General features: G+C 44.8%; 55 protein-coding genes and 1 tRNA gene (1 of these 56 running past the window's edge). 34 read left to right on the forward strand and 22 right to left on the reverse strand.

Annotated elements, in window-relative coordinates:
- Window positions 1-24: 24 nt before the first annotated feature.
- Entirely contained in the window at window positions 25-2,658 is a 2,634-nt protein-coding gene (locus tag BLS64_RS02600; RefSeq protein ID WP_245693359.1) for a helix-turn-helix and ligand-binding sensor domain-containing protein, read from the reverse strand.
- Between the two features lie 203 nt (window positions 2,659-2,861).
- Between BLS64_RS02600 and BLS64_RS02605 the strand changes: the two genes are divergently transcribed.
- Window positions 2,862-4,556 carry a sulfatase family protein gene (locus BLS64_RS02605; RefSeq protein WP_093111424.1) on the forward strand — a complete coding sequence of 565 codons (1,695 nt, stop codon included), beginning with the start codon at window positions 2,862-2,864 and terminating at the stop codon, window positions 4,554-4,556.
- Between the two features lie 13 nt (window positions 4,557-4,569).
- Here BLS64_RS02605 and BLS64_RS02610 read toward each other — a convergent pair whose 3' ends face one another.
- Window positions 4,570-5,631, reverse strand: a complete 1,062-nt coding sequence (locus BLS64_RS02610; protein ID WP_093111426.1) for a transporter substrate-binding domain-containing protein — start codon at window positions 5,629-5,631, stop codon at window positions 4,570-4,572.
- 581 nt (window positions 5,632-6,212) lie between these two features.
- On the opposite strand from BLS64_RS02610, the gene BLS64_RS02620 reads away from it, so the two are divergent.
- Window positions 6,213-6,419 (forward strand): hypothetical protein, encoded by a 207-nt coding sequence (locus BLS64_RS02620; RefSeq protein WP_093111430.1) that lies wholly within the window; start codon window positions 6,213-6,215, stop codon window positions 6,417-6,419.
- On the opposite strand, the gene BLS64_RS02625 is transcribed toward BLS64_RS02620, so the two are convergent.
- Window positions 6,416-7,009, reverse strand: coding sequence for a riboflavin synthase (locus BLS64_RS02625; RefSeq protein ID WP_093111432.1), 594 nt, complete (start codon window positions 7,007-7,009; stop codon window positions 6,416-6,418). The two genes, BLS64_RS02620 and BLS64_RS02625, sit on opposite strands and share 4 nt — an antisense overlap.
- A gap of 59 nt (window positions 7,010-7,068) precedes the next feature.
- On the opposite strand from BLS64_RS02625, the gene pdxA reads away from it, so the two are divergent.
- From pdxA to BLS64_RS02670, 9 genes are all read left to right on the forward strand, one after another.
- Window positions 7,069-8,115: a 4-hydroxythreonine-4-phosphate dehydrogenase PdxA gene (pdxA, locus tag BLS64_RS02630; RefSeq protein WP_093112275.1), complete on the forward strand. Its 1,047-nt coding sequence runs from the start codon at window positions 7,069-7,071 to the stop codon at window positions 8,113-8,115.
- A gap of 96 nt (window positions 8,116-8,211) precedes the next feature.
- Complete coding sequence (locus BLS64_RS02635) at window positions 8,212-8,748, forward strand: YceD family protein (protein WP_093111434.1); 537 nt, start codon at window positions 8,212-8,214, stop codon at window positions 8,746-8,748.
- 9 nt (window positions 8,749-8,757) lie between these two features.
- Window positions 8,758-8,955 carry a 50S ribosomal protein L32 gene (gene rpmF, locus BLS64_RS02640; protein ID WP_029033380.1) on the forward strand — a complete coding sequence of 66 codons (198 nt, stop codon included), beginning with the start codon at window positions 8,758-8,760 and terminating at the stop codon, window positions 8,953-8,955.
- A gap of 177 nt (window positions 8,956-9,132) precedes the next feature.
- Entirely contained in the window at window positions 9,133-10,128 is a 996-nt protein-coding gene (locus tag BLS64_RS02645) for a beta-ketoacyl-ACP synthase III (RefSeq protein WP_093111436.1), read from the forward strand.
- 24 nt (window positions 10,129-10,152) lie between these two features.
- Window positions 10,153-10,656 (forward strand): acetyl-CoA carboxylase biotin carboxyl carrier protein, encoded by a 504-nt coding sequence (gene accB / locus BLS64_RS02650; RefSeq protein ID WP_093111438.1) that lies wholly within the window; start codon window positions 10,153-10,155, stop codon window positions 10,654-10,656.
- Between the two features lie 50 nt (window positions 10,657-10,706).
- Window positions 10,707-12,059 carry an acetyl-CoA carboxylase biotin carboxylase subunit gene (accC, locus tag BLS64_RS02655; RefSeq protein WP_093111440.1) on the forward strand — a complete coding sequence of 451 codons (1,353 nt, stop codon included), beginning with the start codon at window positions 10,707-10,709 and terminating at the stop codon, window positions 12,057-12,059.
- 178 nt (window positions 12,060-12,237) lie between these two features.
- Complete coding sequence (locus tag BLS64_RS02660; protein ID WP_093111442.1) at window positions 12,238-13,353, forward strand: NAD(P)/FAD-dependent oxidoreductase; 1,116 nt, start codon at window positions 12,238-12,240, stop codon at window positions 13,351-13,353.
- A gap of 3 nt (window positions 13,354-13,356) precedes the next feature.
- Window positions 13,357-14,025 carry a monofunctional biosynthetic peptidoglycan transglycosylase gene (gene mtgA, locus BLS64_RS02665; protein WP_093111444.1) on the forward strand — a complete coding sequence of 223 codons (669 nt, stop codon included), beginning with the start codon at window positions 13,357-13,359 and terminating at the stop codon, window positions 14,023-14,025.
- 3 nt (window positions 14,026-14,028) lie between these two features.
- Window positions 14,029-14,484 (forward strand): hypothetical protein, encoded by a 456-nt coding sequence (locus tag BLS64_RS02670; protein WP_093111446.1) that lies wholly within the window; start codon window positions 14,029-14,031, stop codon window positions 14,482-14,484.
- Window positions 14,485-14,486: 2 nt separating this feature from the next.
- Here the strand turns inward: BLS64_RS02670 and BLS64_RS02675 are convergent, their stop codons facing one another.
- From BLS64_RS02675 to BLS64_RS02700, 6 genes are all read right to left on the reverse strand, one after another.
- Window positions 14,487-15,455, reverse strand: coding sequence for an ABC transporter ATP-binding protein (locus tag BLS64_RS02675; protein WP_093112277.1), 969 nt, complete (start codon window positions 15,453-15,455; stop codon window positions 14,487-14,489).
- 89 nt (window positions 15,456-15,544) lie between these two features.
- A complete protein-coding gene (locus BLS64_RS02680; protein ID WP_093111448.1) occupies window positions 15,545-17,692 on the reverse strand; it encodes a prolyl oligopeptidase family serine peptidase in 2,148 nt (715 codons plus the stop codon).
- A gap of 105 nt (window positions 17,693-17,797) precedes the next feature.
- Window positions 17,798-18,787, reverse strand: a complete 990-nt coding sequence (locus BLS64_RS02685; protein ID WP_093111450.1) for an aspartate-semialdehyde dehydrogenase — start codon at window positions 18,785-18,787, stop codon at window positions 17,798-17,800.
- A gap of 349 nt (window positions 18,788-19,136) precedes the next feature.
- The gene (gene mscL, locus BLS64_RS02690; RefSeq protein ID WP_093111452.1) at window positions 19,137-19,568 is read right to left on the reverse strand and encodes a large-conductance mechanosensitive channel protein MscL; all 432 of its coding nucleotides are present in this window, start codon (window positions 19,566-19,568) and stop codon (window positions 19,137-19,139) included.
- Window positions 19,569-19,604: 36 nt separating this feature from the next.
- Complete coding sequence (alr, locus tag BLS64_RS02695) at window positions 19,605-20,714, reverse strand: alanine racemase (protein WP_093111454.1); 1,110 nt, start codon at window positions 20,712-20,714, stop codon at window positions 19,605-19,607.
- Window positions 20,686-21,354 (reverse strand): thymidine kinase, encoded by a 669-nt coding sequence (locus BLS64_RS02700; RefSeq protein ID WP_093111456.1) that lies wholly within the window; start codon window positions 21,352-21,354, stop codon window positions 20,686-20,688. The genes alr and BLS64_RS02700 overlap by 29 nt, the downstream gene beginning before the upstream one ends.
- 92 nt (window positions 21,355-21,446) lie before the next feature.
- Here BLS64_RS02700 and BLS64_RS02705 point away from each other — a divergent pair, with 92 nt between their 5' ends.
- The 3 genes from BLS64_RS02705 to recJ all read left to right on the forward strand — a co-directional run bounded on the left by BLS64_RS02705 (window position 21,447) and on the right by recJ (window position 24,740).
- The gene (locus tag BLS64_RS02705) at window positions 21,447-22,214 is read left to right on the forward strand and encodes a hypothetical protein (protein WP_245693360.1); all 768 of its coding nucleotides are present in this window, start codon (window positions 21,447-21,449) and stop codon (window positions 22,212-22,214) included.
- A 9-nt stretch (window positions 22,215-22,223) separates the two neighbouring features.
- Complete coding sequence (gene rsmI, locus BLS64_RS02710; protein WP_093111458.1) at window positions 22,224-22,898, forward strand: 16S rRNA (cytidine(1402)-2'-O)-methyltransferase; 675 nt, start codon at window positions 22,224-22,226, stop codon at window positions 22,896-22,898.
- A gap of 117 nt (window positions 22,899-23,015) precedes the next feature.
- Window positions 23,016-24,740: a single-stranded-DNA-specific exonuclease RecJ gene (recJ, locus tag BLS64_RS02715; protein WP_093111460.1), complete on the forward strand. Its 1,725-nt coding sequence runs from the start codon at window positions 23,016-23,018 to the stop codon at window positions 24,738-24,740.
- A gap of 264 nt (window positions 24,741-25,004) precedes the next feature.
- On the opposite strand, the gene BLS64_RS02720 is transcribed toward recJ, so the two are convergent.
- Window positions 25,005-25,613 carry a superoxide dismutase gene (locus BLS64_RS02720; RefSeq protein ID WP_093111462.1) on the reverse strand — a complete coding sequence of 203 codons (609 nt, stop codon included), beginning with the start codon at window positions 25,611-25,613 and terminating at the stop codon, window positions 25,005-25,007.
- A 241-nt stretch (window positions 25,614-25,854) separates the two neighbouring features.
- Here BLS64_RS02720 and BLS64_RS02725 point away from each other — a divergent pair, with 241 nt between their 5' ends.
- The 5 genes from BLS64_RS02725 (at window position 25,855) to BLS64_RS02745 (ending at window position 35,620) form a co-directional block, all read left to right on the forward strand.
- A complete protein-coding gene (locus BLS64_RS02725) occupies window positions 25,855-28,989 on the forward strand; it encodes a UvrD-helicase domain-containing protein (RefSeq protein WP_093111464.1) in 3,135 nt (1,044 codons plus the stop codon).
- 31 nt (window positions 28,990-29,020) lie between these two features.
- The gene (kbl, locus tag BLS64_RS02730; protein WP_093111466.1) at window positions 29,021-30,214 is read left to right on the forward strand and encodes a glycine C-acetyltransferase; all 1,194 of its coding nucleotides are present in this window, start codon (window positions 29,021-29,023) and stop codon (window positions 30,212-30,214) included.
- Window positions 30,215-30,538: 324 nt separating this feature from the next.
- A complete protein-coding gene (locus BLS64_RS02735) occupies window positions 30,539-31,957 on the forward strand; it encodes an OmpA family protein (RefSeq protein ID WP_093111468.1) in 1,419 nt (472 codons plus the stop codon).
- A gap of 64 nt (window positions 31,958-32,021) precedes the next feature.
- Complete coding sequence (locus BLS64_RS02740; RefSeq protein WP_093111469.1) at window positions 32,022-34,778, forward strand: PD-(D/E)XK nuclease family protein; 2,757 nt, start codon at window positions 32,022-32,024, stop codon at window positions 34,776-34,778.
- The gene (locus BLS64_RS02745; RefSeq protein WP_093111471.1) at window positions 34,772-35,620 is read left to right on the forward strand and encodes an alpha/beta hydrolase family protein; all 849 of its coding nucleotides are present in this window, start codon (window positions 34,772-34,774) and stop codon (window positions 35,618-35,620) included. The genes BLS64_RS02740 and BLS64_RS02745 overlap by 7 nt, the downstream gene beginning before the upstream one ends.
- A 286-nt stretch (window positions 35,621-35,906) precedes the next feature.
- Here BLS64_RS02745 and BLS64_RS02750 read toward each other — a convergent pair.
- Window positions 35,907-35,983, reverse strand: a tRNA-Ala gene (locus BLS64_RS02750).
- Window positions 35,984-36,086: 103 nt separating this feature from the next.
- On the opposite strand from BLS64_RS02750, the gene BLS64_RS02755 reads away from it, so the two are divergent.
- From BLS64_RS02755 to BLS64_RS15385, 5 genes are all read left to right on the forward strand, one after another.
- Entirely contained in the window at window positions 36,087-36,590 is a 504-nt protein-coding gene (locus tag BLS64_RS02755) for a GNAT family N-acetyltransferase (protein WP_093111473.1), read from the forward strand.
- The gene (locus tag BLS64_RS02760) at window positions 36,591-37,916 is read left to right on the forward strand and encodes an MATE family efflux transporter (RefSeq protein ID WP_093111475.1); all 1,326 of its coding nucleotides are present in this window, start codon (window positions 36,591-36,593) and stop codon (window positions 37,914-37,916) included.
- A 74-nt stretch (window positions 37,917-37,990) separates the two neighbouring features.
- Window positions 37,991-38,758: an enoyl-CoA hydratase/isomerase family protein gene (locus tag BLS64_RS02765; protein ID WP_093111477.1), complete on the forward strand. Its 768-nt coding sequence runs from the start codon at window positions 37,991-37,993 to the stop codon at window positions 38,756-38,758.
- 23 nt (window positions 38,759-38,781) lie between these two features.
- Complete coding sequence (locus BLS64_RS15130; RefSeq protein WP_176763410.1) at window positions 38,782-38,958, forward strand: hypothetical protein; 177 nt, start codon at window positions 38,782-38,784, stop codon at window positions 38,956-38,958.
- Window positions 38,958-39,089: a hypothetical protein gene (locus BLS64_RS15385; protein WP_256325175.1), complete on the forward strand. Its 132-nt coding sequence runs from the start codon at window positions 38,958-38,960 to the stop codon at window positions 39,087-39,089. The genes BLS64_RS15130 and BLS64_RS15385 overlap by 1 nt, the downstream gene beginning before the upstream one ends.
- Here BLS64_RS15385 and BLS64_RS02770 read toward each other — a convergent pair whose 3' ends face one another.
- The gene (locus BLS64_RS02770) at window positions 39,090-39,710 is read right to left on the reverse strand and encodes a 2OG-Fe(II) oxygenase (protein WP_245693361.1); all 621 of its coding nucleotides are present in this window, start codon (window positions 39,708-39,710) and stop codon (window positions 39,090-39,092) included.
- 139 nt (window positions 39,711-39,849) lie between these two features.
- Between BLS64_RS02770 and BLS64_RS02775 the strand changes: the two genes are divergently transcribed.
- A complete protein-coding gene (locus BLS64_RS02775) occupies window positions 39,850-40,302 on the forward strand; it encodes a 6-pyruvoyl trahydropterin synthase family protein (protein WP_093111481.1) in 453 nt (150 codons plus the stop codon).
- Here the strand turns inward: BLS64_RS02775 and BLS64_RS02780 are convergent.
- Both BLS64_RS02780 and BLS64_RS02785 read right to left on the reverse strand, forming a co-directional pair.
- Window positions 40,299-40,946, reverse strand: a complete 648-nt coding sequence (locus BLS64_RS02780; RefSeq protein WP_093111483.1) for an alpha/beta hydrolase — start codon at window positions 40,944-40,946, stop codon at window positions 40,299-40,301. The genes BLS64_RS02775 and BLS64_RS02780 overlap by 4 nt on opposite strands.
- Complete coding sequence (locus tag BLS64_RS02785) at window positions 40,946-41,899, reverse strand: ring-cleaving dioxygenase (protein WP_093111485.1); 954 nt, start codon at window positions 41,897-41,899, stop codon at window positions 40,946-40,948. Before BLS64_RS02785 ends, BLS64_RS02780 begins: the two co-directional genes overlap by 1 nt.
- A 124-nt stretch (window positions 41,900-42,023) precedes the next feature.
- Here BLS64_RS02785 and BLS64_RS02790 point away from each other — a divergent pair, with 124 nt between their 5' ends.
- A complete protein-coding gene (locus BLS64_RS02790; protein ID WP_093111487.1) occupies window positions 42,024-42,776 on the forward strand; it encodes a UDP-2,3-diacylglucosamine diphosphatase in 753 nt (250 codons plus the stop codon).
- A 561-nt stretch (window positions 42,777-43,337) separates the two neighbouring features.
- Here the strand turns inward: BLS64_RS02790 and BLS64_RS02795 are convergent.
- The 4 genes from BLS64_RS02795 to purN all read right to left on the reverse strand — a co-directional run bounded on the left by BLS64_RS02795 (window position 43,338) and on the right by purN (window position 47,398).
- Entirely contained in the window at window positions 43,338-45,236 is a 1,899-nt protein-coding gene (locus BLS64_RS02795; RefSeq protein WP_093111489.1) for an amidophosphoribosyltransferase, read from the reverse strand.
- 78 nt (window positions 45,237-45,314) lie between these two features.
- Complete coding sequence (locus BLS64_RS02800; protein WP_093111491.1) at window positions 45,315-46,238, reverse strand: PfkB family carbohydrate kinase; 924 nt, start codon at window positions 46,236-46,238, stop codon at window positions 45,315-45,317.
- Window positions 46,239-46,317: 79 nt separating this feature from the next.
- Window positions 46,318-46,800: a ribonuclease HI gene (rnhA, locus tag BLS64_RS02805; protein WP_093111493.1), complete on the reverse strand. Its 483-nt coding sequence runs from the start codon at window positions 46,798-46,800 to the stop codon at window positions 46,318-46,320.
- Window positions 46,793-47,398: a phosphoribosylglycinamide formyltransferase gene (purN, locus tag BLS64_RS02810; protein ID WP_245693362.1), complete on the reverse strand. Its 606-nt coding sequence runs from the start codon at window positions 47,396-47,398 to the stop codon at window positions 46,793-46,795. Before purN ends, rnhA begins: the two co-directional genes overlap by 8 nt.
- Window positions 47,399-47,546: 148 nt before the next feature.
- Here purN and BLS64_RS02815 point away from each other — a divergent pair, with 148 nt between their 5' ends.
- From BLS64_RS02815 to pyk, 5 genes are all read left to right on the forward strand, one after another.
- Window positions 47,547-47,783, forward strand: coding sequence for an acyl carrier protein (locus BLS64_RS02815; RefSeq protein ID WP_013069791.1), 237 nt, complete (start codon window positions 47,547-47,549; stop codon window positions 47,781-47,783).
- A gap of 16 nt (window positions 47,784-47,799) precedes the next feature.
- Window positions 47,800-49,053, forward strand: a complete 1,254-nt coding sequence (gene fabF / locus BLS64_RS02820; RefSeq protein WP_093111495.1) for a beta-ketoacyl-ACP synthase II — start codon at window positions 47,800-47,802, stop codon at window positions 49,051-49,053.
- 8 nt (window positions 49,054-49,061) lie between these two features.
- A complete protein-coding gene (gene rnc / locus BLS64_RS02825) occupies window positions 49,062-49,799 on the forward strand; it encodes a ribonuclease III (RefSeq protein ID WP_093111497.1) in 738 nt (245 codons plus the stop codon).
- 110 nt (window positions 49,800-49,909) lie between these two features.
- Window positions 49,910-50,398, forward strand: coding sequence for an IPExxxVDY family protein (locus BLS64_RS02830; protein ID WP_093111499.1), 489 nt, complete (start codon window positions 49,910-49,912; stop codon window positions 50,396-50,398).
- Complete coding sequence (gene pyk / locus BLS64_RS02835) at window positions 50,399-51,829, forward strand: pyruvate kinase (protein ID WP_093111501.1); 1,431 nt, start codon at window positions 50,399-50,401, stop codon at window positions 51,827-51,829.
- A gap of 53 nt (window positions 51,830-51,882) precedes the next feature.
- Here the strand turns inward: pyk and dinB are convergent, their stop codons facing one another.
- Window positions 51,883-52,980, reverse strand: coding sequence for a DNA polymerase IV (gene dinB / locus BLS64_RS02840; RefSeq protein ID WP_093228610.1), 1,098 nt, complete (start codon window positions 52,978-52,980; stop codon window positions 51,883-51,885).
- Window positions 52,981-53,079: 99 nt separating this feature from the next.
- Here dinB and BLS64_RS02845 point away from each other — a divergent pair, with 99 nt between their 5' ends.
- From BLS64_RS02845 to BLS64_RS02855, 3 genes are read left to right on the forward strand one after another with little or no spacing between them, the layout of a single operon-like run.
- Window positions 53,080-53,745 (forward strand): NAD(P)H-binding protein, encoded by a 666-nt coding sequence (locus BLS64_RS02845; RefSeq protein WP_093112283.1) that lies wholly within the window; start codon window positions 53,080-53,082, stop codon window positions 53,743-53,745.
- Window positions 53,732-54,217 carry a CYTH domain-containing protein gene (locus tag BLS64_RS02850; RefSeq protein ID WP_093111505.1) on the forward strand — a complete coding sequence of 162 codons (486 nt, stop codon included), beginning with the start codon at window positions 53,732-53,734 and terminating at the stop codon, window positions 54,215-54,217. Before BLS64_RS02845 ends, BLS64_RS02850 begins: the two co-directional genes overlap by 14 nt.
- A complete protein-coding gene (locus BLS64_RS02855; protein WP_093111507.1) occupies window positions 54,214-54,717 on the forward strand; it encodes a YciI family protein in 504 nt (167 codons plus the stop codon). Before BLS64_RS02850 ends, BLS64_RS02855 begins: the two co-directional genes overlap by 4 nt.
- Window positions 54,718-54,719: 2 nt before the next feature.
- Here BLS64_RS02855 and BLS64_RS02860 read toward each other — a convergent pair whose 3' ends face one another.
- The 3 genes in view from BLS64_RS02860 to BLS64_RS02870 are tightly spaced (at most 24 nt apart) and all read right to left on the reverse strand, a layout consistent with a single transcriptional unit that may run on beyond the window.
- Window positions 54,720-55,574, reverse strand: a complete 855-nt coding sequence (locus BLS64_RS02860) for a phosphatase PAP2 family protein (protein WP_093111509.1) — start codon at window positions 55,572-55,574, stop codon at window positions 54,720-54,722.
- 24 nt (window positions 55,575-55,598) lie between these two features.
- Entirely contained in the window at window positions 55,599-56,999 is a 1,401-nt protein-coding gene (locus BLS64_RS02865; protein ID WP_093112285.1) for an efflux transporter outer membrane subunit, read from the reverse strand.
- A gap of 1 nt (window position 57,000) precedes the next feature.
- Window positions 57,001-57,671 carry the end of an efflux RND transporter permease subunit gene (locus BLS64_RS02870; protein WP_093111511.1) on the reverse strand. The gene runs 2,473 nt beyond the window's last position, so the window shows 671 of its 3,144 coding nt (coding positions 2,474-3,144); the start codon falls outside the window, past its right edge; the stop codon is at window positions 57,001-57,003.

Genomic DNA, 57,671 nt, shown 5'->3' on the forward strand with positions numbered 1-57,671 from the left:
TAAAACACCGGGAAAATTCAGAAATTAAAAATTCTTAATGAAGTAGTTCGAAAGGTTTTCCTCACTGTCCAGTTTCAATTTTTTTCGCAACCTGTAACGATGCACTTCCACCCCTCTTACAGATTTTCCCATTAAGGGAGCGATCTCCTTGGATGTGAGGTTCATTTTGAGATATGAACACAGCTTGATGTCTTTACCTGTGAGATTGGGAAATCTTTCTAAAAGGTCTTTGGAAAAATCTTCATGAACCTCTTTGAAATTCGTTTCGAACACCTGCCATTCATCCTTGCTTTTAATGGCTTTGTTGATCTTGGTCATGATATGCTTAAGCCTGTACTGATTGGAAAATTTATCCTTGTCTTTGTTTAGTTCCCCCTGAATGTCCATTAGCACTTCATTCTTCTTCGCAGCCATCATGGTGGTGTTGGCGAGTTCCTTCCGCTTAAGCATTATCTCATCCTCAAGCCGCTTTCTTTCCAGGCGTTCTATTCTTTCCTGATGTTCTTTTTCAAGTTTTTGCTCAAGGAATTCACGGTGTTTTTGGAGTTTTCGCTTGTTCATAAGGTAAATAATCCCTGTTATTCCCAGCAGCAGGATGATGTAAACGAACTTCATTGGCAAAGATAGATACCAGGGAGCTTCCACGACAAAATCCAGAGTGGTTACGGCCGATGATATTCCCTGGGGACTTAATGCAAAAAGACGCAACTGATATCCGCCCTGAGATAGATTTTGAAAAATTATGCTTCCATTATTTATTGTTCCCTCCAGGTTTTCATCTCCCTTAAGCTGATAATGCAATTGACCGTTCGCTCCCGGCAGTCCTGCAAGAATGGTTAATTTTCTGCCATTTTCAAAAGGTATGGTGGGTACAGTGCTGAGGTCGTAACGCTCCTCTTTTCCTATTAAACCCTTGACGATGGGTGCAGCTATCTGCTCATTTTTACGGAAGGATATCATTTCCTGCAGATCGATCTGTGCAAAACCATCTTTTAAAGTAAGATAATAGAGGGAATCGGCTGCTTTTACGATCTTTTCATTGTCAATTACAGTTCTATGGTCTAATTCTTCAAATCCAATTTTGAGCCTGGTATTTCTGAAATTCGTGAACAGCAGTGAATTGTCGTTCTTATTTGAGAACCAGTAACCATTTTCGTCCTCCAAAAGCAGCTCATGATTTTCAAATTCTTCCAGTTCAGGGAAACGCTCCAGTCTATCTTTGAATTTGTTGTAGCGGTACCATTTTTGGTTCTTTAGAATGGCTATCTGCTTATTTATGCTAAAGATCTTTGGCCGGTGGCCAACTTCCTCTTCTGCGCCAATTCTTGTCACAAAAGTGGCTTCAGAATATTCCTGATTCAAGCCAATTCTGTAAATACCCTCATTGGCGTGCTCAGCCCATAAAGTATGGGGATCCTCAAAAAGCAGTTTTTTCACAGGAAACCGTACCCTTTCAAGATTTACCAGGCTATCTTCTGAAGGTTCATATATACTGATGCCGGTGTAATTCCCGATCAAGTACTTATTCTTAATGGCAGATTTCAGGATCTGAAAACTTCCGGTACGACTGTCAATAGGTACCATCTGTCCATCCTTGATCCTGAAGGTTCCGGAATTATGATTGCTGTACAACTGGTTGTCCAGGATTTCAAGGTTCCAGGAATGTCCCTGTGCTCCCTTAACCAGATCTACCGTATGATCCTGAATTTGATATACACCGGTGTTACTGGCAGCATATAGTTTTTGATGGTAGCGTGCCAGATCATAAACAGCACCAAGTTCGCCGGTATGATCTGTATAGAAACGAATGGAGGAGTTAAGATGTAGTTCATCAATACCATCATCGAGCGCCAGCCACAGCTTTCCGTTCACAGAGGTCATTCCCAATACCGTATTGTTCTGCAGGCCGTTCTCCCGGTTGTATGTAGAAGTTTTTCCGGTCTCCATTTCATGATGCAGTACCCCATTTCTTACTGTTGCCAGTAATAGCTGTTTATCGCCCACTTTCAAAATGTGGTTGAACTCGTGTTCAGCAAGTTGAATGTTGAGTTCTGTATGTGGGTAGGTATTACATTTTCCGTTTTTGTAGATGAAAAGCTGGTCTCTGGTGCCAATGAGGATCTCATTGCCGTCAACCTCCAGGTCCAGGACCCGTTTCCCGTTCAGCATTTCCTGGTTTTCAATCGGCTCCAAGGTACCGTCCTGCTCCAGGTAGAAAAGGCCTTTTTTAGAAACCGCTATCAGCAAGCGGTCCTTATATACCGTCATTTTGTTGACTCCAACGTTCTTGACTACCTCAATTTTTTCGTTCTCATATTTATAGATGGCGCCAAAAGACCTGAAATAAATGGCATTTTTGAAAGCCAGGATCTCCCAGAATTCTTCACTTTCCAGCGGATCTTTAAGAAGGGACATGAGGGAAGTGTAATTCATTTCCCCTTTTTCGTTCCTTTTCCAATACCCGAATTCCTGGTAAGACCCGGTATAGATTCTGCCTTGGTGTGGAAGGACAGACCGAATTACGGCTCCGTTCTTGAGCGGAAAAAGTTCCCACCGTTGTCCGTCGTAGCTTAGCAATCCCTGGTTATTTGCAGCGTAAATGATCCCCTGGTCATCACTGGAAATCGCCCAATTCTGACTTGCTCCTTCATACTCCACAGAGGAATGGTTTTGTATAGGCGGGGTTAATTGCTGATCTGGGGCGGTAAAAAATATAAAAGTCAGAATTACTGACAGATACAGATGCTTCATTCTGTTCCTAAATTACTTTTGAGCAGTTTTTGTTTGGGTAAGTTAGGCCGTAAAAATAGGGAAAATTTCCTAGTTTTACCTGAACATTCATTTTTCAAATTATTGTGACCATGATCGTACGGCAAAAGACCCTAAAAAACCTGCTTTTTGCGCTACCACTTTTAGCAATGAGTTTTTCCTGCAAGACCGAACCGCAAAAAGAAGAAGTTAAGGAGGCAAAACGTCCCAACATCGTCTTCATCATGACCGATGATCATGCTGCCCAGGCAATCAGCGCGTACGGACACCCGGTGAGTCAGCTGGCGCCTACACCTAATATTGACCGAATCGCTCAAAAGGGTGCAAGGTTCATCAATAATTTCTGTACCAATTCGATATGCGGGCCCAGCCGAGCAGTAATCCTTACCGGAAAGCACAGCCATATCAACGGCTTCAGGATGAACGGGGAAGTCTTCGACGGGAGTCAGCCCACTCTTCCGAAGTTTTTAAAAGAAGCCGGTTACCAAACGGCTCTCTTCGGAAAATGGCACCTTCACGGGCAGCCTGAAGGTTTTGATGACTGGCACGTGCTGGTAGATCAGGGGAATTATTACAATCCCGATTTCATGACCGAAACAGATACTTCCAGGATAGAAGGTTACGCTACAGATATAATTACGGAAATGGGATTAGACTGGCTTAAGAAAAATAAGAGTTCAGAAAAGCCATTTTTGCTGATGGTTCAGCACAAGGCGCCGCACAGGAACTGGATGCCGGCACCGCGACATTTGAACCTGTATGATTCTGTTACCTTTCCTTTACCTAAAACCTATTTTTCTGACCATGAGGGACAGGTCGCAGCACAACAGCAGTTGCAGACAATTTACGAGGACATGTATGAAGGTCATGATCTTAAGATGAGTATAGAAAAAGGAAGTGATTCTCTAAGGCATAATCCCTGGAAAACCGATTTTGAAAGGATGACCAAAGCTCAAAGGGATATCTGGAATAAAGCATATCGCCCAAAAAACGACGCTTTTCATGAAGCAAACCTAACAGGAAAAGCGCTTGCCGAGTGGAAAGGACAGCGTTACCTGAGAGATTATTTGGCAACTGTGGCTTCTGTAGATGAAGGAGTGGGGAAGATCCTTGACTACCTGGAAGAGGAGGGACTGGATGAGAACACCATTATAGTGTATACCACAGATCAGGGCTTTTATCTTGGTGAAAAAGGCTTTTTTGACAAGCGTTTCATGTATGAGGAATCGCTGGCTATGCCGCTCCTCGTGCAATACCCAAAAGAGATCGAACCCGGTACAGAGATCAATGCTCTTACTCAGAACCTTGATTTTGCGCCTACCTTCCTGGATTTTGCCGGGGTAGAGATCCCTTCAGAAATGCAGGGGAAATCTTTAAGACCATTGTTCAATAATGCGATTGCTGATGAAGATTTTAGGAATGCGGTCTATTACCATTATTATGATTTTCCCGCCTTCCACATGGTTAAAAGACATTACGGTGTAAGAACTGAACGATATAAGCTGATGCATTTTTACGATGACATTGACGAATGGGAGCTGTACGACCTGCAGGCTGATCCTTTGGAGGAGAATAACCTTTATAATTCCAAAGAATATGCAGAAGTGCAGAAGCAATTGCATCAGACTCTTGACTCTCTTCAGCAGCAATACCGGGTAACCGAAAAAGAATTTGAGCAGAACCCTCCTGAAAAGGTAAGGAAGGCTTACCGGGTCTTCGCAAAACTGGCGGGTGAAGATCCTGAGCACTATCCCGATGGGGACCACCAGGGAGATATGGACCAGTAAACTATTATACAGCTTATTTGTAATCCTTGATAAGGGTATTCCATTCCATTGATTTTAACGTGCCTACCAGGAGGGGATCGATCTTTTTGATGAGTGTCGATCCTTTAGGAAAACTATAGCTGAAATAATCTTTTTTAAGGGTTTTTGGCAGAACCTCCAGCTCATCTTCCAGCTCTTTCTGTTCTATGAGATAGTTAAGGATAGGCTGGTCGTAAACCAGGAGATTTGTTTGCTTATTCAGTAACAGGTCAATGCCTTCCTCAGCATTAAGAACATTTTGCGACTCTACATTATATTGTTCTAGCAGTTCCAGGGAGCTGGAACTTTTCACTGTGGCAACATCAAACCTTCCGAGATCTTCGATCGAGGTGATCTCATCCTGGATGTTCTGCACGGTAAGCGAAGAAGCGATACCTGCAGTGAGACTGGAGATCATGATGATGGCAAGGAACATCCAGATCAGGCCAATGAACCGGCCGCCAAAGGTGCGGGGAGATTTATCTCCATAGCCCACAGTGGTCATGGTAACCGCACTCCACCAGAATCCCTGCAGAATCCCCCGGGGACCCTCTCCAAATTCTTCCTTGTTAACTTTGCGTTCAAAGATCCATACCAAAAATCCGAAAAGGAAGATTACCCCTACAAGAATAAGAATGGCGGAAATAAAGTTCCAGCTGAGCATATTGGAGAGATAGCCCCAGACTTTTGAGCCGCTTCTTCGGGCTATTGCCGTGTGGGAAATGAAGTAAGGCTGCGAGAAATCCATTCGCTTCATTCTTTGATCGGTCACTGTAATAGGGTTTATACTGAAGTCAACATCCCCGTTTTCCACCGCCGTTAAAAGCGAATTGAGGTCCGGATAGACTTTGTATTCGAACTCGCTTTCCAGCTCCCGGTTCACCAGCACCCAGGAGGAAATACTAAGGCCTTTCAACCGGCCGTTCTCCTGCATAACAAATGGCGGGGCTTCGGTCAGGCCGATCATCAGTTTTTCAGAAAAGGTTTGGGTGCTGTCCTGTGCAATTCCAGAGAGATTGAAGAGCAGAAAGCACAAAAGGGGGAAGATAGATCTCATATTTTAACAAATAAATGGTGTTCAAACCTACAAATTTGTATGGAACTGAGTGATGCTAATTCTAAATTCACTTATAACTTATTGAGTAATATGTAGAAAAGGAATTTTTTATTTTATATTTTTGGAGATTAGAGTACAGCAGAAAATAAAGCGATGATCAGTTTTTTCTCCCTATCTTTTCATCCATAGAGGTTGCTTCGGAACTATGAAGAAATTACTTTACATTCTTTTGTTTGCAACATTTAGTTTGGGAGTTTATGCTTTCCCGGTACAAAATCCTCCTGAGCCACAAACAAAATCTCACGATAACGGGGTGCGGGGTCCTTGCGGACAACCGGACCAGGGTCGTGGTGTTCCTCCTCCTGTGGGTTTATGCCTTCCTATTAATGACTACCTCTTTCCTCTCCTGATCGCCGGTATTATATTAGGTGCTTACCAGGTAAGAAAGGTGAGCAGACCTAATTGACGGTCTTGAATGAGTTTAAATATATAAGTCTGTTTTATCGATGAAATACACAAAAAATCGTTAAAATACATTTTTAACTTTTTTGTCTCACAGTTTTGCCATACTTTTCCGACATATGGTGAAGCTGAGAAATTTTGTGTTAGTGACTCTCCTGCTGCTGTTTAGCGTGGAAGGTTACTGTGCTGATCCGCCGGCGCCAACTTCGGCCGCTGTACCACCACCTCCGGGTCTGCCGCTGCCCATAGACGATTACCTGCCGCTGTTGCTCTTGGCCGGTATGATCTACGGGGCTGTGAAGATCCCTAGGTTGAAGAAAAATTAAAGACGGTTGATCTCGGCGAGCCGTTTGATGTATTTTCCTACAACATCGAACTCCAGATTGACTTTGCTTCCTACTTTAAAGTATTTGAAGGTGGTGTGGTCATAAGTATAAGGTATGATGGCTACACTGAATTCGCTCTTTTTTGAATTCACCACCGTCAGGCTCACTCCGTTTATGGTAATAGACCCTTTTTCAATGGTGATATTCTGAAGCGAAGGATCATATTCAAAAGTGAACTGCCAGCTCCCTTCGTTTTTCTGGATTTCAGTGCAAATAGCAGTTTGATCCACATGGCCCTGCACAATGTGGCCATCTAACCGGTCACCCAGTTTCATTCCCCGCTCCAGATTAACCTTGTCACCTTCTTTAAGATCCCCAAGATTGGTCTTTTGCAGCGTCTCCTTTATAGCGGTTACTGTATATGTATTATCTTCGATCTCGACTACGGTTAGGCACACCCCGTTATGAGCCACGCTTTGGTCTATTTTTAGCTCGGGCACCATTGCCGCTTTCACCTTTAGGTTGAGATTATCTCCATTGGGTGTGAGTTCCTTGATTTCTCCCAGTTCTTCTATGATGCCTGTAAACATTTTACTATATATTGGTTACCTTTGCGGAGATAAAATTAAAACAAAAACGGGGAACCCTTATGAAGTCAGCTGAAAATATAAAAGTGGGAATCAGTATTGGAGATCTCAACGGGATTGGGAGCGAGATCGTACTGAAAACTTTTGAGGATAACAGGATGCTCGATTTTTGTACTCCGGTGATCTTTGCCTCAGCCAAAACCATTAGCTTCTTAAAGAAAAAGTACAAGATGGAGATCAGCTTTCAGGGGGTTGATGATGCTTCGCAGGCCATTGACGGAAAGATCAATGTGGTGACGGTATGGAAGGAAAATCCCTCCATCAATTTCGGCGAAGAGGATAAAAAAATAGGTCAGTTTGCCTTCAGGTCTTTAGAGGCGGCCACTAAGGCTCTTAAAGAGAGGAGTATCGATGTATTGGTGACCGCTCCTATAAATAAGCACACCATTCAAAGCGAGGATTTTAAATTTCCGGGGCATACAGATTATCTTGCCCAAGAGCTGAACGGAGAAAGCCTCATGTTCATGGTAACAGATGAGCTTAAGGTGGGACTGCTTACAGATCATGTGGCCGTGAAAGACGTTGCGGCTGCAATCACCCCTCAATTAATAGAGAGCAAGCTCAATATTATTTCCAAGACCCTTCAGCAGGATTTCAGGATTTCCAAGCCAAAGATCGCGGTATTGGGGATCAATCCGCATAGCGGGGACAGCGGGGTAATAGGTAAAGAAGATGAAGAGGTGATGAAACCTACGCTTGAAAAAATGAGGAACAACGGGAAGCTTGTTTTTGGTCCTTATTCGGCAGACAGTTTTTTTGGGAGCGGGAACTACAAGAACTTTGATGCCGTAGTCGCCGCTTATCACGACCAGGGATTAATTCCTTTTAAAACTCTTTCCTTTGGAAAAGGCGTCAACTTTACCGCCGGTCTTGACAAAGTAAGAACCTCTCCAGATCATGGTACCGCTTACGAAATTGCCGGAAAGAACCAGGCAGACCACAATTCTTTCAAAGAAGCTGTCTTTAAGGCAATTGACATCTTTAGGAACAGAAAGGAATATATGGAACTTACCAGCAACGTCCTTAAAAAGCAGGGAAAAAAGATATAAACAAAATTTTGTTTATAAAGAAGTTGCAGTTCATTAATTTTTATATCTTTGCACCCGCCTTATCCTGAGGGGTAAGCACTCGAAACTGATGATGAAATGAGGAAATTAAAGGAGTTTACGATCCCTTTTGTGGGACTAAAACTAGGGAAGCACCGGTTTGAGTACGAGATTGACAACAAGTTCTTTGAACATTTTGAATATGATGAATTTAATAGTGCAGATGTCAAGGTAGACCTTCTTTTGGAGAAGAAGACCACCATGATGGAGCTTACTTTTAAAGCATCGGGAACGGTAAACCTTTATTGTGACCTTACCAATGAACCTTATGACCAGCCAATTGAAAGCGAATTGTTCCTGGTGATCAAGTTCGGGGAAGAGTACAATGATGATAATGAAGACCTTCTTATACTGCCGCATGGCGAATTTGAGGTGAATGTTCAGCAATATATATATGAACTAATTGTGTTATCCGTTCCGTCAAAAAGGGTTCACCCGGGAGTTTTGGACGGAAGTTTGCAGTCTGAAGTACTGGATAAACTGGAAGAATTGAGTCCGGGAGAAAAGGAAACAAAAGAAGAGGAGGAGATAGATCCTCGTTGGAACAAATTGAAAAATTTATTAAACGATAAATAATACGCAGCCATGGCACATCCTAAGAGAAAGATCTCGAAAACGAGAAGAGATAAAAGAAGAACGCATTACAAAGCGTCTGTTCCGCAAATAGCTACAGATCCTACTACAGGAGAAGCTCATTTGTACCACAGAGCTCACTGGCATGAAGGTAAATTATATTACCGCGGTCAGGTATTGATTGATAACACAGAAGAAGTAGAAGCTTAATAAAATAGAGCTTTGAATTTTATACAAAACTCTCACATTGTGAGAGTTTTTTGTTTTAAGTTGATAAAGTGGTAAAAACACCTTAATTTGCACCGCTGTAAAATGAAACTTGTATAAGTTCCTGTTTTTGAGAAGCTTTTAAGTTTTTGATTACCAAGGGCATAAAAATCCTTTTTCATGAAAAAAAGAACAGCAGCGATCACAGCTGTAGGCGCATATGTACCCGAATTTGTGTTGACCAACAAGATCCTTGAGACGATGGTTGACACTAATGATGAATGGATCACCTCAAGAACGGGGATCAAGGAGCGCAGAATACTTAAGGATCCCGATAAAGGAACTTCCTTTTTGGCTATAAAAGCTGCAGAAGACCTTATTGAGAAAGCCAATATTGACCCCGCAGAAATAGACCTTGTTATTATGGCTACCGCCACGCCCGATCTACCGGTAGCGGCAACAGGAGTTTATGTGGCTACCCAGATAGGGGCGGTCAATGCCTTTGCCTACGACCTGCAGGCAGCCTGCTCCAGTTTCCTCTATGGAATGTCTACTGCGGCAGCCTATATTGAATCTGGCAGATACAAAAAAGTACTTGTGATAGGAGCAGATAAAATGTCTTCTATTATTGATTATACAGACAGGACTACCTGTATCATCTTTGGAGATGGTGCCGGCGCTGCCCTTTTTGAACCTAACGAAGAAGGACTTGGGCTACAGGATGAGATCCTGAAAAGCGACGGGCAGGGAAGAGAATTCCTTAAGATCTCTGCGGGAGGTTCTATTCTCCCGGCTACCGCCCAAACCGTGGCAGATAAACAACATTTTGTGCACCAGGACGGGAAGACCGTTTTCAAATTCGCCGTTTCCAACATGGCCGATGTTAGTGCCAAGATCATGGAACGCAACAACCTTACTAATGAAGATGTTGACTGGCTGGTACCTCACCAGGCAAACAGGCGTATCATTGATGCTACTTCAAACCGCATGGGACTTGAAGAATCAAAGGTGCTCATGAACATTCAGCGATATGGCAATACCACTTCGGCAACTTTACCGTTGTTGTTAAGTGATTTTGAAAAGCAGCTGAAAAAAGGAGATAATCTTATATTCGCTTCATTTGGCGGAGGCTTCACCTGGGGCTCTGTCTATTTAAAATGGGCATATAATTCTTAAAAAAACACCCAACACTTAAACATTATGGATTTAAAAGAAATTCAGAATCTAATTAAATTCGTGGCCAAGTCCGGCGCCAGTGAGGTTAAACTGGAAATGGACGATGTGAAGATCACTATCAAAACAGGATCTGAAGACAAAGAGACCACGATCGTTCAACAGGTTCCTATGGGAGGAATGCAAGCGCAGCCGCAATTGCAGCAACCACAGCAACAACCGACACCGGCAGCGCAACCCGAAACTCCGGCTCCTAGCGGGGAGAAAGCAGCTCCTCAGGAAGATTCAAAATACATCACCGTGAAATCTCCTATCATTGGAACTTTCTACAGAAAACCTTCACCAGATAAAGGAGCATTCGTAGAAGTTGGTGACTCTGTAAAAGAAGGAGATGTACTTTGTGTGATCGAAGCGATGAAACTTTTCAACGAGATAGAAAGTGAAGTTTCAGGAAAGATCGTAAAAGTACTGGTTGATGACGCTTCTCCTGTAGAGTTTGACCAACCATTATTCTTAGTAGATCCATCTTAATAAATACCCAACAGCTGTAAGTTTTACCCTACAGCCAAAACTATACAGGTATGTTTAAAAAAATATTGATTGCCAACAGGGGGGAGATCGCCTTACGCGTGATTCGCACCTGTAAGGAAATGGGCATCAAAACGGTGGCGGTATACTCTACTGCCGATGCCGAAAGTCTGCACGTGCGGTTTGCCGATGAAGCTGTGTGTATAGGCCCTGCTCCCAGCAACCTTTCTTACCTAAAGATTTCCAATATCATCGCGGCCGCAGAGATCACCAATGCAGACGCCATACATCCCGGTTACGGATTCCTTTCTGAAAATGCCAAATTTTCCAAGATCTGTGCCGAGCACGATATCAAATTCATAGGAGCCAGCCCAGATATGATCGACAAGATGGGAGACAAGGCTACGGCCAAGGCTACCATGAGAGCTGCCGGAGTACCTTGTGTTCCGGGATCGGAAGGTATCCTTGAATCTTATGAGGATGCAGAAAAGATCGCCGATGAAATTGGTTACCCCGTAATGATGAAAGCTACCGCGGGAGGTGGTGGAAAAGGAATGCGTGCTATCTGGAAGAAAGAAGACCTGCGCAAAGCCTGGGACTCTGCCCGTCAGGAAGCAGCCGCAGCCTTTGGGAATGACGGGATGTACATGGAAAAGCTCATCGAAGAGCCTCGCCACATCGAGATCCAGATAGTGGGAGACAGCTCAGGAAAAGCCTGTCACCTTTCAGAAAGGGACTGTTCTGTACAGCGTCGCCACCAGAAACTGACCGAAGAGACTCCATCTCCTTTTATGACCGATAAACTTCGGAAGCAAATGGGAGACGCTGCCGTTAAAGCAGCCGAATTCATCAAATACGAAGGTGCGGGGACCGTGGAATTCCTTGTAGATAAGCACAGGAACTTCTACTTCATGGAAATGAATACCCGTATCCAGGTAGAGCACCCAATTACCGAGCAGGTTATAGATTATGACCTTATCAGGGAACAGATCCTTGTGGCTGCAGGAATTCCGATTTCCGGAAAGAACTATTTCCCGCAGTTGCATTCTATCGAGTGTCGTATCAACGCCGAAGATCCTTATCGCGACTTCAGGCCGTCACCGGGTAAGATCACCAATCTCCATGCTCCGGGAGGACACGGGGTGCGTATCGATACCCACGTGTATAGCGGGTATGTGATTCCGCCAAACTACGATTCTATGATCGCCAAGTTGATCACCACAGCTCAAACCCGCGAGGAAGCCATCAACAAGATGAAGCGCGCCCTTGATGAGTTTGTGATCGAAGGAATTAAGACCACTATACCTTTCCACAGGCAGTTGATGGATGAACCCGATTATGTTTCGGGTAATTACACCACCAAGTTCATGGAGACATTCAAAATGAAACCTGTTGAAGAACAATAATAAAGAGCCCCTTTTAAAGGGGCTTTTTTTATGGCTTTTTTGGGCGTTCCGCTGTTTTCAACAGCGGCGGGCCATTCGCTCTTAGTTTTTAAAAGCGCCGCTTTTAAAAAGCTATCCGCTTCTGTCCCTAACGCTTTTATTTTATAACTTCGTTGACTGCCTTTAAAAAAGACATTTTATGAACTTCTCTTTCTGGGAACAGGATTCCTGGTTTACCAATATAGATTATACTGTCATTGGCAGCGGCATCACCGGACTTAATTGCGCCCTTCGGCTTAAGGAGCGTTTTCCGCTGGCAAAAGTACTGGTTCTGGAAAGAGGCCTGCTCCCCAATGGGGCCAGTACAAAGAATGCCGGCTTTGCCTGTTTCGGGAGCCTTAGCGAGATCCTTGACGATCTAGGATCCCATTCTGAAGAAGAGGTCCTGGAACTGGTTCAAAAACGGGTAAAAGGCCTGGAATTGCTGCGCAAGAACGTGGGCGATGACAACATGGACTTTCAGCTTAACGGGGGCTATGAACTTTTCACCAAAGATGATGAAGAGCTGTTCGAGGAATGCCGCTCAAAAATGCACGAAATAAACCGGCTTTTAAAACCCATTTTTAAAGAGGATGTTTTTAGCGTTCGCAAAAATGGATTCGGTTTTGAAAATATTCAGCAGAACCTGATCTTTAACCGGTTCGAAGGCCAACTGCATACTGGGAAGATGATGAGCGTGCTGCTGCAAAAGGTGCAGGCTTCAGGGGTAAAGCTCCTCAATAATGTTTCAGTAAACTCTTTTTCCGAAGGGAATGCTTCCGTAGAAGTGAATACAGATAACTTCAGCTTTAAAACCAACAAACTGCTTATTGCGACCAACGGATTCGCTTCCCAGCTGGGTCTTTCCGAAGTGAAACCTGCCAGGGCACAGGTGCTGATCACCGATCCTATTGAAAACCTTAAAATTAAAGGCACCTTTCACCTGGACAGGGGCTATTACTATTTCAGGAACGTGGGCGATCGTATCCTTTTTGGAGGCGGCCGCAACCTGGATATCCAAGCCGAAGAGACCTGTGACCTGGAACTTACTGATCTTATTCAGAACAGGCTGGAAGAGCTATTGAAAACCACTATCCTTCCGAAGAAAGAATTCAGCATTGACAGGCGCTGGAGCGGGATAATGGGGGTAGGCGAGAAGAAAAAGCCAATTGTGAAACAGGTTTCCGAAAATGTTTATTGCGGGGTGCGTCTTGGCGGCATGGGTGTTGCTATAGGCAGCCACGTGGGGCGGGAACTGGCAGATCTAATCGAATAAAGGATGCTAAAGAGATTTTTCAGGTTCATTTTAAAGCTCATAGGGTGGTTCCTGCTCATCACAGTGCTCTGGGTCTTGCTGTACAAATGGGTTCCGGTGCCTGCCACGCCCTTGATGGTAATTAGGTATTTTGAACATCCTGAAGAAGCGCTTAAGCATGACTGGGTGGCAATGGAAGAGATCTCGCCAAACCTGCAGCTGGCGGTGGTGGCCAGTGAAGACCAGAATTTTCTAAACCATAACGGATTTGACTATGCGGCGATCCAAAAGGCCATTAAAGAGAACAAATCCGGCAAACGCACCCGCGGCGCCAGTACGATCTCACAACAGACAGCTAAAAATGCTTTTCTGTGGCCCCACAGAAGCTGGGTTCGTAAAGGTTTCGAGGTGTATTTCACCTTCCTTATCGAACTTTTCTGGAGCAAAGAACGGATTCTTGAGGTCTATCTCAACAGCATAGAAATGGGCAGGGGAGTTTATGGCGCCGAGGCTGCTTCAAAATTCTGGTTCGGTAAGAGCGCGGCACAACTCACTGCTTATGAGGCGGCGGCTCTTGCGGCTATTCTGCCAAATCCGCGGGAATACCGGGCGAGCCCGGCCAGCAGCTATATTCAGCATAGAAAGAACTGGATCGTGCGACAAATGCAGAACCTGGGGCGATTAAAATTTTAAAAGATGAGTGCAGAGACGAAAGAAAAATTATACACCGCCTGCCTGCAGTATGTCGAGGAGCGGCTTGCGAAGATAGATGCGGCGATCAAAGATCTGGAAGACGCGCTGAAACTGGAAACCAAATGTTCTATGGGCGACAAGTACGAAACTGGAAGGGCAATGCTGCACCTTGAATTCGAAAAACTTTCGGGCCAGCATGAGCAGTATCAAAAGCTGAGAAAGACCGCGAGAATGATAGATGCAAAAATGACATTTATGAAGGCTGGTTTTGGAGCGGTAGTGGAAACTACGCTGGCGAACTATTTCATAGCCATTCCGGCGGGGGAAATTTCTTTAGAAGAAGGTAAGTTCTATGCCGTGGGCGCTGGTTCCCCCATAGCCATGGCCTTATCTGGAAAAGCCGAAGGCGAAGAGGTTAGTTTCAATGGGAAAACCTTTAGCATTAAGAGGGTTTACTGATATTACCTTATCCTTTTTCCGAGCAGTTCCTCATCAATTTGGATCTGTATCTGTTCTCCTTCTTTCAGGTCTTCTAAATGTGTGAGCAGCACTTCGTGCCCGGACATTTCCGTGGCGATCAAGAAATGATTCCCCCTGAAAAATGTCTTTTTAACCACCGCTTTCATTCCGTTGTTATCAGCCAGCTTAACCTCATGCGGATAAAGAATAACCTTTTTTCTTGCAGCCACATCTGAAAGAAAGAGCTCTGCCGGCAGCTCGTTCACCTCTCCAAAAAGGGAAGCTACATAGCCATTTTTAGGATCCTGGTAAAGTTCCTGCGGTGTGCCCGAAGCAATAATGCGACCCGCCTTCATGGCAAAGGTCCTGTCGGCATAAGAGAGGGCATCTGTGCTGTCGTGGGTGGCTACTATTACAGTGATGTTCTTCTCTTTAAGATATGAGAAAAGGTTTCTTCGCAGCTTATTTTTTCTGAAGTGATCTATATGGCTAAAAGGTTCATCGAGAAGCAGAATCTCCGGCGGATTTGCCAGTGCGCGTGCCAGGGCCACCCGCTGTTGTTGCCCACCGCTAAGGACTTTGGCCTTTATCTTTGAAAAATCCCTCATCTCGACCAGGTCCAAAAGTTCGTTTACACGCTGCTGTTTTTTACGGGGAAACATGTTGGAAAGATATTTCCCAACATTTTCGGCTACACTGATGGAAGGCATCAGGTCAAAATCCTGGGAAAGGTATTTCATGAAATCTTCTCCGGGAACTATGTTGAAATTCGGGCCTAGCAGTTGTTCATCGTTCCAAAAGATCTTTCCGTCGACATGATGAAGGCCGTAAATGGACTGCAGCAGTGTACTTTTTCCGCAGCCGCTAGCACCAATTAACGAGACATTTTCCCCTTTCTCGAGTGTGAAGCTCAGGTTCTTTAAAAAGGGTTTGCTGGTGTAACCAAAAGAGAGGTTCCTTACCCGTAGCATAGAAGTGGTTTTCTTCTGCAAAATTACGGGATATAAAAAGAAAAAGCCTTCCGAAGAAGGCTTTTTTAAAGATTTATTAGGGCAAAAAATTATTGCTCTTGCGAAGCTTTAGGAAGCTGAGTATAACCCATGTTGTAAAGCGTGAATCCGAAGATATCGGCATACTGCTCGATGGTCTTGCTTACAGGAGTTCCCGCCCCGTGACCGGCGTTGGTCTCGATCCTGATCAACACAGGATTGTCACCAGATTGCTTGTCCTGAAGTTCGGCTGCGAACTTAAAGGAGTGTGCAGGTACCACGCGGTCGTCATGGTCACCTGTAGTTACCAAAGTGGCAGGGTACTCAACTCCTTCTTTCACATTGTGAACAGGAGAATAACCTTTCAGGTAATTAAACATTTCCTCATTGTCCTGAGCTGTTCCGTAGTCGTAAGCCCATCCCGCACCGGCAGTAAAAGTGTGGTAACGCAGCATGTCAAGCACACCCACAGCAGGAAGCGCCACCTTCATCAATTCAGGTCTCTGGGTCATGGTAGCTCCCACGAGTAGCCCTCCGTTTGATCCGCCGCGAATCGCCAGGTAATCACTTGAAGTGTAGTTGTTCTCGATAAGGTATTCGGCTGCAGCGATAAAATCGTCAAAAACGTTCTGTTTTTGCAGTTTTGTTCCGGCATCATGCCAGTCTTTTCCGTACTCACCGCCTCCGCGAAGGTTAGGTACGGCATAGATACCACCCTGCTCCATCCAAACGGCGTTGGCAATGCTGAAAGAAGGGGTTAGGCTGATGTTGAAACCACCGTAACCGTAAAGGATGGTCGGGTTCTTTCCGTTCATCTCAGTACCTTTTTTGTAGGTAATTATCATTGGCACCTTGGTGCCATCTTTTGAGGTGTAAAAAACCTGCTCGCTGGTGTAGTCTTCAGGATTGAAGTCTATCGCGGGTTTGTTGTACAGTTCAGAAGTACCTTCCTCGATCTGGTACTTATAGATGCTTCCCGGCGTTACATAGTTGGTAAAGCTGTAGTACAGCACATCTTCTTCCTCTTTTGCGCTGAAACCGCCTGCAGAACCTACTCCCGGAAGTTCAACTTCCCTGATAAGTTTTCCTTCGTAATCGTATTGCTTCACGTTAGAAACCGCATCGACCATGTATTCGGTGAAGAAATATCCGCCCGCGGTTGAAGGAGTAAGCACATTTTCTGTTTCGGGAATGAAATCCACCCAGTTCTCAGGAGCCGGATTTGAAGCGTCAACAGTAACTATTCTTCGGTTTGGCGCATCAAGGTTGGTAACGATGTAAAGCTTGGAATCCACATTGTCGATAACATAACTGTCGGTTTCTTCGTGTCCTAAAATGGTCTTTAGCTTTGGGTTCTCTTCGGAAAGGTCCATCATGAACAATTTCCCGCCCGAAGTTGAATTCCTGGCAGAAATGAACAGGTACCGGTTATCGTCAGAAACGCTTCCGCCAACATAACGGTGTTTCTGGTCTTCGGTTCCTCCAAAGATCAGCTTGTCGTCATCCTGACTGGTGCCAAGCTCGTGGTAATACAGTTTGTGCTGATCTGTTTTGGCAGAAAGTTCACTTCCTTCAGGCTTATCGTAGCTTGAATAGTAGAAGCCTTCGTTGCCTTTCCAGGAAATTCCGCTGAATTTCACATTTTGAAGCGTATCTTCTTTGATCTCCTTTGTTTCGGCATCCATTACGATGATCTTTCTCCAGTCGCTTCCGCCTTCAGAAATAGCATAGGCAAGGGTTTTTCCGTCTTCAGAAAAATTCATTCCGCCTAAAGAAGTGGTGCCATCTTCGCTGAACTTATTAGGATCGAGAAATACCTCGGCAGGGGCATCTTCAGACTTCTTGCGGTAGATCACGTACTGGTTCTGCAATCCGTCATTTTTTGCGAAATAGATGTAATCTCCTTCTTTGAATGGAGCGCCTATTTTTTCGTAGTTCCAAAGAGCAGAAAGTCGGTTTTCGAGCTCTTCTCTAAAAGGGATCTTTTGAAGGTAGTCAAAAGTCACCTCATTCTGTGCTTTTACCCAGGTTTCGGTCTCTGCGCTGCGGTCGTCTTCCAACCAGCGGTAAGGATCCTTCACTTCTGTCCCGAAGTAGGTGTCAACGGTATCGACTTTTTTAGTTTCAGGATAATCCAAAGCAGTGGTGTTTTTTGAGATTTGATCTCCGCAGGAAACTAAGGTTCCGGCTGCGCAGATGCTCATTAATATTTTTTTCATTTTTAAGTATTTATGAGAAGGCTCTAAAAGTAAGAAATTCCTTCAGATTTTGCTGAAAAAATAAAGGCTGCCAATAAAGGGCAGCCTTTGTTATTCCAAAAGTGGTTATACAAGCTTGTTCTCTACAAGATATTCTGCGATCTGCACGGCGTTGGTGGCGGCACCTTTTCTCAGGTTGTCGGCCACGATCCACATGTTGAGCGAATTGGCCTGCGAGTTGTCCCTTCTTATCCTTCCTACGAAAACGTCATCTTTTCCTTCAGCATAAATAGGCATAGGGTAAGTGTTGACGTCGAGGTTGTCCTGTACCTTGATTCCGGGGAAATCGCTCAGGATCCTGCGTACCTCATTGATCTCGAAATCATTTTCAAAGGTTATGTTCACCGATTCACTGTGACCACCCACTACAGGGATCCTGATGGCCGTAGCGGTAACCGCTACAGAATCGTCCTGCAGGATCTTTTTGGTCTCGTTGGTGAGTTTCATCTCTTCCTTGGTATAGCCATTCTCCTCAAAAACATCACAATGCGGAATGGCATTGCGGTGAATGGGGTAGGGATACGCCATTTCTCCCTGCTTCCCGGCGTACTCATTTTCAAGCTGTTCAACGGCTTTTACCCCGGTTCCTGTAATGGACTGGTAAGTAGAAACCACCACGCGCTTAATATTGTATTTCTTGTGCAGCGGAGATAATGCCATCACCATTTGAATGGTAGAGCAATTTGGGTTTGCGATGATCTTGTCTTCGGAAGTCAATTCTGAAGCATTGATCTCAGGCACGATAAGTTTGTTCTCCGGGTTCATTCTCCAGGCCGAAGAATTGTCAATCACGGTTGTGCCGGCTGCAGCGAACTTTGGGGCCCATTCCAGGGAAGTCTCCCCTCCCGCTGAAAAAAGGGCTATTTCAGGCTTTTTTGCAACCGCATCCTCTAATCCTATTACCTCAAATTCCTTATCGCGGAATTCTATTTTTGTACCAACAGACCTTTCCGAAGCAACGGGGATCAATTCCGTAACCGGGAAATTCCTTTCTGCAAGCACTTTTAACATTACCTGGCCCACCATACCGGTGGCGCCTACTACTGCTACTTTCATATTCTTATTTTATGGCCTCTCAAAAAGGGTCCTTTTGAGAAGGATTAAAAATTCAGTTTTTCACAGCTATTCATTACAAAAACCTTTCCTGAATAACTGGGTGCAAAGGTATTGTACCGGCATTGATTAAAAGAAAAAGAGGGCAATAAAAAAGTGAAAATGGAATTCTTTATAACCACTTTATACAAATTGTTAAATATGAGGGGTTTCAAAAAAGAAACCCGGAGATTTTCCGGGGTTTAGGGATTAAATAATATGCAGTGTAGCGGTTACTACGAGCGTTCTATTCTAGTTTCACAAAAATAAGGTTTTCAACTGCCTTATTAATATTTGGTGAAGTTAATTTATATTATGACTTATTCTGTTTTTTCAGTTCATCCCGAATTTCGGTAAGCAACTGCTCCTGGGAAGGCCCTTTGGGTTCGGTCACTTTAGGCGCTTCCTTTTTGGTCTTGGTGCGTTCGTAGGCGCGCAATACTAGGAAGATGAAGAAAGCTACGATGATGAAGTAGATGATGGCCTGGATCACATTTCCGTAGGTGATCACTGCGGCTTCGGCTTCTTTGGCGGCATCCAGAGTCTCATATGAATTGCCGTCGAGAGAAACGAACTTCTGCGAAAAATCGACTCCTCCTGTGATCACTCCAATCAGCGGCATGATGATATCGGCTACTACCGAAGATACGATCTTGTTAAAAGCGGCACCTACAACTACTGCTGTTGCCAGGGCAATGATGTCGCCTTTCATAAGAAAGGCCTTGAAGTCCTTGAAGAATCCCATGTTGATTTTTAGTTGGTTAGAGACTAAATATAAAAATTATTCTCCAACCAGGACGCGTTTTACACGCTGAGAGATGCCGGTAATAAGTTCGTAGGAGATGGTGTTCCCTTTCGCGGCAAAGTCGGTAGCGTGCTGTGGGCCGCCAAAAATGATCACTTCGTCACCCTCTTTGCAGTCAATGCCGGTAATGTCTATCATTAGCATGTCCATACACACGTTCCCTATTATTGGTGCATACTTGCCGTTCACGATCACGCCGGCGCGGCCGTTGCCGTACTGTCTGTTGATCCCGTCGGCATGACCAATCGGAAGGGTGGCGGTTTTGGAAGGTTTTGAGGCAATGAATGCGCGGTTATAACCTACAGATTCCCCTTTTTTAAGGGTATGGATCTGCGAGATGATCGTCTTAAGAGTGCCAATTGGTTTGAGCTTTTCATCCTGCAGCTTTTCATTTCCGAAGCCATAAAGGCCAATGCCGGTGCGCACCATGTCAAAGGCCGCTTCTGGATAATTGATGATCCCGGAGGTGTTGCAAATGTGCAGCAGAGGGCGATACCCCAGTTCGTCGAAAAGTTTTAGTGCGATTCTTTTAAAACTGTGGATCTGTCCCAGGGTAAATTCTCTTTCGCGCCAATCTTCGCTTGCGGCAAGATGTGAAAAGAAGGAAGCGGCTTTAACAGCTTTTGTGCCGGTAAGCAGGTCTCGCACTATATCGGTTTCATTTTCTGAAAATCCAAGCCGGTTCAACCCGGTATTGAACTTGATATGGACGGGATAATCCTTCTGCTTTAGTTCTTCAGCAGTGTTTATGAATTCCTTCAGCACGAATTCGCTGTAAAGGCTGGGTTCCAGGCAATTCTCAATGAGCTCCTGAAAGTTATAGGATTGGGGGTGGAGTACCAGAATTGGAAGTTCGATCCCTGCTTTTCGAAGGGCAACTCCTTCCGAAGTATAGGCCACTGCCAGATAATCGGCCCCAAGTTCGGTTAGTTTCTTCGCTATTCCGGTGACATCACTTCCGTAGCCAAAAGCCTTGACCACGGCCATCAGCTTTACGCCCTGGTCTACTTTAGAGCGCAAATAGCGGTAGTTGTGCTCAAGGGCATTAAGATCTATTTCAAGTACGGTCTCCCTGGCTTTCGGCATGCTCGCTTCTTTTATCCCTGTTCAGTTCTTCTGGCTCATGGACCTCAAATTCCTTTAATTTTTCTTTTAACCGTGCCTTGTAAAAAGCACCACGGCTAAGCGGTTCATATTCTTCGGTCTCCCCAAGCATCACCAGGTCCTCGTTAGAAGTTTTTCTGTAGCTGTACTGGGCGAGATTTCCTGTGCGGGTACATACGGCATGTACCTTGGTAACATACTCGGCAGTAGCCATGAGGTTGGGCATGGGTCCGAATGGATTTCCTTTAAAATCCATATCCAGCCCGGCCACGATCACCCGTACACCTTTGTTGGCAAGATCATTACAAACCGAAACGATCTCCTCGTCAAAGAACTGGGCTTCATCAATGCCAATTACATCGCAGCCATCGGCCAGCAGTCTTATATTGGCCGCCGCCGGCACGGGAGTTGAACGTATCTCATTGGCGTCATGAGACACCACCATCTCTTCATTATAACGGGTGTCAATTGCGGGTTTGAAGATCTCCACCTTCTGCTTGGCGAATTTGGCGCGTTTGAGTCTGCGAATAAGCTCTTCGGTCTTTCCCGAGAACATCGAACCGCATATAACCTCTATCCACCCAAATTGCTCCTTGTGATTTACTGTATTTTCGAGAAACATTTTGTATTTTTCAAGACCAAAAAAACGAACTTCGCTTTTTGATAAAGGTGTGACAAATTTATCAAAAATACAACCGCATTTAATTCGTAAGCATGAAAGTTATGAAAAAGCAATTGAAAGAGGAACTGGTAACTTTGGCCGAAAAAATCATGGTTTTAAAAGGGCATGACGCTGTTTCTACAGGCGAACTAAGGGAACTTGCGAGACAGCTTTATGATAAGCTCACCATATTGAATTTTACTGAATCCAATCTTTTTACTTCTGAAGAAAAAAAGGAGGAAAATGAATTGGTACATACCGCGGAAAGGGTAAAATCGCCTCAAGAGAAAAGGACAGCAGAAGCCGCGGAAGAAACAGAGGAGGATGAATATGCGCCAACAGGAATGGAATACAACGATTCTGAAGCCATCACCGAGCCTAACACCGAAAAGATAAAAGATATCGTGGCGCAAATGCCCCCCGAAACACGACAGGTAGATGAACTTTTTGAGCATGTGCAACCAAAAAACTATCAGAAGAACGATATGAAAGATATTGGCGGAGTGCATTATGACCAGCTGCCGCAGTTCGAACCGGTGAGCAGTAACGGCCAACACGCCGACAAACCCCGGTCATTGAACGACCGCCTGAAAAAGGGCATCCACATTGGAGTGAATGACAGGCACGCCTTTATAAAACACCTTTTTGACGGCAGCACTGCAGATTATAACCGGGTGCTTTCTCAGCTCAATACCATAAAATCTAAAGAAGAGGCTCTGAATTTCGTGGCCAACATGGTGAAACCTGACTACAATAATTGGGAAGGAAAAGAGGATTACGAATCCCGCTTTTTGGCCATAGTTGAAAAGAAATTCGAGTAAAAAGCATTTATGTCTAAACTTTTTTTGGTGCCGACCCCCATTGGCAATCTGGAAGATATTACCCTTAGAGGGATTAGAGTGTTGAAAGAGGCAGACCTTATTCTTGCCGAGGACACCCGTAACAGTGGTAAGCTGCTCAAGCATTATGAAATAGCCACTCCCATGCAAAGTCATCACATGCACAATGAGCACAAGACGGTAGAAAACGTTGTGCGGCAAATCCAGAACGGGAAGACCGTGGCTCTCATTAGTGATGCCGGTACCCCGGCTATAAGCGATCCCGGTTTTTTGCTCACCCGCGCCTGCGTAGAAGCGGGCATCGAGGTAGATTGTCTTCCCGGAGCAACCGCCTTTGTTCCTGCCCTGGTGAATAGTGGATTGCCTAATGATAAGTTCGTTTTTGAAGGTTTTCTCCCGGTAAAGAAGGGACGCCGAACCCGCCTGCAGATCCTGGCCGAGGAGAGCCGCACCATTATCTTATATGAATCTCCTCATAAACTGCTGAAGACCCTTTCCCAGTTCAAAGAATATTTTGGAGAAGAAAGACCTGTTTCCGTTTCGCGGGAGATCACTAAACTTCACGAAGAAACAGTGCGGGGGACGGTGGCTGAGGTCCTCGCTCACTTTGAGGCCAAACCTCCAAAAGGGGAGATCGTGATCGTGGTAGGAGGAAAGAAAGACTGAGCAGGTTTTTTGCAGATACCTTCAGAAAGAAATTTCCTCAGTTCTTACACTTTTCAAACCGTGTAGGGTGAAGATCATTTTGAAACAATCTGTATTTTTGAGCAAAAAATTACTTGCATGCGCTGGACTCTCAAACCCAAACCCGATCCCGAGACCGTATCAAATCTTTCAAAGAGCCTGGGAGTAGGAAAACCCATAGCTTCTCTTCTGGTTCAGCGCGGAATAGAAACCTTTGAGGATGCGAAGAAATTCTTCAGGCCCTCGTTGGAAGATCTTCACGATCCATTTCTCATGCAGGACATGCTGCCGGCAGTTGAGAGAATAGAAAAGGCCATTGAACAGGGGGAGAATATATTGGTGTATGGGGATTATGATGTTGACGGTACTACCAGTGTCGCTTTGGTTTCTTCCTATCTTATATCTTACTATCCCAATGTGGCTACCTATATTCCGGATAGGTATGATGAAGGCTATGGGGTATCTTATAAAGGAATAGATTTCGCTGCCGATAATGATATCAGTCTTATTATCGCTCTTGACTGTGGGATCAAAGCGAAAGATAAAGTGGCTTATGCTTCAGAAAAAGGCATAGATTTCATCATTTGCGACCACCACAGGCCTGGGAAGGAAATTCCAGATGCAGTGGCCGTGCTCGACCCAAAACGCGAAGATTGTAATTATCCTTACAAAGAACTCTGCGGCTGTGGGGTTGGATTTAAGCTGCTGCAGGCGCTGACTTCCAGGCGTGAGGAGAATTTTGAGATCCTGCTGCCATACCTGGACCTGGTAGCTACGGCCATTGGCGCCGACATTGTTCCCGTCACCGGCGAGAACAGGATCCTGGCCTACCACGGACTTAGGGTGATAAATGCAGCACCACGTCCGGGATTCAAGGCTATTTTGGAGCAGGTAAAGAAAAGTGTGCTTACCCTCAACGATGTCGTCTTTATCATTGCCCCGCGTATCAATGCCGCGGGAAGAATGAAGCACGGACTTCACGCCGTGAAATTGCTCACAGAAGAGAATGAGATAATGGCGGTGAAGTTTGCTGAAGAGATTGAGAGCTACAACCGCGAGCGAAGGGATACAGATAAAGCTATCACGTTAGAAGCACTGGCCCAGATCGAAGAAATGAAAGAGCAGGAAAGACTTACAACAGTGGTTTATCATGAAAACTGGCATAAAGGGGTGATCGGGATAGTGGCTTCCCGTCTTACCGAGACCTATTACCGCCCCACACTGGTATTTACACGCAGCGGCGAAAAACTCGCTGCTTCGGCCAGGTCGGTTAAGGGATTTGATGTCTATGATGCGCTGGAAGGCTGTTCCGAATATATTGAGCAGTTTGGAGGGCATAAATATGCTGCGGGCCTTACCTTGCTAGAGGTGCAGTACGAGAACTTCAAAAGGAAATTTGAAGAGGTGGTTTCTGCCAGTATAGATAAGAACCTGTTGATCCCGGAGATCTCCATAGACGCCGAGATCAACCTTCAGGAGATCACTCCGAAGTTCTATAGAATTCTGAAGCAATTCGCCCCCTTCGGGCCCGGTAACATGAGGCCGGTATTCATGTCCCGAAGACTCGAAGATACCGGGTATGCCAAATGCGTGGGTGAGGACCAGACGCATCTAAAATGCCGTTTGCAGCACTCTCCTTCGGGCGTGAGCTACGGGGCTATAGGTTTTAACCTGGGAAATAAGTGCGGGCTGCTGGCTGAAAGGCAGAAAATAAAAGCGGTTTTCGGAATAGAGGAGAATGAATTCAACGGGAATTTCAGCCTTCAACTCAAGTTAAAAGACATTGCTTTGGATGAGGTTAATGTGCTGAAAACCAAAACATAAGACAGAATTTTGCTGCTGATTTCTTACAGCTTAAAAAAAATAATACGCTTTAACTAATTTCCCTGTAGTTGGTCTAAAAAAATTTTTCAAAGTTAAGTGATTATATATCTTAGCAGAGCCATAACATAAGTAGGTTAAGTTCATGGTAGATTTGGGGCAAAAAAAGGTGGATCTTTTCCACCTTTTTTTATGCCCAAAAATTAACGCACAAAAAATGCTGCCCAAATCACTTCAGGCAGCATGTTCATTCTAAAAACAGAATTATTATTTGTGCTGAGCATATCTTTTTGCTACTTCATCCCAGTTGATCACATTGAAAAAGGCCTCAATATAAGCTGGACGCTGGTTTTGATACTTCAGGTAATAAGCGTGCTCCCACACATCCATTCCAAGAATAGGAGTTCCTCCGCAACCTGTACCCGGCATTAAAGGATTATCCTGGTTAGGGGTAGAGCAGACTTCCAATTTTCCGCCTTCCTTTACACAAAGCCATGCCCAGCCAGAACCAAACTGGCCTGCACCTGCTTTCGAAAAAGCATCTTTGAAAGCTTCAAAAGATCCGAAATCTTTATCAATAGCAGCGGCAAGGTCACCCTCTGGTTTTCCGCCTCCTTCTGGAGACATGATCTCCCAGTAAAGGTTGTGGTTGTAGTATCCGCCACCGTTATTTCGAACCGCTTTGTTCTCCATATCCAGGTTGTTCAGGATGTTCTCGATGTTCTTTCCTTCCTGGTCGGTTCCCTTGATGGCGTCATTCAGTTTGCTGGTATAACCGGCGTGGTGTTTATCGTGATGGATCTCCATTGTTCTTGCATCAATGTGAGGCTCCAATGCATCAAATGCATATTTTAGTTTTGGTAACTCAAAAGCCATAATGTTTTCTTTTTAGTTGTTATTACTTTGATCAACCCCAAATTTAGGCATTTCATAAGGTTTTCCGAAATGGGGAAATGTTATAAAATCCTTAAACCTTTTGGAAATTTCAGGTTTTTTCTGATCATATAAAAAAGGAATTAAGGAAGTGTCTGAAAATTAGATAATTTCTTCTGAATATTTTTCCAGCAGAATTGGAATCTGTTTTTCGGCGGCATTTCCTATTTTAGTAAAAAAATTTTTGAAGCAGCCCAATACCTTTACCATTTATAATGCATCGGCAGGTTCCGGAAAGACTTTTACCCTTGTAAAAGAATACCTGGCTCTGCTGCTTACCTCTAACAGACCCGACAGCTACAGGAACATTCTGGCTATTACTTTTACGAACAAAGCCGTGGCCGAAATGAAAAGCCGTATCATAGAAGGCCTGCATACCCTGACCAATGAAGAAGGCCAAACCAGTCTGTTGACCCTTCTTGCAGAAGATACCGGCCTCACTTCCGAAGAAATAAGGACAAGAAGCCGGCGCATTTTAAAAAGCATTATTAACAACTATGCATCTTTTGAGGTGTCTACTATTGATGGGTTTACCCACAGGGTGCTGAGAACCTTTGCCAAAGACCTAGAACTGCCCCTGAATTTTGAGGTGGAATTGAACACCCAGGAAGTGTTGAATGAAGCTGTTGACCGGGTGATCAACCTGGCGGGGCAGGATGCAGCGCTGACCAAAGTACTGGTGAACTTTGTGTTGAGCAAAACAGATGACGATAAAAGCTGGGATATTTCGCGGGACCTGTTGAGTATAGCCAACCTGCTCACCCAGGAGACGAGCAGACCTTATCTGGAGCTATTATCTGGAAAAAATCTTGATGCTTTTAAAGCCCTTGGCGAAGAACTTAAAAAACATCTTAAGGAAGAAGAAGGTGCTGCCGTTAAAATAGCAGCTGATTTTTTTGAACTTATCAGATCCCGGGGAATAGAATCCACTGATTTTACGAGGGGTTCCTGTCCCAAATTCTTTGAAAAGATTGCCAAAAAAAATTTCAAGATCGACCTTCACCTGCAATGGCAGGAAAATATTGCTTCTCAGAACCTATATTCCAAAAGCCTTGCTTCCGGGAAAAAGGATGTGCTTGATGAATTGCAGCCGCAAATTGCAGACATGTTTGGGGAGGTTAAAAATCATATTCTCAGAATTCAGTTTTTAAAGGCTGTGGAAAAGAACCTGGTGCCGCTATCCCTGCTCAGCGCTATCCAAAACCAGATAGAGGAGATCAAAAAGGAGAATTCCATCGTGTTGATCTCCGATTTCAATGCTACCATTGGTAAGGCGGTGAAAAACCAGCCGGCGCCCTTTATTTATGAACGCCTGGGAGAACGCTACCGGCACTATTTCATAGATGAATTTCAGGATACTTCTCAGCTGCAGTGGGAGAACCTTATTCCGCTGGTGGATCATACCCTTTCCGTAGAACATATTCAGGAAGAGCATGGTAGTCTCACCCTGGTAGGTGATGCCAAGCAGTCCATTTACCGCTGGCGCGGAGGCAAGGCAGAGCAGTTCATGGAGCTTTGTGGTGAGAAGAATCCTTTCAATATAGAGGAAAAGAGGCTGGTGATGCTGCCTAACAATTATAGAAGTGCAAAAAATATCGTGGACTTCAACAACGATTTTTTCAGGTTTTCGTCCTCCTGCTTTGATCATGAGGCGCATCAAACCCTTTTTGAGAACAGTGGGCAGCAAAGCATTTCCGAAAAAGAGGGTTATGTAAACCTCTCATTTATAGAAGCCGAAAATGCCGAAGAGGAAATGGAGATTTATCCGCAGCGGGTGCTGGAGATCATCAGAAACCTCGAGGCAGAAGGGGTGTCAAAAAGCAGTGTCTGCATCCTTACCCGCAGAAAAAAGGAAGGCATAGCCATTGCCAATTACCTGGGTGAAAATGATATTGCGGTCATCTCTTCTGAAAGCCTTTTGCTGAGCCGTTCTCCTGAAGTGAACTTTATTAATTCAATCCTAAAATACAGCCTGGATATTGCCGATAAAGAGCTGAGGTTTGAGATCCTCGATTTCCTTTTGAAAGGAAAGATCTCTACCGAAAATGATTTCAAATTCCTAACCAAAACCCTGGAACTGGAGGGACAGGCATTTTTCGATGCTCTAAAGGAGCAGAACATTCATTTTGACCTGGAGGTGCTTACCTCGCTTTCTGTTTATGAAGGTGTGGAATACATCATCAGGAGTTTTGGCTTGGTGAAGAGTTCAAATGCATACCTGCAATTTTATCTGGACTTTGTGTTTGAGGCTTCCAATTCCACAGCCTCCGGTATCTTCGAATTCCTTGAGCTTTGGGATCGCAAAAAGGATGATCTGAGCATTGTAGTGCCCGAAGGGGAAGATGCCGTGCAGATCATGACAATTCACCGGGCAAAAGGACTGGAATTTCCGGTAGTCATCTATCCTTTTGCCAACAGCACCATTCAGGATACGGCCAGGGAATCTATCTGGATGAACCTTCCGGAAGGGCTGAGTTCCAATATTGGAGTTGCATACCTGAAGGCTTCAGAAAAAATGAAATTCTGGGGAGGGGAGGCACCCCGATTGTATGAAGAGCTTTGCTTTAACAGTCAGTTGGATGCGCTGAATGTTCTTTATGTAGCTTTGACACGTCCTGTAGACCGCCTGTATGTGATCTCCAAAATGGAACTGGATAAAAAAGGACAGGAAAATCTAAAAAAGTTTTCCGGGCTCTTCATCTCGTACCTTAAACAAATTGGAAAATGGACGGGGGAAACCGAGTATGAATTTGGGCAGACCCTTGCGCTGCCCGAGGTTGAGCCGCTTACCCGAAGTTCTGTTCCGCAGGAGGTTTTTTATTCATCCCCTACAGAATCCAACGGTATCTCCATTATTACCCGTTCGGGAATGTTGTGGAATTCCAAACAAAAATCAGCGATCGAAAAAGGGAACCTGGTCCACGAATTGTTCGCCCGCATCAATTCGAAAAAAGATATTGAGCAGGTGCTTTTCACTGCCAGGGAAGAGGGAATGTTCAAAGATCAGGATGAGGTGGAAATAGAGGAGTTGATCCGGGAAGTGATTCAGCATCCTGAACTGGAGGCTTATTATTCTGAGGATGCTGTAAACTATAATGAAAAAGACGTTTTCTCTGGTACTGGAGAGATCTTAAGGCCCGACAGGCTTAACTTCTGCGGAAATAAAGTGAGCCTGATAGATTATAAAACCGGAGCAGAGGATGTTAAACACGGCGAACAGATCAATTCTTATGCCGCCGTTTTGGAAAAAATGGGATATGAGATCGATAGGAAATTGCTGGTTTACCTAAATAATGACGCCGAGGTGAGGATTGTATAAAAGAAGTGTAATTTTGTAAAAAATCAAATATATGTACGGAGCTATAAAGGATTATCTTAAAGAAGAAATAGAGCAAATAAAAGAAGAAGGCCTTTTTAAGAAGGAAAGGATCATCACCTCTCCGCAGGGGGCAGATATTACCATTCAGGGAGGCAAGCAAGTGATCAACTTCTGTGCGAATAACTATCTGGGACTGTCTTCTCACCCCGATGTGATTCAGGCCGCAAAAGACACTATGGACACTCACGGATTTGGAATGTCCAGCGTACGATTCATTTGCGGAACCCAGGATATTCATAAAGACCTGGAAAAGAAGATCGCTGATTTTTACGGTACAGAAGACACCATTTTATATGCCGCAGCTTTTGACGCTAACGGAGGGGTTTTTGAACCGCTTTTCTCGAAAGAGGATGCGATCATTTCAGATTCTCTTAATCACGCTTCCATTATTGATGGGGTAAGGCTGTGTAAAGCCGCCCGCTATCGTTACGAGAATAATAATATGGAAGATCTTGAGCAGCAGCTAAAAAAGGCCAATGAAGATGGCGCACGCTTCAAGATCGTGGTGACGGACGGGGTTTTCTCCATGGACGGTTTGCTGGCTCCGCTTGACAAGATCTGTGATCTGGCAGAGAAATACGACGCTTTGGTCATGATCGATGAGGCGCATGCTGCAGGCTTCATCGGCGAGCAGGGAATTGGAACGCTTGAGGAAAAAGGTGTTTTAGGTCGTATCGATATCATTACAGGAACCCTAGGTAAAGCACTTGGTGGCGCCATGGGTGGGTATACCACAGGTAAGAAAGAGATCATTGAAATGTTGAGGCAAAGGTCAAGACCATATCTTTTCTCTAACTCTTTAGCTCCGGCAATTGTAGGTGCCTCTATCAAAGTATTTGACATGCTCTCTAAGGATGACACACTGCGTAACCGTGTAAAGGAGAACACTGCCTATTTCAAAAAAGGAATAAAAGAAGCCGGTTTCGATATTATTGATGGCGATGCAGCCATTGTTCCTGTGATGCTGTACGATGCCAAACTTTCGCAAACCATGGCCGACAGGCTGCTGGAGGAAGGCATTTATGTGATAGGCTTCTTCTATCCGGTCGTGCCAAAAGGAAAAGCCAGGATCAGGGTGCAATTATCGGCTGCCCATACCAGGGAACATCTTGATAAGGCTATAGCTGCCTTTAAGAAAGTAGGAAAAGAACTTGAAGTGATCTAAAAAATTAAGTAAGTACGCTTTAAAATGTATCTATACCCCCTGCAGATTTAAGAAACTGTTGGGGGTAATTTATTTTGAAAAATTTTTGAATTTGTAGGTAAAACCTTGCTTTTAGTGCATTCCCAAGCCAAATAACACGCTGTTCAAATGCTTAATTTTTTAGCAAAATTTTATAAAAAATCTAATGAATTTTCAATATAAACCGCCGACTATCGCCAGCATACAAGGGTTTATTAAGAAAACTTTATTATATTGGGCTTTGTTAATAATATTTTCCAGTATACTTTTGTTTTAACTAACTAATTAAAAATTAAACTCTTCAATATGAAACATCTAAACAAATTTTTATTGGCTACTTTATGCATCCTGAGCTTCAGCACCATGCAGGCGCAGGATGAAGATAACCCTTGGGCTATCACCCTTGGAGTTAATGCGGTTGACTTCTATCCTACCGGTGAAGGTGAAGGAGGCGACGTAACCAGTAGCACTTACTACAATGAATTTTTCAATGCTTCCGATCACTGGAACATCCTTCCGGCGCTTTCTAAAATATCTGTGGCCAGATATATTGGTGGAGGTTTCAATTTTGAACTTGCCGGATCTTTAAACCAGATCGACAAATTTGGAGATGAAGGTGTTGATGATCTTAGCTACTATGGAATTGACGGTTTGTTCAACTACAGCCTTAGGTCTCTTGCCGGTGACGGATGGTTTGATCCTGTTATTGGTGCCGGTGGTGGATACACCTGGATCGATGATGAAGGAGCAGCGACTTTGAACGGAAAATTAGGATTCAACTTCTGGTTCTCAGATAACCTTGCATTAACCCTTCAGGCCATGTACAAGCATAGCTTTGACAATGATCAAATGCACAAACACTGGCAGCACACTGGAGGGATAAAATTCGCTTTCGGTGGAAAAGATACAGATGGTGACGGGATCTATGACAAAGACGATGAGTGTCCAGAAGAACCAGGACTTGAAGAATTCAACGGATGTCCAGATTCTGACGGTGACGGTATCGAAGACAGAAATGACGAATGTCCAAACGAAGCCGGATTGGCACAATTCAACGGATGTCCTGACACTGACGGTGACGGGGTAGCAGATCCTCAGGATGAATGTCCTACTGAAGCCGGTACAGCCGAAATGAACGGATGTCCTGATGCTGATGGTGACGGAGTGAAAGACAGCGAAGATGAGTGTCCAGATGAAGCAGGTCCTGCTGAAAACAACGGATGCCCATGGGAAGACAAAGACAATGACGGAGTTCTTGATAAAGACGACGAGTGTCCTGAAGTAGCCGGTACTGCCGCTAACAATGGATGTCCTGAGCCTACAGTTGAGGTGATCGAGGAGTTGAACGAGTACTCAAGAACCATTCTTTTTGACCTTAACAAGTCATCTATCCGTCAGGAATCAGAAGAGACTTTACAGTCTATCGCTGACATCATGAAGGAGTACCCACAAACTATCTTCCATATTGAAGGACACACAGATAGTACAGGTAGCGCTTCTTATAATGAAAAACTTTCTAGAGAAAGAGCAGCTTCAGTACGACAGTTCTTAATTGAAGCCGGAATTCCTGCAAACCGTCTGACTTCTGAAGGATATGGTGAAACTCAGCCTATCGCTTCCAACAATACAGCTAAAGGAAGACAGGAAAACAGAAGGGTTGAGATCTCACTTGACAAGGAAAGAGAGATGAAAGAGCCTGCTGCAGAAGATACTACTGATATGTAGGCCATACCTTAAATAAATCTTGAAAAACGCTCCGATTCATCGGAGCGTTTTTTATTTTTAAGGCATGACTGCATTCATAGATCAGGTTTTAAACGAGCTCCTCGCCCGCGACACAAAAATTTCAAATTGTGCCTTCATTTTGCCCAGTAAACGTGCAGGGTCTTACCTGTTGCACCGGCTGGCCGGCATGGTAGAAAAACCGGTATTTTCACCAAGGGTGCTGAGTATAGAGGATTTTGCCCAGGAGATCGCCGGCTTAAAATCTGTTGACAATATTACTTCCCTTTTCGAATTCTATTCAGCATATAAAGATTGTACACCCCGGGATGAGGTCGAAAATTTTGAAACCTACTCGGCATGGGGGCAAACCCTGTTGCATGACTTCAATGAAATAGACCGCTACCTGATTGATTACAGGGCTTTTTTTGGGTATCTCTCAGACATTCAGGAGGTGAATCACTGGTCCCTGCAGGAGGATCAGACCTCCCTGATGAAGAATTACCTTTCATTCTGGAACAAGCTTCCGGTTTACTACGAACAGCTTCAGAAGCAGCTTGAGCGAAAAGGACTGGCCTACCAGGGAATGGTGTATCGTAGGGCTTCAGAAAAGATAGAGGATTTCATAATCAACAACTCCGGTAAATATGTTTTTGTGGGTTTTAACGCCCTTAATTCCGCCGAACAGCTCATTTTCCAGCGACTGCTTGAGACCGGTCTGGGGGAAGTGTTCTGGGATGTGGAAAAGACCTTCTTTGAAGACAAACAGCATGATGTGTCGCATTTTATGAGGCAGTATGCGATCGAATGGGAATGGTACAGGGGGAAGCCCTTCGGGAAACTTTCTTCGGAATTCACTTTAGCTAAGAACATAGAAATGGCGGGAATTCCAAAGAACATCGGTCAGGCAAAATACGTGGGGGAAATACTTTCCAGTATGAATGAGGAGGACCTGCAGAGTACGGCTGTGGTTCTGGGAGATGAGTCGCTTTTGTTGCCGGTGCTCAATTCCCTGCCCCCAAACATTTCAGAAGTGAATGTCACCATGGGTTTTGCCCTAAGAAATGCGCCTGTAGCCTTACTTTTTGAGCACCTGCTCAAAATTCAGGCGGGGCACCAGGAGAAGTGGTATTACAAAGATCTCACGACCATAATAAATCACCCGCTGATCAAAAAAGTGACCGGCGGGGGCTCAAACAGACTTTCAGAAAAGATCAAAAAGGAGAATCTAGTGTACCTCTCTTCAGAAACCATTTTTGAAAATGCATCGGGCTTTACTCTGGATCTGTACAGGTTATGTTTCCAAAGCTGGAAGAACGATCCGGAGATAGCTGTGGCTAATCTTCAGGAGCTGATCTACCTGCTCAGAACATACCTCGATAAGGACAAGGATAAGCTTACGCTTGAATTTTTGTACCAGTTCCATCTTTTGTTCAATAAACTGAACAACTTGCTGCAGGAATATACCCATGTCACCACCTTAAAATCCCTTTTTATCATCTTTAAAGACCTGGTTTCTTTACAGACGGTTGATTTTAAAGGAAAACCTTTCTCGGGGCTGCAGCTTATGGGAGTGCTGGAATCCAGAGTGCTTGATTTCAAAAATGTCATTTTGCTATCGGTTAATGAAGGCGTGCTGCCTTCGGGAAAAAGCAGCAATTCTTTTATTCCTTTTGACCTGAAATGTGCATATAATTTGCCCACGTACAAAGAAAAGGACGCGGTTTACGCCTATCACTTTTACCATCTCTTGCAAAGGGCTGAAAACGTGCATTTGGTGTATAATACTGAAAGTGGGGGATTAAATGCGGGGGAAAAGAGCCGTTTTTTACTGCAATTGGAAATGGAACAGCAAAAGCAGCACCAGATAAGCCAATTTTCGGTTGTGCCAAAAGTTCCGGCGATAAGCAAGGAACTGAAAGTAATTCCCAAAACTCCTGAAATGATGGCGAAGATCAGGGAGGTGGCTAAAAGAGGATTTTCTCCGTCGGCTCTTACCACTTACGTGCGGAATCCGCTTGACTTCTACAAACAGTATATCCTGGGTATTAGAGAAAGTGAGGAAGTAGAGGAAACCGTGGCCTACAATACTTTAGGGACGGTTGTGCATGACACGCTGGAAAAATTCTATGAGCAATGGATAGGTTCAGAAATTACTGAAGAAGGGCTCAAAAAGGCCATTTCTGAAACCCCTTCAGAAATCAGCCGACAATTTCTGAAACACTATACTTCTGAACCACTTCAAAACGGAAAGAATCTGCTGATATACGAAGTAGCCAAACGCTATGTGGTCAATTTTCTGAAGTCGGAGATCAAGACTCTCGAAAAAGGAAATTCTATAAGGATCTTACAGGTAGAGAATAAACTTGAATGTTCCCTGCCCATTGAGGTGCTGGATTTCCCCGTCAACCTGAAAGGCACGGTAGACCGGGTGGATGAATTCAATGGCAAAATGAGGATCATTGATTACAAGACGGGAAAAGTGGAGCAGAACAAAGTAGAGATCGTGGAATGGGAAGATATTCACAGCGATTATGACAAATACAGCAAGCCTTTTCAGGTGCTCATGTACGCTTATCTGTTACATCGCGAAAGACCGATCACTTCTGCTGCCGAAGCCGGTATTATTTCCTTTAAGAACCTGCAGAGCGGCTTCCTGAAATTTTACAAAAAAGACAAGAACGGCCGGGGAGCCTTTAAAGACCCCGATATCACACCGGAAACTTTGGGAGCTTTCCGGGAACAATTAATTAACCTGATCCTGGAGATCTGCGATCCGCAGGTGCCGTTTCAGGAAAAAGAAATGAAGCAATTCGCATGGTGATCATAAAACAAAAGAACATTCCGCTTCCCGGAAAACACGGGAGGCCGGTAATTACCGACGTATTTTTTTCAGAAGAAGGAGAGAACAAACCCGTGCTCATTTTTTGCCACGGCTATAAGGGTTTCAAGGATTGGGGCGCCTGGAATTTGATGGGTGAAGAATTTGCCAGAAGAGGTTTTCTGTTCATCAAGTTCAATTTTGCCTTTAACGGCGGAACCCTGGAAGAGCCGATCGATTTTCCCGATCTTGATGCCTTTGGAGAGAATACCTACACCAAGGAACTCGATGACCTGGAAGTGTTGCTGGATTGGCTCACTTCGGAAGATTCTCCATATTCCGAAGTGGCCGATGTTACGAATATTGGGCTAATGGGTCATTCTCGTGGCGGTGGTGTGGTACTTGTCAGAGCGGCTGAAGACAGGCGAATCAAGAAGCTGATCACTCTTGCGGCCGTGAGCGACTTTGGGGACCGATTTCCAAAAGGCAAAGAGCTGGATGCCTGGGAACAAAAAGGCATTGCTTACATTGAAAATACCCGAACCAAACAGCAAATGCCTCACCTTTTCGAGTTTTATGAAGATTTCAAGAGAAACGAAGAACGCCTTACCATTTCAAGGGCGGCGAAAGAACTGCATATCCCGGTCCTGATTATCCACGGGTCTGCCGATCCTACGGTATCTATTCAAGACGCTCATGACCTTCATGATTGGATCGCTGACTCCCAATTGTTCGTGCTGGAAGGTAGTGACCATGTCTTTGAGGCCTCGCACCCCTGGAACCAAACTCACCTTTCTGATGCCCTTGGAAGAATAGTGGACAGGGTTACAGGATTTTTGGAGTAAGGTCGATGTAGAAACAAAAAACCACCGCAAATGCAGTGGTTTTTGGTGGAGAATATCGCCCCGACGCTTCGGGGGAACCGATGAGCCTTTTGGCCTTAAATAGAGATATTGCAGGTATTCCTGAAAAAAGGGTATAAAAAAAACCACCGTCAATGCAGTGGTTTTTGGTGGAGAATATCGCCCCGACACTTCGGGGGAACCGATGAGCCTTTTGGCCTTAAATAGAGATATTGCAGGTATTCCTGAAAAAAGGGTATAAAAAAACCACCGCCAATGCAGTGGTTTTTGGTGGAGAATATCGGAGTCGAACCGATGACCTTTTGGCTGCCAGCCAAACGCTCTAGCCAGCTGAGCTAATCCCCCGTTTGGAGTTGAATGATAAAATTCAACGGGGCAAATGTAATTAATTTATTTATACCAGTAAAGAGTTTAATTCTTTCTTATAAAAATTATTTTTGTGGTTTCTATGATCCGAAAAGCTACCCGACAAGATCTCGAGTCCGCAAAGTCTCTTACCGAAGCCTGTGCCGCAGCCATGCAGGAAAAAGCCATTTTTCAATGGAATGAACATTACCCTTCCCGCGAACGCCTTCTGGAAGATATTGAGAAGGAAGAACTGTACGTACTCGAAGAGCACGGAGAGATCCTGGGGATCATCGTCCTTACTCCACAAATTGATGAAGAGTATCTTCCAATCGAATGGCTGACTCCAGGAGGTAATAACCTTTATGTTCACCGGCTGGCGACCCTCCCGGAGGTATGGGGAAAAGGTTACGGCCAAAAGCTGATGGATTTCGCCGAAAAGTTTGCTGCAGCTCAGAATTATCAGTCGGTAAGGCTCGATACCTTCAGCAAGAACAAAAGAAATCAGAAATTTTATGAGAGCAGGGACTATAAGCGCCTGGGAAATATCTTTTTTCCGAAGCAAAGTGAGCACCCTTTTTACTGTTATGAAAAGATCTTGAAGTAGATGTCTAGAGTTTCATTCAAGGAGATCAACAAAATTGCCATTCCCGCTATCATTGCCGGGATCGCGGAACCGCTCATTTCCCTTACCGATATCGCCATTATTGGAAACGTGGAAAGAGATCCCGTAGAGGCGCTGGCAGCCGCGGGGATAGTGGGTTCTTTTCTTTCAGCTATCATCTGGATCGTGGCACAGACAAAAACCGCCATCTCTGCCCTGGTTTCCCAGCACCTGGGAGCGCAGCGGCTTCATGCGGTAAAGACCCTCGTGCCGCAGGCCATTTACTTCAACCTTTTATTGAGCCTGCTCATCTACATTGTAACCGCTTATTTTGCCGCCACCATCTTCAGGGCCTATAACGCTGAAGGACTGGTGCTCAATTACGCGGCTGATTATTACCAGATAAGGGCCCTGGGTTATCCGCTAACGCTGGTAACTTTTGCTCTTTTTGGGGTCTTTAGAGGGCTGCAAAATACGTTGTGGGCTATGAAATGCAGTCTCACCGGCGCCTTTCTTAATGTGGCGCTAGACTATCTCCTGGTGTACGGCATTGATGGGGTTATTCCTGCCATGCATTTAAAAGGGGCGGCTATAGCCAGCGTGATCTCCCAGGCCGTGATGCTGGCCATGGCGCTTTACTTTTTCTTTAGCAGGACACCCTTTGGATTACGACTTAGTTCTAACATTAATCCGCAGATGCGCGGTCTTCTTGTAATGAGCGCCAACCTCTTTGTGAGGACCGCCGCCCTCAATTTCGCCATTTATCTGGCCAACGCTTACGCCACAGATTATGGGAAGAACTACATTGCTGCCCAAAGTATCCTCATGAACATCTGGTTGTTCTTTTCATTTTTCATCGATGGCTACGCGAATGCCGGAAATGCTATTTCGGGAAGGCTTTTGGGTGCCAAAGATTACAAGCGGCTTTGGAATTTGAGCATTGACATCAGCAAATACGCCATCATCATCGCTATCACCCTTATTGGCATCTGTTCCCTGTTCTACGACGAGATCGGATTGCTTTTTACCAAAGAAAATTCTGTGCTGGTGCTGTTCACTTCTGTATTCTGGATGGTGCTTTTCATGCAGCCGGTCAATGCCATAGCTTTTATGTTTGATGGCATTTTCAAAGGCCTTGGCGAAGCGAAATACCTTCGGAATGTGTTGTTGTTCGCTACTTTCCTCGGATTCACTCCGGTGCTGCTGATAGGTGATCACTTCGGAATGGAACTCTATGCCATCTGGATCGCGTTTTTCGTATGGATGCTCATCCGAAGCGGGGCCCTGGTGATCAAATTCCGAAGGAAATATCTACAAAAAGAGGTGTAGCCGGAAGTTTTAGGCGACTTTCCTTCTTTGTAATTCCCGGCTAAAGTGTAACTTTACGGGAAACCATTCTTTTTATGACCACCAACAGAGAAAACGGAAGCCTGTATACAAAAATAACTGAGGGAGTAGCCACGGTCGAATTTGGCCACCCGGCAAGCAATTCCTTTCCCGGCGAACTGTTAGAGCGGTTGCAGCGGGAGCTCAATAAGCTTTCTGAAGATGAGGAGGTGAAGGTGATCATTCTTCGATCTGAAGGAGAAAAGGCCTTTTGTGCGGGAGCTTCTTTTGATGAGTTGCTAGCGGTTGAGAATATGCAGCAGGGGAAACTGTTCTTCTCCGGCTTTGCCAATGTGATCAATGCCATGCGTAGCTGCAAAAAGCTCATCATTGGGAGAATTCACGGCAAAACGGTTGGAGGCGGAGTAGGCCTGGCTGCGGCCTGTGATTATGCTTTTGCCACAGAACATGCCGCTATCAAACTTTCAGAATTAAGTATTGGTATAGGTCCGTTCGTCATCGCACCGGCCATAGAGCGCAAAATGGGCGTGGGAGCTTTAGCCGAACTTACTTTGGCTGCCCATGAATGGAAGAATGCATATTGGGCCAAGGAAAAGGGATTATACGCGCGGGTATTTGAGAATACTTCGGAAATGGATAAGGAGCTTGAATTTTTCAGCAGAAAACTTGCGGGCTACAATCCTGCAGCTTTGTATGAAATGAAAAAGGTGTTATGGGAAGGAACCGAAAACTGGAGCCAGCTGCTTCAGGAAAGAGCCGCCATTTCGGGAGAGCTTGTGCTATCTGACTTTACACGGAAAGCATTGGCACAGTTAAAAAAATAGAAACAGTACTAAATATCTTCAGAATGAACATTCAGCAGGAACATTTACCAAAAGACAGGCCCGCCACCCGGGAAGAGGAATGGGGATATTCCCTGCAGAACTTCATTGAAGGCAACTGGGAATACATCCTGGGGATCCTGTTTGTGCTGGTGGTATTTCTCTACGCCCGGCACAGCTGGCGAAAAAGGCACGAAAGGTAATGCAGAACGAAGTGCCCATAAATAATGAGGCTTTTGACTTTTGGACCTTTCTAAGCGGTAACGGCTGGTGGCTGTTGCTGGCAATTGCCCTTATAGGTGTTTTTCTGTACCAGAAGTTCAGAAAAAAGTAACTATCGGGTCTTCAACCAGCCGGTAATGCTGAGCCTTTCGGTTTTTACGGGTTTTACTTCATGCTCCAGAACCTGGCTCTCAAAGATCACCACCCGCCCCGGAAAGGGATAGATCACCTCTTCTTTTTCCGTTCCGTGCTCATTCTTGTAGATCACCAGCTCCCCGCCATACTCCGGTTTCCAGTCCTGCTCGTTGAGATAGCAGACCATGGAAAGTTTTCTCCTGTCATCGTTCTGGAAAGTGTCCAGGTGTCTCTTGTAAAAAGTGCCTTCAGGATACAGAGCATAATGGAATTCCTTGTGCAGAATTCCCATAAAACAGGTTTTGTTAAGGTACTCCACAAAGTCATTGATCCTGTTGAAAAAGATAGACTCGGCTGCTCCCGATTCAGCCTCATTCAACCACAGAATAAAGTCGCCACGAATAGATTTCGCGATCATTTCGTTGGTACGGTTGCCAATAGCCGCCTTCTTGAAATTGTCTTCCTCATACTTGTTTAGAAGCGAGTTACGAAGCTGCTGTACTTCATAAAGGTCAAAGAAGTTCTCAATTATTGAATACTGTTGGTTCAACAGGTCCTCAATGATCTTCTCGTAAACGGGATTCTCTACTATTGTCACTTTCAAAAATTTAAGCCTGCAAATGTATATCGTTTTAATATTCGCTGCTGAAAAAAGTTGCTCCTAAAAAGTTAATTTTTAAAAGCTGAGCTTCAGGCAGGAGGCAGTAAAAAACCTTTATCTTTGCAAAAATATTTTTATGGGTTTAATTCGAATTACCAAACAGTTCTCATTTGAAACAGGGCATGCCTTGTACGGTTACGACGGAAAATGCAAGAACGTTCACGGCCACAGCTATAAATTGGCGGTTACTGTAATAGGGGAACCCATTACTGATGTGGATAACGTCAAGCTGGGAATGGTGATCGATTTTGGCGATCTGAAGAAGATCGTGAAACAGGAGATCGTTGATGTGTTTGATCATGCCACTGTTTTTAATAAGAACACACCTCATGTGGAGCTGGCCAAAGAGCTGAAGGACAGAGGTCATACTGTCATTCTTGTAGACTATCAACCTACCAGTGAGAATATGATCCAGGATTTTGCTGCAAAGATCCAAAAAAGGCTTCCTGAACATATCAAGCTATTCTCCCTAAGGCTGCAGGAAACGGAAACCTCTTACGCCGAGTGGTACGCTTCAGATAATGCTTAGACCTTTTTCTTTGAAGGCCCCGGGTACCCGAAAATGAAATTATTGGCCACGCCAAGTTCTTCGGTATTGATCACATGCCCCGCGTTTTTATGAATTCGTAGTTCTACCTTCGCATTTTTATTCTTTAGGATCTCGGCCGACTGTTCTACCCGTTCAACCGGCACATGTGAATCGGGGTCGCTGGTTCCCAAAAAGATAGAAGTTTCTTCAAAATCGGTAATATAATTCCCAGTGTTAATGTGGTCTCCAATAAGTCCGCCGATAATGGCAATGACTCCTCCGTACTTTTTTGCATTGCGGGTGGTGTACTCCAGTGCCAGGCAGGCTCCCTGGGAAAATCCGAAGAAATAGATGTTTTCTGAAGCGATCCCTTTTTGGTTCAATTCCAGTTCCAGTTCCCCGAGCAGTTCGAGGGCCGAATCCAGCCAGGGCTGATTCTGCTCTTCGGGTGCCATGAAAGACAACGGATACCAACTGTTGTTATAAGCCTGCGGTGCCACCAGCGCGAAATCTTCTATCTTGAAATGCTCAGCAAGGCCCAGGATGTCTTCGGCAAATCCTCCCCTGCCATGTAACATGATCAATGCTTTTGAAGCTTTTTCTACCGGCGTTCCGTCGTATTTGAAATCTTTGTTGTGCAGCATTATTTGAATTTTTGAGGATTTAACTGAACCGGTTTCACGGCTTTTTCAATGAGGTCTCGTTTGGCTTCGTACTGTGCCGGAAGCATTAATTTTTCTCCCAGTTTCTGTGGTTCTTCATCTACCGCAAATCCCGGTTGGGCTGTAGCAACTTCAAAAAGGACTCCTCCCGGCTCCCTAAAATAGATGGATTCGAAGTATTGTCGATCTACCACAGGAGTGGGTTGTAAGCCGCTTCTTAAAAGATTTTCACGCACTTTTGCCTGAGTTTGAACATCGGCAGTGTTGAAGGCAATATGGTGAACCGTGCCACCACCGCCAAGGCCTCTCTGGCTGTTCGGCATGGAGACGATGTCTATATAATTTCCGGGTTTGTCGGTTGCAGCGAACCTGAACCTGTTCCCTTTTTCGGCGATCAGTTGATGGTCCATCACTTCCGTAAGCAAGGCTGCAGTGCGCTCATGTCTCTCCTGCCATATCTCCACGCTGTAAAAGCCTTTTATGGCGTGCTCTTCAGGAATGTTGCCGTACGAAAATCCGGGGCGATCGTCTTTGCTGTTAAAGACCAGTTCCAGCCCAAGACCGTCGGGGTCTTCAAAGTATAGAACAGATTCTCCCTCGAACCTTTCTTCTACAGGTTTTGTACTGACATTGTATTGCTTCAGTCGATTTTCCCAGAATTCCCTCGAGGTGTCCGGAACAGAAAAGGTAGTGACATTCAGCATTCCTTTACCCGGCCGTCCTTGTTGGATGCCTTCATAAGGGAAAAATGTCATGATGGAGCCCGGTTCTCCCAATTCATTTCCGTAGTAAAAATGATAGACCTCGGGCGCGTCAAAGTTCACGGTCTTTTTTACCATCCTCAGGCCCAGTATTCCGGTATAGAAATATAGGTTTTGCTGTGGTTCTCCGGCCAGGGCCGTAACATGATGAATGCCGGTTATCAAGTTTTTCATGCTCTTTTTTCTTAAAGGTACAGCACTTGAACAAAAATTCAAAGCCTGCGGCAGAGATGCCTGTTTTGAATCTCGCTTTCAACTTAGCCGAATTTAATTCTATCTTTACCGCTAAATATTTCCAATGGAAGTTCCTGAAGGCAAAAAAATATATTTTTCGAGCGATAACCACCTGGGGGCCCCAACGGCGGAAGAAAGCCGCCCGCGGGAAGAAAAGTTCGTAGCCTGGCTGGATAAAATAAGTGAAGATGCGGCGGCCATCTTTTTGCTCGGAGATCTATTTGATTTCTGGTTTGAATATAAACATGTGGTGCCTAAAGGCTTCGTTCGTGTCTTGGGAAAACTTGCCCAGTTGAGTGACCGCGGAATTCCTATCTATTTTTTTGTGGGCAACCATGATCTTTGGATGAACGACTATTTTGAAAAGGAGTTGAAAATTCCGGTTTTTCACCGCCCCAAAGAATTCACTTTTAATGACAAGAAGTTCCTAATTGGTCATGGCGATGGGCTGGGTCCGGGGGATAAAGGCTTTAAGCGAATGAAAAAGGTTTTTACTAATCCTTTCGCGAAATGGCTGTATCGCTGGTTGCATCCCGATCTTGGTGTGCCGCTGGCCCAGTATTTTTCGGTAAAGAACAAGGCGATCTCGGGAAAGGAAGATGTTGAATTCCTTGGGGAAGACAAAGAGTGGCTTATCGCTTACTGCCGAAGAAAGTTGGAGAAAAAGCATTACGATTATTTCCTTTTTGGTCACAGACATTTACCTATAGATTTTCAGCTTACAAAGGATTCAAAGTACATCAACACCGGCGACTGGATCAATTTCTACACCTACGCCGAATTCGACGGGAAAGAACTCCATTTAAAAGAGTGGTAAAAATTACATTTTAAAGGGGCTTTTTTAGGAGCCACGAATTCACGAATTATATTAAGTAAGAACCCCTTTTATTTCCGATAAAATGGAAGTATCAATTTCCAAATGGAATTATTTGGGTATTTCTGGGAAAAATAGAGTGTCAAAAATGAAATTTTAGGGAGTTCTCTTTTGAGATAATTTTAAAAGGCCACCAATTCACTAATCATATTAAATTTGATCGGCTAGTTAATTTCGATTAAACGGAGTGTAATTGAACAAAAGAGATCATTCGCGTGTTCGTGGTAAATATAGAGCATCAAAAATGCCATTTTAGAATATTCTTTTTCGAAGGTTTTGAGAAATGAATATTAAAGGGGAAGAGAATGGAAAGTATATAAAAATAAAAAAGGTGGATAGCTCCACCTTTTTTGCCCCAAATCTACCATGAACTTAACCTACTTATGTTATGGCTTAGCTAAGGTAAATAATATTATTCGTCTCACATTGCTTTTTAGATGAACGGCACATATATTAGTTAAACTACACGCAGCTAAACGTAACTGTCAGAAAATCAGTGTTATATCAGTATGCGCGGTCGGTTTTGCCCTCATAAAAGTTCATAAAAGCCCTGTTAACCACACGGTTACCTCCAAATGTTGGATAGTTCCCCGTGAAGTACCAGTCGCCTAAATTGTGCGGACAAGCCTTGTGCAGATTTTCCACGGTCTGATAAATGATCTTTACTTCGGCCTTCACGCTTTCCTCGCTTAACAGCTCGGCTATCTTGTCTGATATCTGCTCATCTGTAAAAGGGTCATAGATCTCTTTCACGAAATTCTGAACTTCCCTGTCTTCAAGATCCACCTGTTTTTTACATTTTTCGTAGACTTCTTCTACTATATCATACTTTCCGTTCTCCTTCAGCAGTTCCAGTGCGGCCTGGAATGCCACCAGGTTTTCCAGCCTGGCCATGTCGATCCCGTAACAATCGGGATAACGGATCTGCGGTGCAGAAGAGACCACCACAATCTTTTTAGGATTAGTGCGGTCAAGCATTTTGATGATACTCTTCTTCAAGGTGGTACCTCGAACAATACTGTCATCTATGATCACCAGGTTGTCCTGCGGCTTCACTACTCCGTAAGTCACATCATACACATGGGCCACCAGGTCGTCCCGGCTACTGTCTTCGGTAATGAAAGTACGCAGCTTCGCATCTTTGATGGCAATTTTTTCGGTTCTAAGACGGTGTGCCAGGATCTCCTGAAGTCTTTCGTCTGTCAGCGTTTCCTTTTCAGCAAGGATGGCTTCGTTCTTTTGCTTGTTGAGTTCATCCTGGGCTGCTTCCACCATTCCGTAGAAAGAGGTTTCGGCAGTATTCGGAATAAAAGAGAATACCGTATTGATGGTATCGTGGTTTATGGCTTTCAAAACTTCCGGCATCAGGAATTTTCCGAGGTTCTTTCTCTCCTGGTAGATCTCTGCATCACTTCCGCGGGAAAAATAGATGCGCTCAAAAGAACAGGCTTTCCTTTCCAGTGGTTCAAGAATCTTTTTGATGCGCACTTCTCCGCTTTTCTTGGTGATGATGGCATGGCCCGGAGGCAATTCCTGAACATCCTCAAAGTTAACGTTGAAGACGGTCTGGATCACCGGCCTTTCTGAAGCAACAACCACTACTTCGTCATCTTTATAATAATATGCAGGCCTTATTCCTGCAGGGTCACGCAAAACAAAGGAATCTCCGTGCCCAAGAAGCCCCGCCATGGCATAGCCGCCATCCCAGTTCTTAGAAGACTTTTTAAGGATCTTGGTGACGTTGAGCTGCTCTGCGATCATGGGAGAAGCTTCCACCTTGCTAAATCCCTGTTTTTTTAGTTTTTTATATAATTTTTCAACCTCATCATCCAAAAAGTGCCCGATCTTCTCCATCACCGTTACTGTATCGGCTTTTTCCTTAGGATGCTGCCCTAATTCCACCAGGTTGTTGAAAAGCTGGTGAACGTTGGTCATGTTAAAGTTTCCGGCAACGATGAGGTTCCTGTGCATCCAGTTGTTCTGACGAAGGAAGGGGTGGACGCTTTCCACACTGTTCTTCCCGAAGGTTCCGTAGCGAACGTGGCCCAGGAACACTTCTCCTATATATGGAATGTTCTTTTTTTGAAGGGCCACATCATTGGCATATTCGGGATGCTCCTTCATCTCTTCATTGATGCGGAAGTTGATCTGCGCGAAAATATCCTGAATGGGCTGGGCGGCATTTGACCTCACCCGGCTAATGTAGCGGTCGCCCGGCTGAGTATTGAGTTTGATGCTGGCAAAACCCGCACCGTCCTGTCCGCGGTTGTGCTGTTTCTCCATCATCAGGTACATTTTGTTCACCCCATAAAAAGCGGTCCCGTACTTCTCCTTATAATATTCGAGAGGTTTCAATAGCCTGATCTGGGCAATTCCACATTCGTGTTTTAAAGCGTCACTCATATTATTTGTTCTTCCTTAGTTGAGGATATTATGCAAATTTAGTCACAAAAAAAGCCCTGAAATTACAGGGCGTTATTTTTAAGTAAGGTTAATTTCGAACTGGGTGAGGGCCCTAAACTCCTGCAACCGTTGATTGACCTCTTCTTTTGTTAGTTCCTGCATTCTTTCGGTTCCGAACTTTTCCACACAGAAGGAGGCAAGATTCGAGCCATAGATCACGGCATTTTTCATATTGCCGAAAGAAATGTCTCCTGTGTACGCCAGGTATCCTGTAAAACCTCCTGCGAAAGTATCACCTGCACCGGTTGGGTCAAAAACTTCTTCCAGCGGAAGCGCCGGAGCAAAGAAGATCTGCTCGTCGTGAAATAAAAGGGCTCCGTGTTCTCCTTTTTTGATCACTACATATTTTGGCCCTAATTCTGCTATTTTTCGCGCTGCCTTCACAAGTGAGTATTCATTTGTCAGCTGACGGGCTTCTTCGTCATTAATAGTAAGGGCGTCAACTTTTGCAATAACTTTCATCAGGTCATCCCAGGTGTTGTCCATCCAGAAGTTCATAGTATCCAAAACAACAAGCTTTGGCCGCTCCAGCTGTTCCAGAACACTTAGCTGTACTAAAGGATGCAGGTTTCCAAGCATTACAATGTCTGGTGACTTGAAATCTTCAGGAACTACCGGCTGAAAATCGGCCAATACATTGAGCTGGGTGTCCAGTGTGTCCCTTGAGTTGAGGTCGTTGTGGTATTTTCCGCTCCAGAAAAAGGTTTTACCGCCCTTGACGATCTCAGTCCCTGAAATATCGATGTTACGATCTTTCAGAAGGTCAAGATAGTCCTGCGGAAAATCCTCACCTACTACAGATACTACCGCACTGTCTATATTAAATTGAGAAGCAGAGAGCCCTATATAGGTCGCTGCACCTCCCAGAATTTTATCGGTCTTACCAAAAGGGGTTTCAATGGCATCAAAAGCTACTGTTCCCACTATTAATAACTTACTCATAGTATTTTTTAAGAATGAGGTGCAAATATACGGTTTTGTTTTTCAAGCAATAAAGCAGATAAAGCAAAAAAGCAGGAGGTTAAAAAAGGCTTTCAGACTCCCCTTCAAATCCGGTGTCGATCAAAAGCCGTTTTCCTTTTGAGGCTTCTACGGCAAGCTGGTCGCAGCGCTCGTTCTGCGGATGGTCATTATGGCCGCGGATCCATTTGAACCGTACTTTATGTTTTCTGAACTCTTTAAGGAATTCTATCCACAGATCGGCATTTTTTCGGTCTTTAAAGCCTTTCTTCTCCCAGCCGAAAACCCATTTTTTCTCAACTGCATCGGCCACGTATTTCGAATCTGTGAACACCACGGCCGTAGTATCGAGGTTTTTCAGCTTTTTCAGTGCAACGATGACCGCCAGCAGTTCCATTCTGTTGTTCGTGGTGTGCTTAAAGCCCTGGGAGAATTCCTTTCTATAGGGTTTCCCCACCCATTCCATGATAATTCCGTAGCCGCCGGGACCTGGATTTCCCCTTGCTGCGCCATCGGTATAAATGTGTACCTGCGGTTTATCCATTTTCTGAAGGGAATAGTAGGTTTTCGATCACTTTCGGGAAATGCTCATATTCCAGCTGATGGATCTTTTCGGCTATATCTTCGGCAGAATCGCTTGGATCTACGGGGGTGGAAGCCTGGAAAATGATCTCGCCCTCGTCGTATTTCTCATTGACATAATGAATGGTGATGCCGGTTTCCACCTCTTTTTTTTCCACAACGGCCCTGTGCACGTTCATGCCGTACATGCCTTTGCCGCCAAACTTTGGGAGCAAAGCAGGGTGAAGGTTGATCACCTTATTATGAAATTCGTGAAGAATCGCCTTCGGGAATATCCAAAGAAAACCCGCCAGTACTATAAGGTCTGGCTGCATGTCTTTAAGCAGGTTAAACACCTCTTTGGAATGGTAAAGAGCATCCCGGTCAAAGTGCAGGGCTTTTACATCGAGGTCATGTGCTCGTTTTAACACCTTTGCCGATCTTTTATTGGAAAATACGGCCGCCACTTCAGCTTTATCCGAGTCCTTAAAATACTTTATAATGTTCTCTGCATTGGTTCCGGAGCCGGAGGCAAAGATCACGATCTTCTTCTTTTTATGGGAGTTACGGGAAGTCAGCAATGTAGCGGTGTTAACAATTATTGGGACGTAAAATTAATCGCTTTCATTGGAAATTACGTAATTTACCTTCACATTTTTAAAGTAAAAACAGGTTTTAAAATAAAGTTTTTTATTTTTGCCACTTAATTAAAAATTAAAAACACAAGTTATGTCAGACATTGCATCAAGAGTAAAAGCGATTATCGTTGACAAATTAGGAGTTGACGAGAACGAAGTAGTAAACGAAGCTAGCTTCACCAACGACTTGGGCGCTGATTCATTAGACACTGTAGAGTTGATCATGGAATTCGAAAAGGAGTTCGATATCCAGATCCCAGATGACCAGGCAGAAAACATTGCTACTGTTGGTCAGGCTATATCTTACATTGAAGACGCTAAAAAATAAAAAGTAACATATCCTTATGGAGTTAAAGCGAGTTGTAGTAACCGGATTAGGTGCGCTCACCCCCATTGGTAACAATATTGAAGAGTATTGGGACGGTTTAAAGAATGGAAGGAGTGGTTCTGCCCCTATCACTTATTTTGATACTGAAAAGTTCAAAACTAAATTCGCTTGTGAGATCAAAAACTTTAAGGCCGAAGATTACTTCGACCGTAAAGAGGCCAGGAAATTAGACAAGTTCGCGCAGTATGCCCTTGTAGCTTCAGATGAGGCTATAAAGGATGCGGGCATTGACCTTGAAACCATTAATAAACTCCGCGTTGGAGTGATCTGGGGAGCCGGAATTGGAGGTCTGGAAACCTTCCAGGATGAGGTGCTTACCTACGGAAAAGGTGATGGTACCCCTCGTTTCAATCCGTTCTTTATCCCAAAGATGATCGCAGATATCGCCCCCGGGCATATTTCGATCCGTCATGGGTTCATGGGTCCTAACTATACTACGGTTTCGGCTTGTGCTTCGGCTGCAAATGCATTGATAGACGCTCTTAATTACATCAGATTAGGGCACAGTGATATCATAGTTTCAGGAGGTTCTGAAGCTGCAGTTGCACCGGCAGGGATGGGAGGATTTAATGCAATGCATGCCCTTTCCACCCGCAACGAAAGCCCCGAAACCGCCTCAAGACCTTTTGATGCCACCCGTGACGGGTTTGTACTTGGAGAGGGGGCAGGAGCCCTTATCCTTGAAGAGTACGAGCACGCCAAGGCTCGTGGCGCAAAGATCTATGCTGAAGTAGTTGGAGGAGGATTGTCTTCTGATGCTTATCATATGACTGCCCCGCACCCTGAAGGGATTGGAGTGGTTGCCGTGATGGAGAACTGTCTTAAGAATGCCGGCCTGAAACCTGAAGATGTTGATGCTATCAATACCCACGGTACTTCAACACCGCTTGGTGATGTAGCCGAATTGAAAGCCATCAAAAAAGTTTTTGGAGAGCATGCAAAGAACATCAATATCAATTCCACCAAGTCCATGACCGGACATTTGTTGGGAGCTGCAGGGGCAGTGGAAGCCATCGCTTCTATCCTGGCCATGAAGCACGGTATTGTTCCGCCCACCATCAACCATGAAACACCAGACGAGAATATAGACCCCGAGCTAAACCTTACGCTGAACAAAGCGCAGCCGCGTGATGTGAAGGTTGCCATGAGCAACACGTTCGGTTTTGGAGGTCATAATGCATGTGTGCTGTTCAAAAAACTGGATGAGTAAGAAATTCCATGAGTGTTATTAGAAACATATTAAATTCCCGTTCTTCAAGAGGCGGGAATTTTTTTATGGAACTAACCAAGATCATGGGGTTCAAGCCCCGAAATATTGGGTACTATAAAAAAGCCTTTACCCACAGGTCACTTAATAAGAAAGATGAAGAGGGAAACGCGATCAATTTTGAACGCATGGAGTTTTTGGGTGATGCCATGCTCAGCGCGGTGATCGCTTCACATTTGTTCAAGGAAGTACCCGGTGGCAATGAAGGTTACCTTACCAAGATGCGATCCAAAATTGTGAGTCGCAAACACCTTAACGAGCTGGGAAGGGACCTTAATCTTATCAAATACATACAGACCAACATCTCCAAAGATCAATTCGGGGTCAATATCCACGGGAACCTTTTTGAAGCCCTTATAGGCGCTATTTACCTGGACAGGGGTTACAGGTACTGTAAAAAGTTCATATATGAGCGGGTTATAGAACCCTACGTGGACATTGAACAGCTTGAAGGCACGGTGATAAGCTATAAAGGCTTGTTAATAGAGTGGTGTCAAAAAGAGAAAAAAAACTTTAGTTACGAGGTGTATGAAGACACCGGTATTGATGAACTAAAGCATTTCGCGGTAAAACTTAGGATTGAAGACAGGGTTGTAGCCAAAGCAAGAGCGACCTCTAAAAAGAAGGCTGAGGAGAAGGCTTCCAAAAGGGCTTATTACGCTCTTCAAAACAAGATCGAACCTTCTTAACAATTTAGTTAAAACTAAAACGTTTTCGTAGATAATTCCTAAAATAGGAGGTTAAAAACTATCATTTCTGCACTACAATTTTTATCTTTAGCGTTTGATGTAAATAGAGTATGCCTGCCCATAAACTGGTTCTTGATGAGGTTTTTGAAGAGGCTTATAAGCTCATTGCTATCCATTGTTCGGTAGAGGAGTATAAGCTAGCCTTTCTTTTGAACAAGCATTTGAACCTGCGGCTGGCCAGGTCACCTAAAGACATTGATTTTCATATAAAAGGGACACACGTTCTGTTTGCCCTCTACAAGTTTGAAGATCAGTTCAAAGATTGCGACTATTACCTGGTAAGCAATATTTCCAAGGCAGAAGACCTGTCTACTGCGAACCCAAATTCGTTGTTCGGGGAAAGAGAGAGAACGATCAGGAAAAGTTACCTGCTTCCCGAGTTCAAAAATGTGGACTTCTTTCTGAAGATCGAAGAAGAAACAGGCGGTGTGTCAGAAAAACTGCTGTTGGAAAGGATCAAGGAAATTCCGCAGGTCTCTATGGCTTATTCTATTGATCAGGAACAAATAAAATCAAAGGAAAATTTAATATTTGACTAGATGCCAAACACAAAAAAGACCAAGATAGTAGCAACCCTCGGCCCTGCAACGAGTACTAAGGAGGTTTTAAAAGATATGATGCAGGCCGGAGTGAATGTTTTTAGAATAAACTTCTCTCACGCCAATTATGATGATGTGAAACAGCGTATCAAAATGATACGTGACCTCAATGAGGAGCATGGTTTTTCTGCCGCGGTACTTGCCGATCTTCAGGGGCCCAAGTTAAGGGTAGGAAAAATGAAGGAAGAGATCGTGGTGGCCAAAGGAGACGAGATCACCTTCGCTACCGGGGAGGAATTTGAAGGAACTGCCGAAAGGGTATATATGAACTACGACCGCTTTCCGAAAGATGTAAAGGCCGGTGAGCGTATCTTGCTTGATGACGGAAAACTGATCTTTGAGGTGGTGAGCACCAACAAAGAAAACGAAGTAAAGGCCAAAGTTGTTCAGGGAGGGCCTTTACGCTCTAAAAAAGGTGTAAACCTTCCGAACACAAATATTTCCCTACCCGCACTTACCGAAAAAGATGTTGAAGATGCCATTTTCGCGGTAAAACAGGATGTGGACTGGATCGCGCTTTCTTTTGTGCGACACAGCGAAGATCTTATCGAATTACAGAATCTTATCAAAGAACATACAGATCACAAGATCCCGATCATCGCGAAGATCGAGAAGCCAGAAGGCGTTGAGAACATCGATAAGATCGTGGCGTACTGTGACGGACTTATGGTGGCACGTGGTGACCTGGGAGTGGAGATCCCGGCGCAGGAAGTTCCGCTTATTCAGAAGCAGCTGGTGTTGAAAGCCAAAAAAGCCAGAATTCCGGTAATTATCGCCACCCAGATGATGGAGACCATGATCACCAGCCTTACCCCAACAAGGGCCGAGGTGAATGACGTGGCAAACTCTGTGATGGATGGCGCCGATGCCGTGATGCTGAGCGGGGAAACATCGGTAGGGAATTACCCGGTACAGGTGATAGAAAAGATGTGCCAGATCATCATGAGCGTAGAGACCTCACCGCTTATCAAGGTGCCTCACGAACCTCCGCATGTGCGTACAAAGCGTTATATCACCAAGGCGATATGTTATCATGCCGCCCACATGGCCAATGAGATCAAGGCGCAGGCTATCTGTACTCTCACCAACAGTGGGTATACTGCCTTTCAGATCTCTGCCTGGAGACCGGAATCAAATATCCTGGTTTTCACCTCGAATAAAAGAATCGTAAATCAATTAAGCCTTTTATGGGGTGTTAGGGCATTCTATTATGACAAAATGGTGAGTACAGATGAAACCATTGACGATGTCAACAGGATCGCGCTGGAATCGAATTACGTGGAAAAGGGCGATTTCATTATCAACCTTGCGGCAATGCCTATCAGCGAGAAAGGAATGGTGAATACCCTGCGCGTTTCAGAAGTTCACTAAAGATATATTCCAAAAATAATTTTGAGCCATCGGATCTTCCGGTGGCTCTTTTTTTAGAAGTCAAATTTTAACTGCACGGCAATTTCCTTTTTCTCTTCTTTTTCATCGGGTTTTTCTGTGTTAAGGTTGGAAAGAGAAATCCCCAGGAGCCGAACCGAGTTCTTCATTTTTTCCTGGTACAGCAGTTTTTTCGCGGTCTCCAGAATTAACCCCTTAGAGGAAATGTAGTAATCCAGCGTTTTGCTGCGGGTTTGCAGGGTAAAGTCACTGTACTTGATCTTCAGGGTAACGGTCTTTCCTGCAACCTTACTTTTGGTAAGCCTTCGCTCAATTTCTTCGGAAATATTCTCCAGCCTTTCCAGCATAAATACTTCAGAAGAGATATTTTCCTCAAAAGTGCGCTCGGCGCCAAGAGATTTCCTGATGCGGGATGGTTTCACCTCGCTAAGGTGAATTCCCCGCACTACCTGGTAATAATATTCCCCGCTTTTTCCGAAGTGTTCATCCAGGAATTCGCGCGATTTTTCCTTGAGGTTCTTCCCTGTAAAAATGCCCAACCGGTACATTTTTTCTGCAGTGACCTTTCCTACTCCGTAGAACTTCCTGATCTCGAGAGCCTCGAGGAATTCAGGGACTTCTTCGGGATTAACCGTTTTCTGGCCATTGGGTTTATTATAATCGCTGGCCACTTTGGCAATGAACTTGTTGATGCTGATCCCTGCGGAAGCGGTGAGACCTGTCTTATCCAGGATCTTCTGCCTGATTTCCTTCGCGATAAGAGATGCGCTGGGATTCCCCTTTTTGTTTTCGGTAACGTCCAGGTAGGCTTCATCCAGAGACAATGGCTCTACCAGGTCTGTATATTCAAAAAAGATATTTCTAATGCGGTTTGAGATCTCCCGGTAACGATCAAACCTGGGTTTGACAAAAATGAGCTCCGGGCAGTTCCTTTTGGCGATCACACTGCTCATCGCGCTTTTTACGCCAAACTTTCGGGCTTCATAACTGGCTGCAGCCACCACTCCCCGCTGGGAACTTCCGCCTACAGCAATAGGCTTCCCTTTTAATCCAGGGTTATCCAGCTGTTCTACAGAGGCGTAGAAGGCGTCCATGTCCACGTGGATTATTTTTCGCTGTTTGGCCGGTTCCATTAGCACAAATTTACGCATCTTTCTTCCGCAGAGGGGTCTATTTAAAACATTTGAATTAACGGTGAAATCCACTAACTTGATGTGATCAAAACCAGGCCTATGAAAACAGCCATTATACTTGGTGCGACGGGATTGACAGGAGGAATGTTGCTTAACCGTTTGCTGAAAGATGACAGCTATTCTGTCATAAAGCTTTTCTCACGCTCAACCACAGGATCATCAGACCCTAAGATAGAGGAACATTTAATTGATCTTTTTGAACTGGAGAAATATGAAGAACAGTTCACAGGAGATGAGGTATTCTGTTGTATTGGAACGACCAAAGCCAAAACACCAGACGAGAAAACCTATCATAAGATCGACTACGGAATTCCGGTAACCGCGGCGAGGCTGGCAAAGCGTAACGGTATAGAAAAGTTCCTGGTCATCTCTGCCCTGGGTGCCGATGCCAACAGCAGCATTTTTTACAACAGGACCAAAGGCGAAATGGAGCGGGATGTGCTTAAAGAAAATATTCCTGAAACTTATATTTTTGAACCTTCACTCATAGCAGGGGAGCGAAAGGAAAAGAGGTTTTTTGAAGCTCTTGCTAAGCACCTGATGAAAATCGGCAACTATCTGCTGGTAGGTTCTTTGAAAAAGTACCGCAGTATTCACCCCGATACTATTGCCAGGGCAATGCAGATCGTGGCGGCAGAGGGTTACAAGAATTGTAAAATAGAATCTGATGAGATCAAAGCAATAGCAAACCATGACCGAAATTGAGCGCAAATTTTTAGTGCCTGCCATACAGCCGGTAATAGAAGAAGCTTTCAGACAAACCCGTATTCTTCAGGGTTATCTGAACTCAGATCCCGACCGTACTGTGAGGGTGAGAATAAAAGGTTCCGAAGCTTTTTTGACCGTAAAAGGAAGGTCAAGTAAAAGCGGAATGAGCCGTTTTGAGTGGGAAAAGGAGATCTCTGTGCCCGAAGCCGAAGACCTGCTGAAAATATGCGAACCGGGAGCCATTGAAAAAGTTCGGTATGAGGTAAAGGCAGGGGATCATATTTTTGAGGTGGATGAATTCTTCGGTGCCAATGAAGGGCTATTGTTGGCTGAGATCGAATTGTCTTCAGAAGAGGAGAAATTTGAAAAACCCTCCTGGCTGGGGAAGGAAGTCACCGGAAATAAAATGTACTACAATTCCTATCTTAGCAAATTTCCATATAAAGAATGGCAAAATCTACATCTATGAAAAAGGCAATACTTTTAAGCTTTTCTCTGACTTTATTGATTGCTTGTAATCAAAGCAGGGACACCAGGGGCATCCCGGGACCCGAAGAAGTGGAGGCAAAAGCGCCTGATACGATTATGGATATTCAGAAACAGGCTGAGGAGCTGAAGAGCCAGGGCTATGAAACCTTTTTCTACGAGGAAGAAGGAGAAAAGTACCTCATGCAGCAATATTTTATCGTTTTCCTTAAGAGAGGCGTTAACAGGAGCCAGGATTCTACCGAGGCCGCACGGCTGCAGGAGCAGCACCTCGCACATCTTAACCGAATGGCAGATGAGGGTTATTTAAGCCTCGCCGGACCCTTTGGAGATGACGGAGAGATCCGCGGTATTGCGGTCTACAACACACCAAACCTGAAAATGGCCGACAGTCTCGCAAAGATGGACCCTATGGTAAAAGCCGGAAGGCTTGAAGTGGAGATCCACCCGTGGTGGGCAGCTAAAGGAGGGGAGTTGAAGTAAATTCAGAAAGTTCCTGTTAATCCCAAAGAATTCGGTCCTAGGTTGAGGCTCCAGGAGATCTTTTTTGCCGGGGGTAAGGTTGATCTTCTTTTTTGTGTGAGGTAATGGTCAACATACTCTACCACTGCCACCCCTAAAACCACACTTACTGCTACATCTGTTAACCAGTGTTCCCCTTCCCATAAACGGGATGCAGGGCCAATCATCCCCAGGCTGTAGATACCTGCCTTGACAAAGGGATTTTTGAATTGTTTCCCCACGGCATAAGCGGTTGAAAAAGCGAAAAGGGCATGCCCCGATGGAAAAGAGCGGTAATGATCGTCCTTAAAACTAAAGGGGCGGAATTCATGGTTTCCTTCACCTTTCAGTGGCCTGGCCCGTCCCACAAGAACTTTAGTAAAAGTGAGAAGCAATCCGGAAGCTGTTGCCGAAGTGACCAGGAGCAGCCCGGTATGCCGTAGTTTTTCATTCTTTAGCAGCAACCCGCTAAGATAAACTGCTCCGTCTAAGGCAAAGAGAGTTTCCGGGGAGCCGAAACTGCCAATATCGCTAAGAATTTCGGGAACATCGTCTTTTCTGTTTCTGAAATAATCTGAAGTCTCCTCGTCTACAGAATATAAAATTCCTGTTCCCAATGCAGCGGAACCGGCGAGCAAAAGATCTTTCTTTTGCCAGGATAGAGGACTCAGGTAAACCGCCTTTACGCCTCCAAGAGCAGTTTTACTGTCTTGTTTAAGATTTTCAAAAAAGGAAGGCTGCAGTATTGAAAGAGAATCCTGCTGTTGTGCGTTTACCGGTTGCATAACCAGGAAAAACAACAGCAGGAAACTTAATTTCCAGATGGGCCTATAATTCATGCTTTTAGCTCAAGGAAATAATGATCACTCCCATCCCCCTCCAAGCGCCTGGTACAAATTAACTATCGAGCTGAGTTCATCATATCTTATGTTAATCAACTCCAGCTGGGCATTCAGGTAATTCTCCCTGGCTGTTAATACTTCGAGGTAATTGGCCAAACCGTTGTTCAGCAATTCTTCGGAATAAGAAGTTGCCAAATCATAAGACTCGGCCTCCTTCAGCTTTACTTCCATTTTTTCGGTAGCCGCCTGGTAATTGTAAAGCGCATCAGAAACTTCTCCTGAAGCCAGTAACAACGCCTGTCTGAAATTCAGGAACGCGATCTCTTCCCGCGCCTGGGCCACTTCATACTGTGTTTTGATCTGCCTGCGGTTGAAGATGGGCTGAGTGAGCGAACCCACTATGCTGGCAAAAAGATTATTGGTGTCTATCAGGTCTCCCAGGTCAAGACTTTGAAAACCCGTGGAAGCATTGATACGTAATGAAGGATAAAAATTGCTCCTCGCCACGTTGGTCAGCTGGAAGGCGTTGATGAGGTTGAACTCAGCCGCGGCCACATCTGGCCTGTTCCTTAAAAGCTGTACCGGAACTCCGGTCTTTAGTTCTGTAAGGATCTCCTGCCGTTCAAGTTCGCTGCGCTCAATTTGATGTGGCGCATCGCCCAGCAGAATGGAAAAGGTGTTCTCCAGTAACCTTATCTCGTTCTCAAGATCTATCACCACCGCCTGGGCCCTATATAACTGCGCCTGCGTTTGCTGCACGCCCACTTCGGTCACGTTCCCGGCATCTTTTAAAGCCCTGATAGTTTCAAGGCTTCTTTCCCTGTTTAGCACGGTTTGTCGGGTTACCTCAAGTTGTTCGTCAAGTGCGAGTAAACGGTAGTAAAGCGAAGCCAGATTCGCGATCAATTCGGTCTTGACCGCTTTATGAGCTTCCACCGATTGTAAAAAAGAAGCCTGCAGGGCCTTTTCGTTGCTTCTTATCTTTCCCCAGATATCGGCTTCCCAGGAAAGATCGGCTGTGAGATCAAACTGTTCAATGGAGCTCCTTCCGTAGAGCGACTGATTGTTACCCGCCAGTTCCTGGTGTACCATACTGAAGCCCGCGTTAACAGAAGGAAAATAGCTGGCCTTTCCCTGTTTAAGATAGGCCCCGGCCATGTTCATCTGCTGCAGGGCTATGCGGATATCAAGATTGTTAGCAAGAGCTTCTTCTATGTAAGTCGACAAAAAAGGATCTGTGAACATTTCTCTCCACGAAACTTCTGTCATGTTAAGACTGTCCTGCGGAAGCTGATCTGTCCTGAAGAACTCCTCCTGCACTACTTCTGCCGGACGCTCATAATCTTTTGCCACAAAACAGGACTGCAGCGAGAGCAGGACGGCTCCTGCCATTATTACCTTATATATAGATGATCTTCTCATATTATTTTTCTTCACTTTCGGTTATCACTTCCGGTTTTGACGCGAATTTTTCATGCAACCACTGGAACAGGATGAACAGGATTGGAATGATAAAGATCCCCAGTACGGTCCCTATCAGCAATCCTCCTACTGCTCCGGTACCTATAGAGCGGTTCCCTACGGCTCCAATTCCGCTTGCGAAAACTAGGGGTAGCAAACCAATAATGAAAGCAAAAGAGGTCATAAGGATAGGGCGTAGCCTGGCTTTTGCCGCATCAAGCGCCGCGTCAACTATGGTCATACCTGCATTTCTCCGCTGTATGGCAAATTCCACGATCAAAATGGCATTTTTGGCAAGTAACCCCAGGAGCATGATAAGCGCGATCTGGAAATAGATGTTGTTTTCAAGGCCTGAAAGGCTGGTGGTGACATATGCCCCCATCACTCCAACAGGAAGGGAGAACAATACTGCCAGTGGCAGCAGGTAACTCTCGTATTGCGCAGCCAAAATAAAGAATACGAACAGGATACTTAGCAGAAAGATAAAGGTGGTTTGGTTTCCTGCGGAAATTTCCTCTCTTGTTAATCCTGAAAACCCTATGTCAAATCCCTGCGGAAGGGATCCCGTTCCCACACGCTGTACGGCGGCGATCGCATCTCCCGAAGAATATCCGGGGGCAGCCGCACCATTCA

It is taken from the genome of Salinimicrobium catena, assembly GCF_900102915.1.
Lineage (GTDB): Bacteria > Bacteroidota > Bacteroidia > Flavobacteriales > Flavobacteriaceae > Salinimicrobium > Salinimicrobium catena.

Coding starts and splice junctions, on each gene's coding strand:
- BLS64_RS02605 (WP_093111424.1), top strand. CDS start 2,862: ATGATCGTACGGCAAAAGACCCTAAAAAACCTGCTTTTTGCGCTACCA.
- BLS64_RS02610 (WP_093111426.1), bottom strand. CDS start 5,631: ATGAGATCTATCTTCCCCCTTTTGTGCTTTCTGCTCTTCAATCTCTCT.
- BLS64_RS02620 (WP_093111430.1), top strand. CDS start 6,213: ATGGTGAAGCTGAGAAATTTTGTGTTAGTGACTCTCCTGCTGCTGTTT.
- BLS64_RS02625 (WP_093111432.1), bottom strand. CDS start 7,009: ATGTTTACAGGCATCATAGAAGAACTGGGAGAAATCAAGGAACTCACA.
- pdxA (WP_093112275.1), top strand. CDS start 7,069: ATGAAGTCAGCTGAAAATATAAAAGTGGGAATCAGTATTGGAGATCTC.
- BLS64_RS02635 (WP_093111434.1), top strand. CDS start 8,212: ATGAGGAAATTAAAGGAGTTTACGATCCCTTTTGTGGGACTAAAACTA.
- rpmF (WP_029033380.1), top strand. CDS start 8,758: ATGGCACATCCTAAGAGAAAGATCTCGAAAACGAGAAGAGATAAAAGA.
- BLS64_RS02645 (WP_093111436.1), top strand. CDS start 9,133: ATGAAAAAAAGAACAGCAGCGATCACAGCTGTAGGCGCATATGTACCC.
- accB (WP_093111438.1), top strand. CDS start 10,153: ATGGATTTAAAAGAAATTCAGAATCTAATTAAATTCGTGGCCAAGTCC.
- accC (WP_093111440.1), top strand. CDS start 10,707: ATGTTTAAAAAAATATTGATTGCCAACAGGGGGGAGATCGCCTTACGC.
- BLS64_RS02660 (WP_093111442.1), top strand. CDS start 12,238: ATGAACTTCTCTTTCTGGGAACAGGATTCCTGGTTTACCAATATAGAT.
- mtgA (WP_093111444.1), top strand. CDS start 13,357: ATGCTAAAGAGATTTTTCAGGTTCATTTTAAAGCTCATAGGGTGGTTC.
- BLS64_RS02670 (WP_093111446.1), top strand. CDS start 14,029: ATGAGTGCAGAGACGAAAGAAAAATTATACACCGCCTGCCTGCAGTAT.
- BLS64_RS02675 (WP_093112277.1), bottom strand. CDS start 15,455: ATGCTACGGGTAAGGAACCTCTCTTTTGGTTACACCAGCAAACCCTTT.
- BLS64_RS02680 (WP_093111448.1), bottom strand. CDS start 17,692: ATGAAAAAAATATTAATGAGCATCTGCGCAGCCGGAACCTTAGTTTCC.
- BLS64_RS02685 (WP_093111450.1), bottom strand. CDS start 18,787: ATGAAAGTAGCAGTAGTAGGCGCCACCGGTATGGTGGGCCAGGTAATG.
- mscL (WP_093111452.1), bottom strand. CDS start 19,568: ATGGGATTCTTCAAGGACTTCAAGGCCTTTCTTATGAAAGGCGACATC.
- alr (WP_093111454.1), bottom strand. CDS start 20,714: ATGCCGAAAGCCAGGGAGACCGTACTTGAAATAGATCTTAATGCCCTT.
- BLS64_RS02700 (WP_093111456.1), bottom strand. CDS start 21,354: ATGTTTCTCGAAAATACAGTAAATCACAAGGAGCAATTTGGGTGGATA.
- BLS64_RS02705 (WP_245693360.1), top strand. CDS start 21,447: ATGAAAGTTATGAAAAAGCAATTGAAAGAGGAACTGGTAACTTTGGCC.
- rsmI (WP_093111458.1), top strand. CDS start 22,224: ATGTCTAAACTTTTTTTGGTGCCGACCCCCATTGGCAATCTGGAAGAT.
- recJ (WP_093111460.1), top strand. CDS start 23,016: ATGCGCTGGACTCTCAAACCCAAACCCGATCCCGAGACCGTATCAAAT.
- BLS64_RS02720 (WP_093111462.1), bottom strand. CDS start 25,613: ATGGCTTTTGAGTTACCAAAACTAAAATATGCATTTGATGCATTGGAG.
- kbl (WP_093111466.1), top strand. CDS start 29,021: ATGTACGGAGCTATAAAGGATTATCTTAAAGAAGAAATAGAGCAAATA.
- BLS64_RS02735 (WP_093111468.1), top strand. CDS start 30,539: ATGAAACATCTAAACAAATTTTTATTGGCTACTTTATGCATCCTGAGC.
- BLS64_RS02740 (WP_093111469.1), top strand. CDS start 32,022: ATGACTGCATTCATAGATCAGGTTTTAAACGAGCTCCTCGCCCGCGAC.
- BLS64_RS02745 (WP_093111471.1), top strand. CDS start 34,772: ATGGTGATCATAAAACAAAAGAACATTCCGCTTCCCGGAAAACACGGG.
- BLS64_RS02755 (WP_093111473.1), top strand. CDS start 36,087: ATGATCCGAAAAGCTACCCGACAAGATCTCGAGTCCGCAAAGTCTCTT.
- BLS64_RS02760 (WP_093111475.1), top strand. CDS start 36,591: ATGTCTAGAGTTTCATTCAAGGAGATCAACAAAATTGCCATTCCCGCT.
- BLS64_RS02765 (WP_093111477.1), top strand. CDS start 37,991: ATGACCACCAACAGAGAAAACGGAAGCCTGTATACAAAAATAACTGAG.
- BLS64_RS15130 (WP_176763410.1), top strand. CDS start 38,782: ATGAACATTCAGCAGGAACATTTACCAAAAGACAGGCCCGCCACCCGG.
- BLS64_RS15385 (WP_256325175.1), top strand. CDS start 38,958: ATGCAGAACGAAGTGCCCATAAATAATGAGGCTTTTGACTTTTGGACC.
- BLS64_RS02775 (WP_093111481.1), top strand. CDS start 39,850: ATGGGTTTAATTCGAATTACCAAACAGTTCTCATTTGAAACAGGGCAT.
- BLS64_RS02780 (WP_093111483.1), bottom strand. CDS start 40,946: ATGCTGCACAACAAAGATTTCAAATACGACGGAACGCCGGTAGAAAAA.
- BLS64_RS02785 (WP_093111485.1), bottom strand. CDS start 41,899: ATGAAAAACTTGATAACCGGCATTCATCATGTTACGGCCCTGGCCGGA.
- BLS64_RS02790 (WP_093111487.1), top strand. CDS start 42,024: ATGGAAGTTCCTGAAGGCAAAAAAATATATTTTTCGAGCGATAACCAC.
- BLS64_RS02795 (WP_093111489.1), bottom strand. CDS start 45,236: ATGAGTGACGCTTTAAAACACGAATGTGGAATTGCCCAGATCAGGCTA.
- BLS64_RS02800 (WP_093111491.1), bottom strand. CDS start 46,238: ATGAGTAAGTTATTAATAGTGGGAACAGTAGCTTTTGATGCCATTGAA.
- rnhA (WP_093111493.1), bottom strand. CDS start 46,800: ATGGATAAACCGCAGGTACACATTTATACCGATGGCGCAGCAAGGGGA.
- BLS64_RS02815 (WP_013069791.1), top strand. CDS start 47,547: ATGTCAGACATTGCATCAAGAGTAAAAGCGATTATCGTTGACAAATTA.
- fabF (WP_093111495.1), top strand. CDS start 47,800: ATGGAGTTAAAGCGAGTTGTAGTAACCGGATTAGGTGCGCTCACCCCC.
- rnc (WP_093111497.1), top strand. CDS start 49,062: ATGAGTGTTATTAGAAACATATTAAATTCCCGTTCTTCAAGAGGCGGG.
- BLS64_RS02830 (WP_093111499.1), top strand. CDS start 49,910: ATGCCTGCCCATAAACTGGTTCTTGATGAGGTTTTTGAAGAGGCTTAT.
- pyk (WP_093111501.1), top strand. CDS start 50,399: ATGCCAAACACAAAAAAGACCAAGATAGTAGCAACCCTCGGCCCTGCA.
- dinB (WP_093228610.1), bottom strand. CDS start 52,980: ATGGAACCGGCCAAACAGCGAAAAATAATCCACGTGGACATGGACGCC.
- BLS64_RS02845 (WP_093112283.1), top strand. CDS start 53,080: ATGAAAACAGCCATTATACTTGGTGCGACGGGATTGACAGGAGGAATG.
- BLS64_RS02850 (WP_093111505.1), top strand. CDS start 53,732: ATGACCGAAATTGAGCGCAAATTTTTAGTGCCTGCCATACAGCCGGTA.
- BLS64_RS02855 (WP_093111507.1), top strand. CDS start 54,214: ATGAAAAAGGCAATACTTTTAAGCTTTTCTCTGACTTTATTGATTGCT.
- BLS64_RS02860 (WP_093111509.1), bottom strand. CDS start 55,574: ATGAATTATAGGCCCATCTGGAAATTAAGTTTCCTGCTGTTGTTTTTC.
- BLS64_RS02865 (WP_093112285.1), bottom strand. CDS start 56,999: ATGAGAAGATCATCTATATATAAGGTAATAATGGCAGGAGCCGTCCTG.